This window comes from Labrys sp. Lb11 (genome assembly GCF_057554225.1).
Map to the genome: position 1 here is coordinate 956,410 of NZ_BAAJOT010000003.1, position 55,224 is coordinate 1,011,633.

53 protein-coding genes (2 of these 53 cut by a window edge) are annotated in these 55,224 nt (G+C 71.3%); 32 read left to right on the forward strand and 21 right to left on the reverse strand.

The features are described from left to right. Together cydB and AC27L4_RS14255 are read left to right on the forward strand one after the other, a co-directional pair. Nucleotides 1-28, forward strand: the final stretch of a protein-coding gene (gene cydB / locus AC27L4_RS14250) for a cytochrome d ubiquinol oxidase subunit II (RefSeq protein ID WP_487142861.1). It extends 980 nt beyond the left edge of the window; only the last 28 of its 1,008 coding nucleotides appear in the window; the start codon falls outside the window, past its left edge; the stop codon is at nucleotides 26-28. After that, complete coding sequence (locus AC27L4_RS14255; RefSeq protein ID WP_487142862.1) at nucleotides 28-162, forward strand: DUF2474 family protein; 135 nt, start codon at nucleotides 28-30, stop codon at nucleotides 160-162. Before cydB ends, AC27L4_RS14255 begins: the two co-directional genes overlap by 1 nt. Before the next feature lie 17 nt (nucleotides 163-179). Here the strand turns inward: AC27L4_RS14255 and AC27L4_RS14260 are convergent, their stop codons facing one another. Further along, the gene (locus tag AC27L4_RS14260; protein ID WP_487142863.1) at nucleotides 180-896 is read right to left on the reverse strand and encodes an ROK family protein; all 717 of its coding nucleotides are present in this window, start codon (nucleotides 894-896) and stop codon (nucleotides 180-182) included. Nucleotides 897-910: 14 nt separating this feature from the next. Beyond that, nucleotides 911-3,328: a glucan 1,4-alpha-glucosidase gene (locus AC27L4_RS14265; protein WP_487142864.1), complete on the reverse strand. Its 2,418-nt coding sequence runs from the start codon at nucleotides 3,326-3,328 to the stop codon at nucleotides 911-913. Between the two features lie 249 nt (nucleotides 3,329-3,577). Between AC27L4_RS14265 and AC27L4_RS14270 the strand changes: the two genes are divergently transcribed. After that, the gene (locus tag AC27L4_RS14270) at nucleotides 3,578-5,221 is read left to right on the forward strand and encodes a Na+/H+ antiporter (RefSeq protein WP_487142865.1); all 1,644 of its coding nucleotides are present in this window, start codon (nucleotides 3,578-3,580) and stop codon (nucleotides 5,219-5,221) included. 149 nt (nucleotides 5,222-5,370) lie between these two features. On the opposite strand, the gene AC27L4_RS14275 is transcribed toward AC27L4_RS14270, so the two are convergent. After that, complete coding sequence (locus tag AC27L4_RS14275) at nucleotides 5,371-5,565, reverse strand: hypothetical protein (RefSeq protein ID WP_487142866.1); 195 nt, start codon at nucleotides 5,563-5,565, stop codon at nucleotides 5,371-5,373. A 116-nt stretch (nucleotides 5,566-5,681) separates the two neighbouring features. On the opposite strand from AC27L4_RS14275, the gene gcvA reads away from it, so the two are divergent. Next, nucleotides 5,682-6,629 (forward strand): transcriptional regulator GcvA, encoded by a 948-nt coding sequence (gcvA, locus tag AC27L4_RS14280; protein ID WP_487142867.1) that lies wholly within the window; start codon nucleotides 5,682-5,684, stop codon nucleotides 6,627-6,629. A gap of 51 nt (nucleotides 6,630-6,680) precedes the next feature. Here the strand turns inward: gcvA and AC27L4_RS14285 are convergent, their stop codons facing one another. The 4 genes from AC27L4_RS14285 to AC27L4_RS14300 all read right to left on the reverse strand — a co-directional run bounded on the left by AC27L4_RS14285 (nucleotide 6,681) and on the right by AC27L4_RS14300 (nucleotide 9,696). Continuing rightward, a complete protein-coding gene (locus AC27L4_RS14285; RefSeq protein ID WP_487142868.1) occupies nucleotides 6,681-7,211 on the reverse strand; it encodes a GNAT family N-acetyltransferase in 531 nt (176 codons plus the stop codon). A 6-nt stretch (nucleotides 7,212-7,217) separates the two neighbouring features. Continuing rightward, nucleotides 7,218-7,790, reverse strand: a complete 573-nt coding sequence (locus tag AC27L4_RS14290; RefSeq protein ID WP_487142869.1) for a helix-turn-helix domain-containing protein — start codon at nucleotides 7,788-7,790, stop codon at nucleotides 7,218-7,220. A 100-nt stretch (nucleotides 7,791-7,890) separates the two neighbouring features. Beyond that, on the reverse strand, nucleotides 7,891-8,607 hold the full coding sequence (locus tag AC27L4_RS14295; RefSeq protein WP_487142870.1) for an MgtC/SapB family protein: 717 nt from the start codon (nucleotides 8,605-8,607) through the stop codon (nucleotides 7,891-7,893). Between the two features lie 222 nt (nucleotides 8,608-8,829). Beyond that, nucleotides 8,830-9,696, reverse strand: a complete 867-nt coding sequence (locus tag AC27L4_RS14300) for an IclR family transcriptional regulator (RefSeq protein ID WP_487142871.1) — start codon at nucleotides 9,694-9,696, stop codon at nucleotides 8,830-8,832. Nucleotides 9,697-9,816: 120 nt separating this feature from the next. Between AC27L4_RS14300 and AC27L4_RS14305 the strand changes: the two genes are divergently transcribed. The 10 genes from AC27L4_RS14305 to AC27L4_RS14350 all read left to right on the forward strand — a co-directional run bounded on the left by AC27L4_RS14305 (nucleotide 9,817) and on the right by AC27L4_RS14350 (nucleotide 24,657). Beyond that, a complete protein-coding gene (locus AC27L4_RS14305; protein WP_487142872.1) occupies nucleotides 9,817-11,547 on the forward strand; it encodes an IlvD/Edd family dehydratase in 1,731 nt (576 codons plus the stop codon). A 7-nt stretch (nucleotides 11,548-11,554) separates the two neighbouring features. Further along, nucleotides 11,555-12,331 carry an SDR family NAD(P)-dependent oxidoreductase gene (locus AC27L4_RS14310; protein WP_487142873.1) on the forward strand — a complete coding sequence of 259 codons (777 nt, stop codon included), beginning with the start codon at nucleotides 11,555-11,557 and terminating at the stop codon, nucleotides 12,329-12,331. Between the two features lie 90 nt (nucleotides 12,332-12,421). Further along, nucleotides 12,422-13,444, forward strand: a complete 1,023-nt coding sequence (locus tag AC27L4_RS14315; RefSeq protein ID WP_487142874.1) for an ABC transporter substrate-binding protein — start codon at nucleotides 12,422-12,424, stop codon at nucleotides 13,442-13,444. A gap of 107 nt (nucleotides 13,445-13,551) precedes the next feature. Next, nucleotides 13,552-14,655: an ABC transporter ATP-binding protein gene (locus AC27L4_RS14320; protein ID WP_487142875.1), complete on the forward strand. Its 1,104-nt coding sequence runs from the start codon at nucleotides 13,552-13,554 to the stop codon at nucleotides 14,653-14,655. Continuing rightward, the gene (locus AC27L4_RS14325) at nucleotides 14,652-15,521 is read left to right on the forward strand and encodes an ABC transporter permease (RefSeq protein WP_487142876.1); all 870 of its coding nucleotides are present in this window, start codon (nucleotides 14,652-14,654) and stop codon (nucleotides 15,519-15,521) included. Before AC27L4_RS14320 ends, AC27L4_RS14325 begins: the two co-directional genes overlap by 4 nt. Next, nucleotides 15,521-16,330, forward strand: a complete 810-nt coding sequence (locus AC27L4_RS14330; RefSeq protein WP_487142877.1) for an ABC transporter permease — start codon at nucleotides 15,521-15,523, stop codon at nucleotides 16,328-16,330. The genes AC27L4_RS14325 and AC27L4_RS14330 overlap by 1 nt, the downstream gene beginning before the upstream one ends. A 136-nt stretch (nucleotides 16,331-16,466) precedes the next feature. Next, nucleotides 16,467-17,594: a helix-turn-helix transcriptional regulator gene (locus tag AC27L4_RS14335; protein WP_487142878.1), complete on the forward strand. Its 1,128-nt coding sequence runs from the start codon at nucleotides 16,467-16,469 to the stop codon at nucleotides 17,592-17,594. A gap of 112 nt (nucleotides 17,595-17,706) precedes the next feature. Beyond that, on the forward strand, nucleotides 17,707-21,300 hold the full coding sequence (locus AC27L4_RS14340; protein WP_487142879.1) for a TonB-dependent receptor domain-containing protein: 3,594 nt from the start codon (nucleotides 17,707-17,709) through the stop codon (nucleotides 21,298-21,300). 3 nt (nucleotides 21,301-21,303) lie between these two features. Then, nucleotides 21,304-23,316 (forward strand): CHASE2 domain-containing protein, encoded by a 2,013-nt coding sequence (locus AC27L4_RS14345; RefSeq protein ID WP_487142880.1) that lies wholly within the window; start codon nucleotides 21,304-21,306, stop codon nucleotides 23,314-23,316. A gap of 186 nt (nucleotides 23,317-23,502) precedes the next feature. Continuing rightward, entirely contained in the window at nucleotides 23,503-24,657 is a 1,155-nt protein-coding gene (locus tag AC27L4_RS14350; RefSeq protein ID WP_487142881.1) for an IS4 family transposase, read from the forward strand. A 190-nt stretch (nucleotides 24,658-24,847) separates the two neighbouring features. Here the strand turns inward: AC27L4_RS14350 and AC27L4_RS14355 are convergent, their stop codons facing one another. After that, nucleotides 24,848-25,180: an antibiotic biosynthesis monooxygenase family protein gene (locus AC27L4_RS14355; protein WP_487142882.1), complete on the reverse strand. Its 333-nt coding sequence runs from the start codon at nucleotides 25,178-25,180 to the stop codon at nucleotides 24,848-24,850. 307 nt (nucleotides 25,181-25,487) lie between these two features. Between AC27L4_RS14355 and AC27L4_RS14360 the strand changes: the two genes are divergently transcribed. The 3 genes from AC27L4_RS14360 (at nucleotide 25,488) to AC27L4_RS14370 (ending at nucleotide 27,868) form a co-directional block, all read left to right on the forward strand. Next, nucleotides 25,488-25,871 carry a hypothetical protein gene (locus tag AC27L4_RS14360; RefSeq protein WP_487142883.1) on the forward strand — a complete coding sequence of 128 codons (384 nt, stop codon included), beginning with the start codon at nucleotides 25,488-25,490 and terminating at the stop codon, nucleotides 25,869-25,871. A 243-nt stretch (nucleotides 25,872-26,114) separates the two neighbouring features. Continuing rightward, nucleotides 26,115-27,002: an EamA family transporter gene (locus tag AC27L4_RS14365; protein WP_487142884.1), complete on the forward strand. Its 888-nt coding sequence runs from the start codon at nucleotides 26,115-26,117 to the stop codon at nucleotides 27,000-27,002. A 137-nt stretch (nucleotides 27,003-27,139) separates the two neighbouring features. Then, nucleotides 27,140-27,868, forward strand: a complete 729-nt coding sequence (locus AC27L4_RS14370; RefSeq protein WP_487142885.1) for an SDR family oxidoreductase — start codon at nucleotides 27,140-27,142, stop codon at nucleotides 27,866-27,868. Between the two features lie 241 nt (nucleotides 27,869-28,109). Here the strand turns inward: AC27L4_RS14370 and AC27L4_RS14375 are convergent, their stop codons facing one another. Then, a complete protein-coding gene (locus AC27L4_RS14375; protein WP_487142886.1) occupies nucleotides 28,110-28,559 on the reverse strand; it encodes an ester cyclase in 450 nt (149 codons plus the stop codon). Between the two features lie 308 nt (nucleotides 28,560-28,867). On the opposite strand from AC27L4_RS14375, the gene AC27L4_RS14380 reads away from it, so the two are divergent. The 3 genes from AC27L4_RS14380 to AC27L4_RS14390 are packed head-to-tail and all read left to right on the forward strand — an operon-like array spanning nucleotide 28,868 to nucleotide 32,733. Continuing rightward, nucleotides 28,868-30,406 carry a DUF4153 domain-containing protein gene (locus tag AC27L4_RS14380; RefSeq protein ID WP_487142887.1) on the forward strand — a complete coding sequence of 513 codons (1,539 nt, stop codon included), beginning with the start codon at nucleotides 28,868-28,870 and terminating at the stop codon, nucleotides 30,404-30,406. 33 nt (nucleotides 30,407-30,439) lie between these two features. After that, the gene (locus tag AC27L4_RS14385; protein ID WP_487142888.1) at nucleotides 30,440-31,144 is read left to right on the forward strand and encodes a response regulator transcription factor; all 705 of its coding nucleotides are present in this window, start codon (nucleotides 30,440-30,442) and stop codon (nucleotides 31,142-31,144) included. Next, complete coding sequence (locus tag AC27L4_RS14390) at nucleotides 31,141-32,733, forward strand: sensor histidine kinase (protein ID WP_487142889.1); 1,593 nt, start codon at nucleotides 31,141-31,143, stop codon at nucleotides 32,731-32,733. Before AC27L4_RS14385 ends, AC27L4_RS14390 begins: the two co-directional genes overlap by 4 nt. 12 nt (nucleotides 32,734-32,745) lie before the next feature. Here the strand turns inward: AC27L4_RS14390 and AC27L4_RS14395 are convergent, their stop codons facing one another. The 10 genes from AC27L4_RS14395 to AC27L4_RS14440 form a co-directional block, all read right to left on the reverse strand. Next, a complete protein-coding gene (locus AC27L4_RS14395; protein WP_487142890.1) occupies nucleotides 32,746-34,158 on the reverse strand; it encodes an FGGY family carbohydrate kinase in 1,413 nt (470 codons plus the stop codon). Next, nucleotides 34,155-34,952: a class I fructose-bisphosphate aldolase gene (locus AC27L4_RS14400; protein WP_487142891.1), complete on the reverse strand. Its 798-nt coding sequence runs from the start codon at nucleotides 34,950-34,952 to the stop codon at nucleotides 34,155-34,157. The genes AC27L4_RS14395 and AC27L4_RS14400 overlap by 4 nt, the downstream gene beginning before the upstream one ends. A 44-nt stretch (nucleotides 34,953-34,996) precedes the next feature. Further along, on the reverse strand, nucleotides 34,997-35,764 hold the full coding sequence (locus tag AC27L4_RS14405) for a GntR family transcriptional regulator (RefSeq protein ID WP_487142892.1): 768 nt from the start codon (nucleotides 35,762-35,764) through the stop codon (nucleotides 34,997-34,999). A gap of 125 nt (nucleotides 35,765-35,889) precedes the next feature. Next, nucleotides 35,890-36,495, reverse strand: a complete 606-nt coding sequence (locus AC27L4_RS14410) for a demethoxyubiquinone hydroxylase family protein (protein ID WP_487142893.1) — start codon at nucleotides 36,493-36,495, stop codon at nucleotides 35,890-35,892. A gap of 29 nt (nucleotides 36,496-36,524) precedes the next feature. Continuing rightward, nucleotides 36,525-37,526 carry an ABC transporter ATP-binding protein gene (locus tag AC27L4_RS14415; protein ID WP_487142894.1) on the reverse strand — a complete coding sequence of 334 codons (1,002 nt, stop codon included), beginning with the start codon at nucleotides 37,524-37,526 and terminating at the stop codon, nucleotides 36,525-36,527. Between the two features lie 14 nt (nucleotides 37,527-37,540). Beyond that, nucleotides 37,541-38,566 carry a Gfo/Idh/MocA family oxidoreductase gene (locus AC27L4_RS14420; RefSeq protein WP_487142942.1) on the reverse strand — a complete coding sequence of 342 codons (1,026 nt, stop codon included), beginning with the start codon at nucleotides 38,564-38,566 and terminating at the stop codon, nucleotides 37,541-37,543. Between the two features lie 23 nt (nucleotides 38,567-38,589). Continuing rightward, nucleotides 38,590-39,429 carry a carbohydrate ABC transporter permease gene (locus AC27L4_RS14425; protein ID WP_487142895.1) on the reverse strand — a complete coding sequence of 280 codons (840 nt, stop codon included), beginning with the start codon at nucleotides 39,427-39,429 and terminating at the stop codon, nucleotides 38,590-38,592. A gap of 10 nt (nucleotides 39,430-39,439) precedes the next feature. Continuing rightward, entirely contained in the window at nucleotides 39,440-40,369 is a 930-nt protein-coding gene (locus AC27L4_RS14430; RefSeq protein ID WP_487142896.1) for a carbohydrate ABC transporter permease, read from the reverse strand. Between the two features lie 418 nt (nucleotides 40,370-40,787). Next, complete coding sequence (locus AC27L4_RS14435) at nucleotides 40,788-42,056, reverse strand: ABC transporter substrate-binding protein (protein ID WP_487142897.1); 1,269 nt, start codon at nucleotides 42,054-42,056, stop codon at nucleotides 40,788-40,790. Between the two features lie 42 nt (nucleotides 42,057-42,098). After that, nucleotides 42,099-43,025: an N-acetylmuramic acid 6-phosphate etherase gene (locus AC27L4_RS14440; protein WP_487142898.1), complete on the reverse strand. Its 927-nt coding sequence runs from the start codon at nucleotides 43,023-43,025 to the stop codon at nucleotides 42,099-42,101. Between the two features lie 265 nt (nucleotides 43,026-43,290). Here AC27L4_RS14440 and AC27L4_RS14445 point away from each other — a divergent pair, with 265 nt between their 5' ends. The 7 genes from AC27L4_RS14445 (at nucleotide 43,291) to AC27L4_RS14475 (ending at nucleotide 49,120) form a co-directional block, all read left to right on the forward strand. Further along, entirely contained in the window at nucleotides 43,291-44,166 is an 876-nt protein-coding gene (locus tag AC27L4_RS14445) for a glucosamine kinase nucleotide-binding domain-containing protein (protein WP_487142899.1), read from the forward strand. Continuing rightward, nucleotides 44,163-44,927 carry a GntR family transcriptional regulator gene (locus AC27L4_RS14450; protein WP_487142900.1) on the forward strand — a complete coding sequence of 255 codons (765 nt, stop codon included), beginning with the start codon at nucleotides 44,163-44,165 and terminating at the stop codon, nucleotides 44,925-44,927. The genes AC27L4_RS14445 and AC27L4_RS14450 overlap by 4 nt, the downstream gene beginning before the upstream one ends. Further along, nucleotides 44,924-45,949 (forward strand): SIS domain-containing protein, encoded by a 1,026-nt coding sequence (locus AC27L4_RS14455; protein WP_487142901.1) that lies wholly within the window; start codon nucleotides 44,924-44,926, stop codon nucleotides 45,947-45,949. Before AC27L4_RS14450 ends, AC27L4_RS14455 begins: the two co-directional genes overlap by 4 nt. Continuing rightward, a complete protein-coding gene (gene nagA / locus AC27L4_RS14460; RefSeq protein ID WP_487142902.1) occupies nucleotides 45,949-47,088 on the forward strand; it encodes an N-acetylglucosamine-6-phosphate deacetylase in 1,140 nt (379 codons plus the stop codon). Before AC27L4_RS14455 ends, nagA begins: the two co-directional genes overlap by 1 nt. 211 nt (nucleotides 47,089-47,299) lie before the next feature. Next, a complete protein-coding gene (locus tag AC27L4_RS14465) occupies nucleotides 47,300-47,611 on the forward strand; it encodes a cupin domain-containing protein (protein ID WP_487142903.1) in 312 nt (103 codons plus the stop codon). Nucleotides 47,612-47,729: 118 nt separating this feature from the next. Continuing rightward, nucleotides 47,730-48,395, forward strand: coding sequence for a MarC family protein (locus tag AC27L4_RS14470; RefSeq protein WP_487142904.1), 666 nt, complete (start codon nucleotides 47,730-47,732; stop codon nucleotides 48,393-48,395). A 62-nt stretch (nucleotides 48,396-48,457) separates the two neighbouring features. Then, entirely contained in the window at nucleotides 48,458-49,120 is a 663-nt protein-coding gene (locus AC27L4_RS14475; RefSeq protein ID WP_487142905.1) for a sulfite oxidase-like oxidoreductase, read from the forward strand. A 5-nt stretch (nucleotides 49,121-49,125) separates the two neighbouring features. Here AC27L4_RS14475 and AC27L4_RS14480 read toward each other — a convergent pair whose 3' ends face one another. Both AC27L4_RS14480 and AC27L4_RS14485 read right to left on the reverse strand, forming a co-directional pair. Next, entirely contained in the window at nucleotides 49,126-49,758 is a 633-nt protein-coding gene (locus tag AC27L4_RS14480; protein ID WP_487142943.1) for a response regulator, read from the reverse strand. Between the two features lie 14 nt (nucleotides 49,759-49,772). Continuing rightward, nucleotides 49,773-51,236, reverse strand: a complete 1,464-nt coding sequence (locus AC27L4_RS14485) for a HAMP domain-containing sensor histidine kinase (protein WP_487142906.1) — start codon at nucleotides 51,234-51,236, stop codon at nucleotides 49,773-49,775. 190 nt (nucleotides 51,237-51,426) lie between these two features. Here AC27L4_RS14485 and AC27L4_RS14490 point away from each other — a divergent pair, with 190 nt between their 5' ends. From AC27L4_RS14490 to AC27L4_RS14510, 5 genes are all read left to right on the forward strand, one after another. Continuing rightward, nucleotides 51,427-52,416, forward strand: coding sequence for an AAA family ATPase (locus tag AC27L4_RS14490; RefSeq protein ID WP_487142907.1), 990 nt, complete (start codon nucleotides 51,427-51,429; stop codon nucleotides 52,414-52,416). Nucleotides 52,417-52,683: 267 nt separating this feature from the next. Beyond that, the gene (locus tag AC27L4_RS14495) at nucleotides 52,684-53,580 is read left to right on the forward strand and encodes a DUF58 domain-containing protein (RefSeq protein ID WP_487142908.1); all 897 of its coding nucleotides are present in this window, start codon (nucleotides 52,684-52,686) and stop codon (nucleotides 53,578-53,580) included. After that, nucleotides 53,564-54,031, forward strand: coding sequence for a DUF4381 family protein (locus tag AC27L4_RS14500; protein WP_487142909.1), 468 nt, complete (start codon nucleotides 53,564-53,566; stop codon nucleotides 54,029-54,031). The genes AC27L4_RS14495 and AC27L4_RS14500 overlap by 17 nt, the downstream gene beginning before the upstream one ends. 1 nt (nucleotide 54,032) lies before the next feature. Next, nucleotides 54,033-55,010 carry a VWA domain-containing protein gene (locus AC27L4_RS14505; protein ID WP_487142910.1) on the forward strand — a complete coding sequence of 326 codons (978 nt, stop codon included), beginning with the start codon at nucleotides 54,033-54,035 and terminating at the stop codon, nucleotides 55,008-55,010. Further along, nucleotides 55,007-55,224 carry the start of a VWA domain-containing protein gene (locus AC27L4_RS14510; RefSeq protein WP_487142911.1) on the forward strand. The gene runs 712 nt beyond the window's last position, so the window shows 218 of its 930 coding nt (coding positions 1-218); its start codon is at nucleotides 55,007-55,009; the stop codon falls past the right edge of the window. Before AC27L4_RS14505 ends, AC27L4_RS14510 begins: the two co-directional genes overlap by 4 nt.

Genomic DNA, 55,224 nt, shown 5'->3' on the forward strand with positions numbered 1-55,224 from the left:
GGTGAAGGCCGGCGAGGGCTATCACTGATGGCGGCGCCGCGCCGCGTCTGGGTGCGCCGCCTCGGCTGGCTGGTGCTGCTCTGGGCCTGCGGCGTCGCCGCCGTGGCGCTCCTCGCCCTGATCCTGCGCCTGGTCATGGGCATGGCCGGACTGACGGTCTGAAAGCCCACCCCCTCGGCTCAGAACCGCAGCGTCGGATCGTGCCACAGCCGGAAGCCGCCGGTGAAGGCGAAGTCGTTGCCGCCGCGGCTGCAGCCCGGCGGCAGTTCCTTGAGCAGGCCGACATTGCCGCCGCCGATCACGACGTAGTCCGGCTCCAGCGCCGCCTTCAGGCGCTCGACGATGTCGAACACCGAGGCGCGCCACTTCTTCTTGCCGCGCCGCTCCAGGCCGGCCGCCCCGGCATAATCCTCGTAGGTGCGCCCCTTGCGGTAGGGCAGATGCGCCAGCTCCATCGGCATGGCGACGCCGTCGGCGATCATCGCCGCGCCGAGGCCGGTGCCGAGCCCGAGGAACATCATCCGGCCGCCATTGTAGCTGCCGACCGCCTGCATCATCGCGTCGTTGACGATCTTGACCGGAGCCCCGAAGGCCTTGGCGAAGTCGAAGCCGACCCAGCCCTTGCCGAGATTGGCCGGCTCGGCGAGCGGCCGGTTGTGCAGCACCGGCCCGGGATAGCCGATCGAGACCGCGTCGAAGCTGAGCCCCTGCGCCAGCTGCCGCACGGCGGCGGCCATCCCGGCCGCCGTCATGGCGGAGCCGGACGGGGCGGCCCGCTTCTCCTCCTCCCGGCTGGTCTTGATCTTGACGTGCGAGCCGCCGATGTCGACGGCGAGGATGACGAGGCCGCCTTGCTTCGCCGCCGCCTTTCCGGATGCCGCGCTGATCTGTCCCATGTCTCCTCCCGGCTTCACGCCTCGACCTCGACGCCGAAATCCGTGTTCTCCCACCGGCCGGCCTCGGGCCAGTAGACGGTGAAGACGATGCGCCCGCCCGCCGGAACCGCCGATGTCGGCAGGTCCGCCAGGTGCAGCCCGAAAGGTCCCGGCACGGTCTCCGTGTCGACGACCGTGCGCCAGCCGTCGGCGCTCCAGTGCACCCGGCCCGGCGCGTCGAGCTGCAGGCGCAGGATCTTGCCGGCGGGAAGGCTGGCGAGCTTGCCGTTGAAGCGCCAGATCCGCAGCGGCGACACGGTGTTCGCCCGCTGGTAGCGCGCGACGCCCTGCGGCGGCATGTCGAACACCGCGCCGTCGCGCAGCGAGCGCAGCAGCTTGATATGCTCGGCATGGGCCCAGACCAGCGGCATGGCGCTGCCGGCCGGACGGCCGAAGAACAATTCGCCCTCGGGCAGGTCCGGGCCGTCCCAGCTCTGCTCGGGCAGCAGCCCGCCCGGCGCCGCGCTCGCCTCCAGCGTCGCCAGCAGCAGACGGGCCGCGTCGGGCCGGCCGGCGGCGATCTCGTAATGAGCCCGCTCGCCGGCGAGCAGCGGCCAGGGACGGCCGATGCCGGTGCCGTCGAACGGCGAGCCGTCGGCCTTCTCGCCATAGCCGTCGCCGGTGTAGCGATACCAGAGCGGCCCCTGGGGCAGCTCGACCTTGAGCAGGCCGTCGATCACCCGCACCGTGTCGACGATGCGCGGGTCGTCGGCGGCGCGCAGGCCGAAGCGCACCAGCGCCAGGGCGTCGGGGCTGACCACCGCCTCGGCTGGCCGGCAGTCCTCGCCCGGCGGCCGGTTCTTGATCGGCACGAAGCCCGCCAGCGGCGAGGCGGCCTCCGCCGCCTCCGGCGGGGCAATCCGCACGTAGTAGCCATCGGCGCCGAAGCGGCGGGCGGTGCCGTTGCCGGTGACGAAGGTCCAGCGCTCGACCTGGTCGTTCCAGCAATCGGCGACCTCCCGGGCCATGCGCGCCGCATCGGCCCTGTCGAGGCTGTCCAGGAGATCGGCGGCGGCGAGCAGCGCGGCGATCTCCACCGCCAGGGTGAAGGGCGAATAGCCGGCATCCTCCTCCCAGCGGTCCTCGCCGGTCACCGGCCCGTTGCGCAGGATGAAGCGCGTCGCCCGCTCGATCATCGGCGCGATCGCGGCGAGCCCCGCCGGATCGAGCGCGCCTTGCCGCCTGAGGCCGTCGGCGAGCAGCAGCGGGAAGGCGCATTCGTCCATCTGCAGCCCCGGCCAGTAGGCGGTGCCGTCGAGCCAGGCGTTCTGCGGCCAGTGCCCGTCCTCCTCCTGGATGGCGACGAGATAGGCCAGGATGGCGAGCGCATCCTCCGGCGCGCCGGCGGCGAGGAAGCCGCCGGCGGTTTCCACCAGGTCGCGCGGCCACACCAGGTGATAGCCGCCGAGATCCTCGTCGCCCTTGTTGAAGCCCCAGGGGATCGACAGACTGGCGACCGCCGGGCCGCGGAACGACAGCGGCCGGTGCGTCGCCAGCACCGCGGTGCTGACCCGGTAGGGGCTGAGCCCGCCGGGCGGAGCCGGGGGGCCGAGCGGGATCAGGCTCTCCTGCCAGCGGCGCCATCCCGCGACATAGGCGGCGCGGGCCGGCTCGAAGCCGCGCCGCAGGCTGGCGAGGGCGCGGTAGCCGGCCTCCTCCGGCTTCATGCCGAAGGCAAGCGCCAGCATGCAGCGGCCGTCGCCGCCGTCGAGGCCGATCTCGCCGGCCATGGCGACATTGCCGTCCGGGGCCGAACGCCAGCTCTGGTCGAGCTGCCCGGTCCGCCGCAATTGCTGCCAGCCGTCGGAGGCGCCGACATAGCCGACCGAGAGGCGGCGCCAGGGCCGGTCGCAGGCGAGCGCCAGCGAGGTGCCGTCACGCCCCTGCGCGAACAGCATCGGCACGCCCTTGTAGTCGCCGACCCAGGCGCTGTTGCCCATGCCGGCATTGACCAGGTGCGGCGCCAGCAGCGCATGCACGCGATACTCCGCCAGGGTCCCGCGCAGGGCCTCGAAGCGGATCGCCTGCAGCACCGCGTCGTGATCGGCGTCGACCAGCACCGACTTCTCGATGCAGAAGGCGCCGTCGCGGGCCGTGTTGGTCAGGACATAGGCCGGCACGCCCTCGTGCAGCGTCGCCACCCGGTGGTCGGCGTCCCGCTTCTCCTCGGCGAAGTAGCCGTCGGCACCGGTGACGACGAGGCCGAGGTCGCGCGTGCAGGCCATGTCGATGCGCGGATAATAGACCTCGTTGAGGATGCCGTGGCTGAGCGTGAACCAGACGCGGCTCGCCTTGGTGAGCGCCGTGCCGACGCCGGACTTGGCGCTGGAGGTCCAGCGGGCCGGCAGCCCGGGAGCGCCGGGAGCCGTGCCGTCCTGCCCGCTGATGTCCATGGCCCCTCCCGCCCACGCCGCCCGGCATTCCGGATCCGCCCCATCAGACGCCCGGCGGCGGCATTTGTCACGCCGTGGTTGCCCGGGCGTGCCATCACACCGCGGTGAGGAGCGGGTCGCCGCAGGCGCCGGGCGCCCTTGAGGCGAGGTCGTTTCCGCCTATGCTGGGCTGCCCGCCAACCGGCCGGCATCCCCCTACGATCAGGCCGCGGAGCGTCGCTGCACCGCCGCAAGGAGACGAGACAGAGCGTGGAAACGATATCGATTGCCCTGATCCTGCTTCTTGCCGTGGTCGTCAGCGGCTCCTGCGCGCGCATGCTGCCCATTCCCTTGCCGCTGCCGCTGGTGCAGATCGCCCTCGGCGCGCTCATCGCCTGGATCGGCGACTTCGGCGTCGAGCTGAGGCCGGAGATCTTCTTCCTCCTCTTCCTGCCGCCGCTGCTTTTCCTGGACGGCTGGCGCATTCCGAAGGAGGGCCTGTTCCGGGACAAGGGCACGATCCTGGAGCTGGCTCTCGGGCTCGTCGTCTTCACCGTCCTCGGGATGGGCCTTCTCATCAACTGGATGGTCCCGGCCATGCCGCTCGCCGTGGCCTTCGCGCTGGCGGCGATCATCTCGCCGACCGACCCGATCGCGGTCTCGGCCATTGCGGCGCGGGTTCCCATCCCGAAACGGCTGATGCACATCCTGGAGGGCGAATCGCTCCTGAACGACGCGTCGGGCCTCGTGTGCATGCGCTTCGCCGTCGCCGCGGCGCTCACCGGCGCCTTCTCGCTCGTCGACGCCTTCGGCACCTTCCTCTGGCTGGCGATCGGCGGCGTCGCCATAGGCGTCGCGGTCACCCTGGCCGCGACCCTGTCCAAGGCCTGGGTGTCCCGCCGCTTCGGCGAGGAGACCGGCTCGCACATCCTGATCAGCCTGCTGATCCCGTTCGCCTCCTATCTGCTTGCCGAGCACCTGCATTGTTCCGGCATTCTGGCCGCGGTCGCTGCCGGCATGACGATGAGCTATGTCGAGCAGACCGGACAGGCGCTCGCCGTCACCCGGGCCCGCCGGGCGGCGGTCTGGGACACGGTCCAGTTCGCCGCGAACGGCGTCATCTTCATCCTGCTCGGCGAACAGCTGCCGCGGATCGTCGCCGGAGCGGCCGAGGTGGTGCGCGCGACCGGGCATCACGAGCCCGCCTGGCTCATCGTCTATATCGTCGCCATCAACGCCGCCCTGGCCGTGCTGCGCTTCCTCTGGGTCTGGGTGTCGCTGCGCTTCACCATGTTCCGGGCGGCGCGGAAGGGACAGCCGATCCGCAAGCCCAGCTGGCGCCTGGTCGCGGCCGCTTCGCTCGCCGGCGTGCGCGGCACCATCACATTGGCCGGCGTCCTGACCTTGCCGCTCGTCCTGAACGACGGCTCGCCCTTCCCCGCCCGCGACCTCGCCATCCTGCTGGCCGCAGGGGTCATCATCGCCTCGCTGATCGCGGCCAGCATCGGCCTGCCGCTCCTCCTGAAAGGCCTGGAGCTGCCGCCGGAGCCCTCGCACCAGGAGGAGGAGGACCGTGCGCGGGTCGCGGCCGCCGAGGCTGCGATCCATGCCGTCGAACGCGCGCAATACGAGATGGGCAAGGACCGCAGCGATGCCGATCTCTATGCGGGCGTCAGCGCCCGCATCATGGAGCTCTACCGCCAGCGCATCGAAGGCTGGTCCAAGACCGGCGAGGAGGCCGAGCTCGCCCGCGCGGTCGACGACATCGATCGCAGGCTGCGCCTGACGGGGCTCCGAGCGGAGCGGGACGAGATCTACCGCATGGCGCGCACGCGCCGGCTCTCGGACGAGACCGCGCGCCGGCTCGTGCGGGAAATCGACCTCCTCGAGGCGCGGTTCAGCGGCGCCTCGTAGATGTCCGACCGCGCGCAAGGCGGCACGGCAGACCCGTGCGCCTCATGCCGTCGCATCACGTCGACAGCCCGCAAAAAAGGACCGCCGGAGCGCAGGCTCCGGCGGCAGCGGGACCAGGCGTGGCGCAGGGAACGGGGCCGACGCCGGCCTCAAGGTTGACGGCGCTGGAACACGTTCAGGACGATGTGCCCGGAGGACAGCATCGGCGGCGACAGGCCTGCCTCCAGGCGGGCGTCGCGCTGCTGCGGCCGGCGGTTGCGCTCCGGCGGAGGCAGGCGGTGGGCCGCGACGCCGAGCAGGGCGCCGAGATGAAGCGTGTGATGCAGGAAGGAAACGATCGACATTGTTGAAGACCCGTGGCTGTGCTCAGCCCTTGATAATGTTTAACTTCAATCATTTGCCTGCATCGATCAATGACGCTACCCTGTTTGAATCGACAACTAAAATTTGATGATCGCCGATGCCGAAGGCCAATCATGGACTGAACGCCCTCTGGACGTTCTCCGCCGCGGCCCGCCATCTCAGCTTCGCCCGCGCCGCGGAGGAGCTGGACGTCACCGCCGCCGCGGTCAGCAACCAGATCCGGGCCTTCGAGGAGAAGCTGGGCACGCGCCTGTTCTGGCGCACCAGCCGGGCGATGGGGCTCACCAATGCCGGCCGCGCCCTCCATGCCGCGACCGACGGGCCGCTGCGCGCCATCGACGCGGCGCTCGGCGCCGCCGCCCGCGCCAACGACGCGGAGAGCCTGACCGTGACGGCCAGTGCCTCCTTCGCCGCCAAATGGCTGGTGCCTCGCCTGTCGCGCTTTCGCCAGCGCGTGCCCGGCGTCGACATCCGCATCGATATTTCCGATCGCCAGGCCGATTTCGCCCGCGGCGAGGCGGATGTCGGCATCCGCTTCGGCAACGGCGTCTATGCCGGCCTCCGGTCCGATCCGCTGTTCGCCGAATCCGTGTTCCCGATCTGCAGCCCGGCGCTGCTCCAGGGCGAGGCGCCGCTGCGCGAGCCCAACGACCTCGCCCGCCACACCCTGATCCATCTCGACTGGCATGCGCAGGACGACATCTGGCCGGACTGGCGCATGTGGCTGCTGGCGGCCAAGGCCGACCGGCCCGACCCGGCGCGCGGCATCTATCTCAGCCACTACGCCCTGGTGCTGCAGGCCGCCGCCGACGGCCAGGGCGTCGCGCTCGGCAACACCAGCCTGGTCGGCGACGACATCGCCGCCGGCCGCCTGGTGCGGCCCTTCGACCTGTCGCTGAACATCGCGCCGGACTTCCGCTACTACATCGTCGCCCTGAAGAGCCGCTCGGAACGGCCGCTGATCAAGGCGTTCCGGGACTGGATGCTGGAGGAAAGCGGCGCCTTCGAGGCCCGCCGCGCCGCCGAGGCCGGCGATGCAGGCTGAACTGGACGGTCCTTGCCTCCCATCCGCACCGACGGCCCCACGGGCCGGCCGTCACAGGACCTTGTACATCACCGTCGTCGCATCGAGCTTGTCGACGAACGGGTCACGGCAATAGCCCGGTATGACGCCGGCGACGCTGTAGCCGAGCGAGGCGTAGAGCGGCTCGGCGCCGTCGCCGGTGCGGGTGTCGAGGGTCAGCAGGCTGCGACCGAGCCGGGCGGCGGCGCGTTCGATCTCGGCCATCAGCGCCCGGGCAAGGCCCCGGCGGCGTGCGTCGGGATGGACCATGAGCTTGCGCACGTCCGCCCGGTGCGGCTGGTTGGGCGGCGTGCCGTGGTCGAGCTGGACCGTCCCGACGATCCGGCCGCCGTCGCGGGCGACCAGCAGCACCACCGAGCCGGCCTGCAGCCCCGGCAGCACCTTGCCCGTCCAGAACGCCTCGGCCTCGGCCGGCGGGAACGGCAGGATATAGCCGATGCTCGCCCCGTCATGCACGCAGGCATGGATCAGCGCGCCGAGCTGCGGCAGATGGTCGGCGACGTCCTGCGCCGAAAAGGTCGAGATGACGGCGTCCGCGGGCATGGGGCCTCACAGGATGAAGACGAGATAGCAGGCTGGGTCGGGGCCGGGCACGGCGAAGGCGCTCGGTCCGTAGAGCTGGTAGCGCAGGCAGTCTCCCTGATGGAGGGCATAGGTCTGCCCGGCGACGGTGATGTCGAGCCGCCCGGAGAGCATGACGAGGTGATGCTCCAGGCCCGGCCGCGGCGGCTTGTCGTAGGCGATCTGCGCGCCGGCCTCGAGCGCGCATTCCAGCACCTCCCCGGCCAGGGCCTGGGCCGGCGGCGACACCGAGCGGCGCCGGAAGCCGAGCGCCGGATCGGTCCAGACCGGCTGGGCCTCGCGGCGCAGCAGCGGCGCGAACTCGTCCTCGACCATGTGCATCAGCCGCGACATGGTCAGGCCATAGGCGGCGCAGAGCTTGCCGAGCACGCTGGCGGTGGCGCTCACCTCGGCGTTCTCCAGCCGGGACAGGGTGGCGCGGCTCACCGTGCTGCGCCTCGCCAGCTCGTCGAGCGACCAGCCGCGCTCGGCCCTGAGCCCCTTCAGGCGCTGGGCGATCCGCCGGTCGATGGCGGTTTCGTCGGGGAGAGAATTTTCCATATATGAGAATTTGTCTCTGATATGGAACAATGTCAAGCCCGACGGACGCCGCGCCGGACCGGTCGCCGCGGGGTGGCGAGCGCCTCGGCGGCGGAAGCGCTCACGTGCGGGTGCTGACCTCCCAGGTCCCGTGCGTCACGCCGTGCTGGCGCTCCAGATGGCCGACGACGGCGTCGACCTCCTTCGGGTCGACGGCCGTCGAAACCAGGGTGGCGACGAGCTCGACCTGGTCGTCGCCGTGCTCGACGATCTCGACGTCGCTCACGGGGTATTTGGCGGCCTCGAGGTGTTCGAGCAGCAGCTCGCGCACCGCCGGCATCGAGACCGGATCCGTGGTGAGCCGCACCTCGTAGGTCGCCTCCGAAGCCTGCTCGTCGATCGGCGTGCGGTCGATCGCGTTGACCAGCGGCCGCAGGAGCGTGTTGCCGGCGATGATGAACACGGTGAGCAGCACGCCCTCGGCCAGCATGTCGGCGCCGGTGCAGCTGCCGACCGCGGCCGAGCACCACAACGTCGCCGCAGTGTTGAGGCCGCGCACGTTCATGCCTTCCTTCATGATCACGCCGGCGCCGAGAAAGCCGATACCGGAGACGACGCAGGAAATCACCCGCACCGCCTCGACGGTGCCGGCGATCCGCGCCGCCAGGTCGACGAAGGCCGCCGCCCCCACCGCGACCAGGACATTGGTGCGCAGGCCGGCCGTGCGCTGCCGGTACTGGCGCTCCGCCCCGATCAGCGCGCCGAGGACGAACGCCCCCGTCAGGCTGACGACCGTGTCGAGGAAGGGGTAAAGCTGGAAGGTCTCGATGAAGCGCATCGCGGGGGCACTCGACTCTGCTGCGCCGACGGTGTGGCACGGCGCAAGGACCGAGCATAGCCGGCGCGAGATGACAGCCGCGTGCAGGGCCCGCGATCAGATATGGTCTGGAGCTCAAACCATGTCTGATCGCCCACCCAGGCCCCGCAGCGACCGCGGCGATGCATCGCCGCCGTCACGACCTCCGTTGCAGGACGAAGGCCGAAGATGACGGCCCGCCGTTCAATTCGGTCGAACGGCGCGAGGGGTCCTTTGCATGTCATCCGCCGCGGCGGCCGCCGCGGGCGACCGCCCCGCCCAGGCCTCGGCCGCGGGCGGGCCGCCGAGGGTGCGGGAGATGCGGTCGGCGTGGCGCAGCAGCGTCTCGGCGAGGTCCGGCACGGCCTCGGCCGGCAGGAGCTGCTTCAGGGTCGTGACGCTGACGGCGCCGACGGCCTTGCCGCCATGGCCGAAGACCCCGGCGGCGACGCAGATGATGCCCTCGTGGTCCTCCTCGTCGTCCAGGGCGTAGTGCCGGGCGGCGATCCGGTCGAAATCGGCGCCGAGGGCCTCGGGCGAGGTCAGCGTCCGGGCGGTGCGCGCCTCGCAGCCGGCCCGATCGAGGACGGCGAGCGCCTCCGGACGCGGCAGCGCCGCCAGCAGCACCTTGCCGACGCCCGAGCAGTGCGGCCGCTCGCGTCGGCCGAGGGCGGCGTCGAAGCGGATGGCGCCCGGCGCATCGACGCGGCCGATCACCACCGGGAAGCCGTCATCCATCACCGCCACGCGCGAGGTCATGCCGACCTCCTGGGTGAGGTCGCGCAGCACCGGCATGGCGATGTCGGCGAGGCCGGTGCTGGAAACCGCGATGTCGCCGAGCCGCACCAGGGCCAGCCCGGGGCGGTAGCGACGCGTCATGCCCTCGCCGACGTCGACGACGATGCCGCGCGCCTTCAGCGTCACCAGGATCGCGTAGGCCGCCGCCTTCGACAGGCCGACGTCGCGGGCCAGATCCGTCAGCCGCGCCCCCGCCTTGCCGCTGGCGGCGATGCAGTCGATCAGGTCGAAGGCCCGGCCGAGGCTCTGCACGCGGTAGCGCTCGTCGCTCATCGTTTCCCCAAGTCGAAGCCGGTGTGCCGAGATCGGTTGACCGGAGGAAACAACACGCCTACCATCTTTGCAATACCAAACACTGTTTGGCTAAACAAAACATTCCATTCGAGGCCGCAAATGGCTGACGAGCCCCGCAAGCTGCGTTCCACCGCCTGGTTCGGCGGGTCGGGCAAGAACGCCTTCATGCATCGCAGCTGGATGAAGAACGAGGGCCATCCGCCCGACGTCTTCGACGGCCGGCCGGTGATCGGCATCTGCAACACCTGGTCGGAGCTCACGCCCTGCAACGCGCATCTGCGCGGCCTCGCCGAACATGTGAAGCGCGGCGTCTACGAGATGGGCGGCCTGCCGCTGGAATTCCCGGTGATGTCGCTGGGCGAGTCCAACATGCGCCCGACCGCCATGCTGTTCCGCAACCTCGCCAGCATGGACGTGGAGGAATCGATCCGCGCCAACCCGGTCGACGGCGTCATCCTGCTGGTTGGCTGCGACAAGACCACACCGTCCCTGCTGATGGGCGCGGCGAGCTGCGACCTGCCGACCATCGCCGTCTCCGGCGGCCCGATGCTGAACGGCAATTTCCGCGGCAAGCCCATCGGCTCGGGCACCCATGTCTGGAAGTTCTACGAGGACGTGAAGGCCGGCCGCATGTCGGTCGACGACTTCCTCGCCGCCGAGCAGGGCCAGAGCCGCTCGGCCGGCAGCTGCATGACCATGGGCACCGCCTCGACCATGGCCAGCATGGTCGAGGCGCTCGGCATCGCCATGCCCGACAACGCCGCCATCCCCGCCGTGGATGCGCGCCGCGCCATCCTGGCCCAGGAGGCCGGCCGGCGCATCGTCACGCTGGTGCGCGAGGACGTGCGCATGTCGCGGATCCTGACCCGCGAGGCCTTCGAGAACGCCATCCGCGTCAACGGCGCCATCGGCGGCTCCACCAACGCCGTCATCCACCTGATCGCTGTGGCGCGCCGGCTCGGCGTCGACCTGTCGCTCGACGACTGGGACCGGCTCGGCCGGGACGTGCCGACCATCGTCGACCTGATGCCCTCCGGCCGGTTCCTGATGGAGGACTTCTACTATGCCGGCGGCCTGCGCGCCGTGATGCGCGTTCTGGTCGAGGCCGGGATGCTGCACGCCGCTGCCCCGACCGTCGCCGGACCGGACATCGGCGAGATCGTCGCCTCGGCCCCCAACTACAATGGCGAGGTGATCCGCGGCCTCGCCGATCCGCTGACGCCCCAGGGGGGCATTGCGGTGCTGCGCGGCAACCTCGCGCCCGGCGGCGCGGTGATCAAGCCCTCGGCCGCCACCCCGGCACTGATGCAGCACACCGGCCGCGCCGTGGTGTTCGAGGATATCGAGCACTACTACGCCCGCGTCGACGACCCGGCGCTCGACATCGACGAGACCTGCGTCATGGTGCTGAAGAACTGTGGGCCGCGCGGCTATCCCGGCATGGCCGAGGTCGGCAACATGCCCCTGCCCGCCAAGCTGCTGCAGCGCGGCGTCACCGACATGGTGCGCATCTCCGACGCGCGCATGAGCGGCACCGCCTACGGCACCGTGGTGCTGCACACCGCGCCGGAGGCGGCCGCCGGCGGACCCCTTGCCCTGGTGCGCGACGGCGACAGGATCGAGCTCGACGTCGCCGGCCGGCGCCTGCATCTCCAGGTCTCCGACGAGGAGCTGGAGGCCCGCCGGCAGGACTGGCTGCCGCCCTCCCATGACGACGCCACCGGCTATCAGAAGCTGTTCATCGAGCACGTGCTGCAGGCCGACCAGGGCTGCGACTTCGACTTCCTGCTCGGCAAGCGCCAGGCGGGCATCCCGCGTCATTCCCATTGAGGCGGCCATGGACACCGATTTCCTCAACGCCTCCTACCCCAGCCTCAGGGACCGCGTCGTCTTCGTCACCGGCGGCGCCGGCGGCATCGGCGCCAGCCTGGTCGAGCATTTCTGCGCCCAGGGCGCCGTGGTCGGCTTCGTCGACATCGCCGAGGAGGCCGGCCGCCGGCTGGCGGAGACGGTCGCGGCGGCGGGCCACCGCCCGCCCGACTTCATCCCCTGCGACCTGCGCGACGTCGCCGCCCTGCAAGGGGCCATCGCCGCCATCGGCGAGCGGCACGGGCCGATCCGGGTCCTGCTCAACAATGCCGGCAACGACGACCGGCACCGCACCGAGGACGTGACGCCGGCCTATTGGGACGACCGCATGGCGGTCAACCTGCGCCACCAGTTCTTCGCGGCCCAGGCCGTGCGGCCGCAGATGCGTGCGGCCGGCGGCGGCTCCATCGTCAATTTCGGCTCGATCACCTGGATGGTCGGCGACCCCGACTGCCCGGCCTATGTCACCGCCAAGGCGGCGATCACCGGCATGACCCGGGCGCTGGCCCGCGAGTTCGGCCCCGAGCGCATCCGAGTCAACTGCATGATCCCGGGCTGGGTGATGACGCCGCGCCAGGTCGCGCTCTGGCTGACGCCGGAGGGCGAGCGCCAGATCGCCGACCGCCAATGCCTGCCCGACCGCCTGCACGAGCCGGACATCGCGCGCATGGCCCTGTTCCTGGCGGCGGACGACAGCCGCATGTGCACCTCGCAGAACTTCATCGTCGACGGCGGCTGGGTGTAGCCGGCCGGCAGCGACGACAAGGCCCGGGAGGGCGCCACCCGCAGGCGCGGCCAAGGCGCTCCCCATCGCACAAACCAGAGGAGAAGTGTCGTGATCGGATCCATCAAGCATCTGGCCGCCGCCGCGGCGCTGGCCGCGGGCCTGTGGGCTTCGGCCGCCGCCGCCGAGACGCTGCGCGTCCTCGCCTGGGAAGGCTATGCCGATCCGGACTGGGTGACCGAGTTCACCAAGGAGACCGGCATCGACGTCAACGTCGTCTTCATCGGCAGCGACGACGAGATCTGGGCCAAGATCAAGGGCAGCGAGGGCAAGGACTTCGACGTCATGGCCGTCAACACGGCCCAGTTGCAGCGCTACATCGACGCCAAGCTGGTCAAGCCCTGGGATCTCGCGGCCATCCCCAACCAGAAGGAGGCGCTGCCGCGCTTCCGCGACCTCGCCGCGATCAAGGGCGAGACCCGCGACGGCAAGGTCTACGGCATCCCGTTCTGCTTCGATTCCATCGGCCTGATCTACGACACCGACAAGGTGAAGCCGGCGCCGACCTCCATGGCCGTGCTGTGGGATCCGAAGTACCAGGGCAAGGTGCTGGCCTATGACAATGGCGAGCACAACGTCTCCTTCACCGCCCTCACCCTCGGCATCGCCGACCCGTTCCACCTGACGGCCGACCAGCTCGCCTCGGTCAAGGGCAAGCTCATCGACCTGAAGAAGAACGTGCTGAGCTTCTACACCACCTCGGACGAGGCCCAGCAGATCTTCCAGAACAACGACGTGGCGCTGGTCTGGGCCAATTACGGCCAGCAGCAGCTCAAGGCGCTGCAGAAGGTCGGCGCCCATGTCGCCTACGTCAACCCGTCCGAGGGCGCCCTCTCCTGGCTCGACAACTGGGCGATGACCAGCGGCGTCAAGGATGAGGCGGCCGCGGCGAAATGGGTGAACTTCCTCCTGCAGAAGAAGATCGGCCAGCAGCTCTCCGAGCGCACCGGCTTCGGCAACACCGTCGTCGCCAGCGCCAGCGCCAACGACGGCGACAAGCTGGTCTGGCTCGATGCGGTCGAGGATCCGCTGAAGCGCTCCGACCTGTGGAACGAGGTGAAGGCGGCGCCGTAACCGGCACTGCCGATTGAGAAAATCCCCTCTCCCGAAGGGAGAGGAGTCTCGTGGCCGACGTCGCGCCGGCAGTCCCCCCGTCCCATGACCCCTTGTCCGGAGTGACGATGGCCGAGCCCGGCGTCCTGCTCAGTCTGCGGTCCCTGTCGAAGTCCTACGGGGCGACGTCGATCCTGCACGGCATCGACCTCGACGTCCGCGACGGCGAGTTCATCACCATCCTCGGCCCGTCCGGCTCGGGCAAGACCACGGTGCTGCGCCTGATCGGCGGCTTCACGGCCCCGTCCGGCGGCGAGATCGTGCTGGACGGGCGCGACATCGCCGGCGTGCCGATCAACCGGCGCCCGTTCAACACCGTCTTCCAGGACTACGCCCTGTTCCCGCACCTCACCGTGGCGGGCAATGTCGGCTACGGCCTCGCCGTGCGCGGCACGCCGCGGGCCGAGATCGCCGCCCGGGTCAGGGACGCGCTCGACCTGGTGCAGCTCGGCAGCCTCGGCGGGCGCTACCCCTCCCAGCTTTCCGGCGGCCAGCGCCAGCGCGTCGCGCTCGCCCGCGCCATCATCTGCCGCCCGCGGCTGATCCTGCTCGACGAGCCGCTCGCCGCGCTCGACGTCGAGCTACGCCGCCAGATGCAGAGCTTCCTGAAATCGATCCAGGCCGAGATCCGCACCACCTTCCTGTTCGTCACCCACGACCAGGAAGAAGCGATCGCCATGGCCGACCGCATCTGCGTGATGAGCGCCGGCCGCATCCAGCAGATCGGCACGCCGCACGAGGTCTACTACCGGCCCTCCTGCGAGTTCGTGGCCCGGTTCTTCGGCGAGAACAACCTGATCCCCGGCACCCTCGGCCCGGCGGCGGCCGGCGCGTTGCGGACGATCGAGACCGGCGTCGGCCCGATCCTGTGCTCGATCGAGGGCCAGCCCGCCCTGGCCGCCGCCCCGGCCGGCAGCAGGGCGCTGGCGGTCTGCCGGCCCGAGGCGATCGGCATCGGCGCGGCCGCGCCCGGCGAGAACCGCATCGCCGCCACCATCGCCCAGGTCGCCTTCGCCGGTGCCTCGACCATGGCGACCGCCACGGCCGGCCGCGATCCCGGCCTGTCGCTGCGCACCCGCCTGCCGAGCCGGCCGGACGGGGTCGCGCTCGCCGCCGGCGAGGCGGTGACGCTCGCCTTTCCCGCCGCCGCCTGCCGGCTGGTGCCGGCGTGAGCGGCCGCTCCCTCCCGGCCGGCTCGGCCCGGCTCGCGCCCTGGATCGCCGCCGCCGCGGCCTATGCCGTGCCGGTCTGCTTCGTCCTGGCGCCGATGACGCTGTTCCTGGCCTACAGCTTCGTCGGCGTCGAGGGCGGCGACATCGTCTACACGCCGACGCTGGCCAACTATGCCCGCTTCTTCACCGATCCGGTCTTCCTGCCGATCTTCTGGCGCACCTGCCTGCTGTGCCTGGCCGTGGCGGTGCTGTGCGTGCTGCTCGCCTATCCCGTCGCCTATTTCCTGACGACCCTGCGCGGCCGGCGCCGCTACGTCCTGCTGGTGCTGCTGCTGGTGCCGCTGCTGATGAGCTACGTCATCAAGATCTACGCGGTCCGCTCCATCCTCGGCGGCAACGGCATGCTGAACCGGGCGCTGATGGCCCTCGGCCTGATCGACCAGCCCTCGATGCTGTTCGTGTTCAACCTCAACGCCGTGCTGCTGACGCTGACCGTGCTGCTCATCCCCTTCGCGGTGCTGCCGATCTTCCTGTCGCTGGAGCGCATCCCACAGGCCCTGCGCCACGCCTCCGCCGACCTCGGGGCCAGCGCCGCCCAGACCTTCTGGCGCGTCACCGTGCCGCTCAGCCTGCCCGGCGCGGCCTCGGCCATGAGCTTCGTCTTCGTGCTGGCGATCGGCGACTTCCTGACGCCGCAGATGGTCGGCGGCCAGTCCGGCTTCACCTTCGGGCGCATCGTCTACAGCCAGTTCGGGACGGCCTTCAACTGGCCGTTCGGCGCCGCCCTCTCCGTCATCCTCGCCGCCACCGTGATGCTGGCCATCGCCCTGGGCGGTCGCTTCGGCCGTCAGAAGGGAGGCGCCTGATGCGCGCCTCCGGCCACGCCGCCACGGCGCTGCTCGCAGGCCTGACCGTCCTGGTCTTCGTCCTGCTCTACGGCCCGCTGATGGTGCCGATCCTCTCGTCCTTCTTCGCGGTCAGCCGCGGCGCGGTCGACTGGTCGCAGCCGACCCTCGCCGCCTATTCGGCCCTGGCCGGCAACGCCAGCGTGCTCAACGCCCTCGGCACCACGCTGGTCGTCGGCGCCGGCGCCGTGGTGTTCTCCGTCGTCATCGGCACCGGCCTGGCGCTTTACTATGCCTCGCCCGCGGCCAAGGGGCGGGAGTTCCTGCAGTTCGTGCTGTTCCTGCCCTTCCTGATGCCGCCGATCATCACCGGCCTCGCCCTCCTGGTGTTCTTCCGCGAGGTCGAGTTCGACCGCTCGCTCGTCACCATCGTCATCGGCCACACGGTGTTCGTGCTGGCGCTGGTCTACCGCACCATCCTGACGCGGCTGCAGTCGCTCAGCGCCAGCCTGGTCGAGGCCTCCTACGACCTCGGCGCCAGCGGCTGGCAGACCTTCCGCCTGGTGCTTCTGCCCAACCTCACCGGCGCCATGGCCGGCGCGGCGATCCTCGCCTTCGCCCTTTCCTTCGATGAGACCATGATCACCCTGCTGGTCACCGGCACCCAGAGCACCCTGCCGGTGCGGCTCTGGGCGATGATGCGCCTGGGCTTCACGCCCGATATCAACGCCCTGGTGGCGCTGGTGCTGTTCTTCACCACCGCCCTGTGCCTGGCCGCGGTCCGCTTCCTGATGCCGGCCCGGGCCATGGCAGGTGCAGAGGGAGATTGAGAGCGGATCGGCAAGACTTTCCAGATCCGTGCGATATTCGAACGATTGCCTTCCGGCAGGCCGCTTGTACGATCGGAGGCATGACAATCGGCCGGACTGCCCCAGCGGTGCCGGCCATGGAGGATGCCGCGCCCCCATGCTGCAGCCCGGTCCAGCAGCACCCTTCGTCGTGACACCGGACCTGGCCGAGGACGGCCTCGTCGACCGCATCTACGAGGCGGCCCTGGTGCCGGAACAGTGGCGCGGCGTGCTCAACGACATCGCCGCTGCGGCCGGAGCGCGGCACGCTCTCCTGCTTGCCACCCGCGGCACCGAGCCGCTGGGATGGGTGACGACCTCTCCGGAATGCGAGGCGATGATGCTCGGCCATTTCGAGCGCTTCCCCGACAATGTCCGCACCCGCCGCCTGCTGGCGGCGCGGCGGGCCGGCTTCCTCACCGACCGCGACCTGCTGACCGAGGCGGAGATCGGCCGGGAGCCGCTCTACCAGGATTTCCTCATACCGGAAGGCCACGGCTCGGGCACGGCGACGGCCATCCATGCGCCGAGCGGCGACGACATGATCGTCCATTGCGAGCGTCCCTTCGCCGAGGGCAGCTTCGGTCCCGCAGCCCTGTCCTTCCTCGACGGCCTGCGCCCGCATCTCGCCCGCGCCTCGCTGCTGTCGGCGCGGCTGGAGCTGGAACGCGCAGAGGCCGCCGCCCGCGCCCTGGAGATCATCGGCCTGCCGGCAGCGGTGCTCGACCGCGCCGGCCGGGCCATGGCGGCCAACACGCCGCTGGTCGGGATGATGCCCGCCACGGTCCGCGACCTGCCGTCCCGGCTCGCGCTGGCCGACCCCGCGGCCGACCGGCTGCTCCTCCGGGCGCTGGCGACCCCGGACATGGCCGCGACCGGCGGCGTGAGCTCGATCCCCGTGGCGGCACGAGAGGACCGGCCGGCCGTGGTCGTGCACCTCGTGCCGATCCGCGGCACAGCGCGCGACATCTTCTCCAAGGCCCGCTTCATGCTGGTGGCGACGCCGGTCGTGCCCGCGGCGGTGCCGACGGCGAGCGTGGTGCAGGGCCTGTTCGACCTGACACCGTCGGAGGCCAGGCTCGCGGCGCTGATCGCCGCCGGCCATCCCCCGCGCGACGCGGCGACGAAGCTCGGCATCGCCGAGCAGACCGTGCGCTCGACCCTCAAGCGCATTTTCCAGAAGACCGGCGTCACCCGCCAGGCCGAGCTGGTCGGCCTGCTCGGCGGCGCCGCCCTCAGGCCCTGACCGCGGCGGCCCGGTCACACCGGCATGGCTTGCGCCGCCCACGCGTGCGCGCCTGCTTGCCTTCGGCTGACCCAGCGGGAATAGTGCGGCCTTCCCCAACGAGTCCCTGCGATTGCGACGTCCCCCCTCTCCGCTTCTCCTCCTCGCTTCGGTCCTGCCCCTCCTCGGCCTCGGCACAGCCGGCGCGGAGCCGCTGGCGCGGCCGACGCCCCATGCCGGCCTGATCGTCTCGGCCAAGGGCGGCGAGGAGTTCCTGCCCGTGCACGTGCCGGGCTGGCGCGCGGCCGAGGCGCGGCAGGATCTTCTCAGCGGCGACACGCTGCGCACCAATGCCATCGGCACCCTGGCCCTGCTCTTCGCCGACCAGACCCAGGTCCGCGTCGGCCGCAACTCGACGCTGGTGGTCAAGGACGTGGCGGCGAACGGGCCGGCGGCGCTGGGGCTGTCGCAAGGCAATGTCTGGGCCCGCGCCGCCCGCGGCGGCGCCAGCCTGACCATCGACACGCCGGCCGCCGCCGCGGCGATCCGCGGCACCGACTGGTCCCTGACGGTCGACGGCAACAAGACCTCGCTGATGGTGCTGGAGGGCACGGTCGAGCTCGTCAATGCGCAGGGCTCGGTCACGGTGCACGAGGGCGAGGCTGCGGTCGCCACCCTCGGCGGCAAGCCGACCAAGGTCGTGCTGGTCCGCCCGAAGGACCGCGAGCAGATGCTGTTCTATCTCTCGCTGCGCGATGCGTTCGGCTGGCTGCCGGCGACCTCGGGCAATCGCCGCGCCGAACGCGACGAGCGGGCCAGGCTCCTGGCACAGCCCGCCGACCGGCGCAGCGCCGAGGACTGGCTGCGGCTGGCCGAGATCGGGCTCGCCTATGACGGGTGGGTCGCCGCCGCCCGGGATCTCGCCCGGGCCCGCGCCGGACGGCTGACGGCCTCGCAGCGGGCGCGGGCCGACCTGGTCGAGGCCCTGGTCACCGCCGCGCAGCGGCGCTGGAAGGAGGCGGCCGCCCTGTTCCGCCAAGCGGCGCGAGGCGGGCTCGACCCGACGCGACGCGCCAGCGCCCTCTACGGCGCCGCCTTCGCCGACGCCCTCGCCGACCCGGGCAAGGCGCCGGCCCTGCCGACGGGCGAGGCTGCCCGCGGCCCCGTCGGCGCGATCGCACAGGCCTGGATCGCCGGCTTCACCAAGGACGACGAAGCCGCGCTCGGCATCGTCCGCGCGGCGCAGGCCCGCTATCCCAACGACATCGTGCTCGCAGGGGCCCTCGCCCGGCTCGCCATCCTGACCGACTCGCGGCAGGAAGCCGAGGCGGCGGCGGCCCGCGCCATGGTCATCGACCCCGACGACCCGCTCGCCCTGCAGGCGGACGCCTATGTCCGCTTCTTCGCCAGGAGCGATCTCGACGGAGCGCTCGCGGCCCTGACCCGCGCGGCCGAGATCGCGCCCGGCGACACGGACGTGTGGAACGGCATCGGCCTGGTCCAGAGCGAGCGCGACGCCGAACGCGAGGCCGAGCAGGCCTTCCGGCGGGCGATCGAGGTCGCCCCCGACAATCCGGTGGCGCGCGCCAACTACGCCGTCCTCCTGCTCGACCAGAGCCGGGTCGAGGAGGCCCGGGCCGAGATCGACACGGTGATGACGCTCGATCCGTCCCTCGCCTTCGGCTACACCGCGCTCGGGCGCTACTACCTGCAGACCGGCGAGACCGACAAGGCACTGGAGAACCTGCTTGCCGGCTCCGTCGCCAACCCCGCCTATTCCAACGGCGTCCTCGCGCTGGCCATGGGCTACTACCAGGCCGACCAGGTCGAGCCGGCCCTGCAGCAGCTCGACGCCGCGGAACGGCTCGACCCGAACGACCCGGTGGTGTCGCTGGTGCGCACCGCCATCTCGCTCGACCGGTTCGAGGCGGACCAGGCCATCACCAGCGCCCGCGCGGCCCTGGCCAAGATCCGGGCGCGCGGCGGCGCCTATGCGCCGCTGGCCGCGGCCAAGGACGCCGGCTCGTACCTGTCGGACTCCTTCCGCCTGCTCGAGCTCGACGCCTGGGGCCGCTATTACGGCGACGTGGTGTTCGATCCGTTCAAGGCGACCGGCTATTTCGACCAGGCCATCAACGCCCGCGCCACGCCGCTGGTCATCCCGGCCTCGGTGCTTTCTCCCGCCATCGGCGAGGAGACCGACGCCTATGCCTTCTCCTCCGTCATGCAGGGCCTGCTGCTCGACCCGCTGGCGGTGGCCGGCCGCAACCGCCACATCGACCTGGTGCGCCGGCCCTTCCTCGACAGCGAGATCGGCGGCGGCCTGGTCTGGCGCGACGGCAAGCTCGGCTGGAGCGCCGGCGCGACGATGCAAGGCTTCGCCAATCTGCCGGTGCCGACCTCCTTCTATGCCAGCGTCAGCGGCATCGACACCACGGGCCGGCGCGACAACGACGAGGAAAGTGCGATCAGCGCCACCCTGCTCGTCGGGACCAACCCGACGCCCTATGACCATGTCGTGCTGTTCTCCTTCCTGAACAAGGCCGATCCGTCCTTGCCGAAGACCGACCTCCCGACGTTTCCCGGCATCGACGTGGACATCGACCGCACCGGCGTGTCGGCGCTCGCCGGAGTGGGTTGGGGCCATGTCTTCGGGGATCGCAACGTCTTCACTGCGGCCGCCGTCGCCAGCTACGGACGCGACAACCAGTCCGCATCGTTCTCCTTTCTCGGTGTCCCCTTTTCGGCTTTTCGCCAGCGCGACGAGCAGACCACCGGCCTCGTGGCCGCCAGCCATCTCTACGGCATCGGCCCGGCGACGATCCGCTACGGTGCCGAGATCAGCGTCGCGGACATCGATACATCCGGTGTCGGGACGCTGACGAGTGCCGCGACCCTCAGCATGAGCCGGGCCTATGTCGACGTCCTGGCGCCGATCGGCGAACACGTCCGGGTCGAGGCGGGAGCCTACGGCGCTTTCCAGCAAAGCGGCGCGCAGGACATCAACCATTTCGATCCCCGCGTCGGCATTGCGGTGGAGCCGTTCGATGGGCACTGGCTGAGGGCCGCCTATCGGCGCGACACCCAGTTCCCGATCTCCTTCACGCTGAGCCCGGTGGCAACGCTCGGCCTCCTGCCCAACCTCGCGCCTCTCGACGTCGGCGGCCGTGCCGACTCAACGATCCTGCGCTGGGACGCCGAATGGGGCTCGCGCCTGTTCACAGCCGTCGAATACCAGCACCAGGCCCTCTCGGGCGTGAACATGTCGGTGCCGCAGTCCCTCGATGAAGTGGCCCTCGGCAGCGCCCGCATCGACCGCCTGTCCGCCACCGCCAATCTCTGGCTCGGCGGCGGCTTCGGTCTCTTCGCCCTGGCGGCGTGGTCGAACGGGCAGGACGAGAGTCAAGACCCGCAATATGGCGGGGACATCCCCTTCCTGCCCGAGCGCTTCGGCCGCGTCGGCCTCACCTGGGTCAGCCCCGAGCTGATCACGCTCACCGTGGCGCAGACCTTCGTCGGCGAACGGCTCGGCGTACGCCTGGGCTTCGCGCCGGAGATGCTCGACGCCTACACCACCACGGACGTGACCTTCAGCTGGCAACCGTTCGAACGGCGGCTGGCCTTCGACGCCTCGATCCTCAACCTGTTCGACCGCAACTTCGAGTTGGCGCCGGGCACGCCGGCCCCGGGCCGCACCGTGCTGGGGTCGATGAAGCTGCGCTTCTGACGCATGGCCCGGAGCCGGCGCGCGGAACCGCAGCCCCAGAGCCCGTCCTCGGCACGGGCGCGGTCCTGGCTGCGCAGCCTGGGCGTCGCGGCGGCGGTGACGGCGCTGTGCTGCGCCCTGCTGGCGCTGCCGGCCTGGCGGCTGGTCGACGCCAAGCTGTTCGACCTGATGTCGACGCAGGCCCCGCCGCAGCCGGCCGAACCGGGCGCGGTGGTGGTGGCGATCGACGAGCCCTCCTTCGCCGAGATCGGCCGGCAATGGCCCTGGCCGCGCGACCTGCATGCCCGCCTGATCCGCAGCCTGCGCGAGGCCGGCGCCCGGGTGATCGGCCTCGACATCATCTTCTCCGAGCCCTCGACGCCCGAGGCCGATGCCGCCCTCGCCGCCGCCCTCGGACCGGACGTGGTGCTCGCGGCGGACGAGGCCCGGATCGAGACGCCGCAGGCCGAGCAGGTCTCGCGCATCGAGCCGCTGCCCGCCTTCACCGCCACCGGGGCGACCGCCGGCGTGGTCGCCGTGGCGCTCGACCGCGACGGCGCGCTGCGCCGCATCCCGTCCTATCCCGACGGCTTCGCCGCCAGTTTGCTGGCACGGCGCGGCGAGGGCCAGCCCATCCCGCAGGGGGCGCTGCTGCAGGTTTTCGGCCCGGCCCGGACCTTTCCGACCGTCTCCTACTACCAGGCGCTCGATCCGGCGGAGTTCCTGCCCAAGGACTATTTCCGCGGCCGCACCGTGCTGGTCGGCCTCAGCCTGCAGAGCGCGGCGACCATCGCCGCCGGCTCGCCCGACAGTTTCGCAACCCCCTTCAGCCTGAGGACGGGCCAGCTGACGCCCGGCGTCGAGATCCAGGCCACCATCCTCGACAATCTGCGCACCGGCCTGTTCATCCGGCCGCTGCCGGCGGCCGGGCTGATCGCCATCATCGCGCTGGTCGCCCTCGCGGCGGCGGCGCTGACCCATGCCAGCGTCACCTGGCGCGCGGCGGCATCCACCGGCCTGGGCATTCTCCTCCTGGTGCTGGCGAGCTTCCTGCTGCTGCGGACCGGCCGCGTCTGGGTCCCGCCCTCGCTGCCCGTGCTCGCCGCGGTGCTGGTGACGGGCTGGCGCGGCGGGCGGGACTTCGCCCGCGAGCGCCGGCAGCGCCACGCGATCACCCGCGCCTTCTCCCATTACCTCGCGCCGGCCCTGGTCGAGCGGCTGGCGGCCGACCCGTCCGGCCTGCGCCTCGGCGGCGAGCGGCGCGAATTGTCGATCCTGTTCTGCGACGTCCGCGGCTTCACCGGCCTCGCCGAGACGATGAAGGACCGGCCGGAGCGCCTGACGGCGCTGATCCATCGCCTGCTCAACCCGCTGTCCGAGGCCGTGCTGGAGCATGGCGGGACCATCGACAAATATATCGGCGACTGCGTCATGGCGTTCTGGAACGCGCCGCTCGACGACGCCGATCATGCCGCCCACGCGGTGGCCTGCGCGCTCGCCATGCTGGCGCGGCTCGACGCGCTCAACGCCGAGCTCGCCCGCGAGGCTCCGGGGCTCGCCTTCGCCGTCGGCATCGGCGTCAACACCGGCGACTGCGTCGTCGGCAATCTCGGCTCCGACCGACGCTTCGACTATTCGGCCCTGGGCGATGCGGTCAACCTCGCCTCCCGGCTGGAGGGCCTGTCGAAGCGCTACGGCGTGCCGCTGGTGATCGGCCCGCAGACCGCCGCCCGGCTCGGCACCGGCGCGAGGGTGGTCGAGCTCGACAAGGTCGCGGTGCGCGGGCGCAGCGAGCCGATCGCCGTGTTCACGGTGCTGCGCACCCCGCCGGCCGACGCCGCCGCGTTCCGCCACGCGCACGAGGCCATGCTGGCCGCCTATCGCGCCCGGGACTGGGAGGCCGCCGAGGCCGGCATCGCCCGCTGCCGGCCGCTGGCACCCGAGCTGGAGGATTATTACGCCGCCGTGCTCGGCTGGATCGCCGCCCTGCGTCAGGCCCCGCCCGGCGACGGCTGGCAGGCGGCGTACCAGGGATAGGGCCGGCCTTAGACATCGCCCGAGAACAAGGGCTTCGGTTGTCAATTGGGTGAGACATCTCAGTTCGTCATGGCCGGACTTGATCCACGGCTGTCCGGTTGGTTTTGGTAGACAGGTTGCATGGCATTGATTCTACTTGTTTCCAAGCACTTGCCGGTGTTTTGGACACGAGAAGGAGCCAACGCCATGCGTCACCACAATAGCGTATTGCACGGGCTTCTGAAGCATGTGCCGTGGTCGGTGTTCGATCGGCTTGTGGATGAACAGGGAACGGATGCCCGGGTTCGGCGGCTGAGCACCAAGAGTCAGTTTGTGGCGCTGCTTTACGCGCAGCTTTCCGGCGCCGCCTCGCTGCGCGAGATCGAAACGGCGATGTCCAGCCACGCGGGCAGGCTCTATCACCTGGGCGTGCGTCAGGTGTCGCGCTCGACCTTGGCCGACGCCAACGCCCTGAGAACGCACGAGGTCTTCTCGGGCCTGTTCGCCCATATGGCGGCCCAGACCAGCCGGGGCTTTCGTCGGTCGAGCGCCGAGGTGGTGCGCCTGATCGACTCGACGAGCCTGCGGCTGTCGGGGATTGCTGCGGCCTGGGCACGCTTCTCCCGCAGCGCCGTCGGCGCCAAGGCGCACATCATCTACGACCCGGACGCCGACCGGCCGCTCTACCTTGAAGTCACGCCCGCCAAGGTCAACGACATCACGGCCGCGCACGCCATGCCCATCGAGCCCGGCGCCACTTATGTCTTTGATCTCGGCTATTATCATTACGGTTGGTGGGAGCGCCTGAACACAGCCGGCTGCCGGATCGTCACCCGGCTCAAGAAGAATACGCCCCTGGCTCCGGTCGCCGAACAGCCTCTGCCGCCCGGATCGACCCTGCTCTATGATCGGATCGGCCACCTGCCCGAACGCCTGACGACGACGCGCATCAACCCCTTCCAGGATCCCGTGCGCGAGATCGGCGTCGTTCTCGATGACGGCAAGACACTGCGCATCCTCACCAACGACCTGGACGCCCCAGCCCAGGAGATCGCCGACCTCTACAAGCGCCGCTGGGCCATCGAACTCTTCTTCCGATGGGTCAAGCAGACCCTCCGCATCAAGCACTTCATCGGGCAATCGGAGAACGCCGTGCGCATCCAGATCGCCGTCGCCCTCATCGCCTACCTGCTGCTGCGCATCGCCAACGACGCCGTCAAAATCGTCGACAGCCCACTCGCCTTCGCCAGGCTCGTCCGCGCCAACATCATGCACCGTCGCAGCATCGACCAATTGCTCAAGCCGCCCACCATCCCAAAAAGCGACCCTCGCCAATTCCATCTGGACTTACTCCCAACATGAACCGGACAGCCGTGGACTTGATCCGGCCATCCACGCGGACACCTCCGGCGTCATACTATTGGCGACCTGAACAAGTGCTCTTACCTGATCTGTCGCGTTCCCTAACGAGATCGCATGCGATCTCGTCGAGATGGCCGGATCAAGTCCGGCCATGACGCCCAGGTCGAATCGCTTGTTCGTGAACGGCGCCTTACCGGCCGAAGCTGGCGGCGATCCGGAGGACCTGCACCCCGTCCGGCAGCTCGAGCAGGAACTCGGCGTCGCGCTCGAGGTGATGGATCCGCCGCGGGTCGGTGCCGGCGAAGCGCGACATCGCCGCGACGCTCTCCCAATACGAGATCGTCACGAACTCGCTGTGGTCGGGACGATCCTCCCGCAGCATCTCGACGCCGAGCGCCTTCTTCGCCAGCGGCTCGATGCCGTGCTCGTAGAGATAGCGCTCATAGTCGTCCGCCCTCGCCGGCGCGGTCCGGCCGCGCCAAATGCGGGCAATCGTCGGTTGTGGGGCGGTTGCCATGGTCATCGGCTCCTTCCATCAAGCTCATAACCATCAAATATGATTTTGACAGTTAGTCAATAACCTCGAAAACCAATTTCAGGGGTTATTGGATCGGCTTGCCGGCCCTTGCGACCCGCACCGACCGGCTCCGGCGCGTCCGTTCGAAGCAGGCCTGACGGCAGATCCTGGCCGATGCCGGGATTGGCCGTCGCCGGGAGCCTCGCCGCCAGCGGACGACATCGCCTCGGAACCGCCGCCGGTTGCCGGCGCTGCCTCGGCCGGGCGCGCTCCCGCCCCTTGCCCGCTCGCGGGAGCGACCTATGCTCTCCGCATGAACGAGCCCGCCTGCCCGGTCTACCTCTTCCGCAGCCCGGTCTTCGCAACGTCCGGCGACACCGTCATATCCGTGGCGCCGCTGGCCCGGGTCATCGCCGCCTATGGCGGGGGCGGGCTCTTTGGCGAGGGCGGCGTGTCGGCGGCCTTCGGCGGTGCCGTCATCTTCAGGAATGAGGATTCGCGCGAATATTTCGTGGGCGTCTGGGGCGCCCGCAAGGCGTCCCGGTTTCGATCCAGACTTCGAGAGACGTCGAAGATCAGCATCGTCAGGGATTCTCCGTCGGCTCGCCTGATGTTCTTTCAGACACGCAGCCGTCCCGGACGACGCGCCGCGCGTGAAGGCTCGTCCCTTCGCGGACCGGGTCCGGTGTCGGCGTAAAGCTCCCCCCGATACGGGGCACCCGGATGGTGCAGCTCAAGGAGCATGTAACCTCGGCTACATGCATGACCTTGCGTTATATGCCAATGTACATCCGGGCGAGGAGACAACTCCCCGCGGCAATCCTTCGGAAACAACGACCAGCATCGGAAATGCCGCCGCCACGACGATGGGGGTTGGAATGCGCGTCGCCATTGCCTCCGATGTCGTTCCGCCCCCCGGCCCGCCGGCGGACCGGCTGTGATGTCGGGGCTCGATCCGATCCTGTCGGCCTGCGCCTGCGCCCTGTTCTACGGCACCAGCACCTTCCTGGCCGGGCGTGCCACGGTGCGGATCGGCGAGCGCTCGACGCTCGGCCTGTTCCAGGCCACGGGTTTCGCCTGTGCCCTGGCCCTGCTCGTCGCCTTCGCCGGCCTGCGTTCTACCGCGGCGGCGATCCGCCAGGACCTGGTGCTCGCCGCCCTGTCGGGCCTGTGCTTCAGCCTCGGCTGGGTCTTTCTCGGCCGCGGCCTGGCCTATGGCCGCATCACCGTCGTCGCCACCGTCGAATGCCTGACCTCGATCAGCTTCGTTGCGCTGGCCGAGGGCGTCACGGTCGGCTGGTCGGGATACCGCGCCCTCGGCGGCATCGGCCTCGCCGCCGTCGCGGCCGCGCTGGTGGCGCTCGGCGGAGGATCGGACGGCGCGCGGGCCGGGTCGCTCCGCTTCTCGGCCGTCCTCGGGCTCACGGCGGGCCTCTTCTTCGGCAGTTCCTACCTGACGCTCGGCTTCGTCTCGCCGGACGGCGGCGTCACCGCCCTGGTGATCATGCGCTTCGTCGCCGCCACCGGCGCGCTGGCCTGGCTGGCGGCGACGCGGCTCTCGGCCGCCCCCGCATCGCTGCCGGACGCCGCCGGGCTCCCCGCCGGCGTGATCCTGGCCCTCGCCGGCGGCATCGCCGACGGGCTGGGCACCTGCGCCTTCGTCGCGGCCACCGCCAACGGCCTCGTCGGCGTCGCCGTCGCCATCCTCTCCCTCTATGCCGCGGTGACCGTGCTGATCGGCATGGTGGTCCTGCGCGAGCGGCCGACCCGAAACCAGGTCTGCGGCCTCGCCGTAGGGCTGGCGGCCATCGTCGTCCTGGCGCGGTAGGCAGCCCAAGCCCGGCATGATCCCCGGCGGCACGGATCCGGCATGCGCGGCCGTTCCGTCATTATCCGGCTCATCCGAACGCCGTCCATGCTCTATAACGTTTTCGCTCTGGTCCACACGAAAGGAAACATCCCGACATGCCTGATTTCGACAAGGGTCCCATCCTCGTCACCGGCGCCAGCGGCGGCATCGGCGCCGCCACCGTCCGCCAGCTCCGCGCCGCCGGCGCCGACGTCATCGCCAGCGGCCGCGACGGCGGCAAGCTCGAGGCGCTCGCGGCCGAGACGGGCTGCCGCACCCTGCCGTTCGACCTGACCTCGGACGAGAGCATCCGCAGCGCGCTCGAAGGCCTCGACGTCTGGGGCGTGGTCAATTGCGGCGGCTTCGGCGGCGAGATCGCCACCCCGATGGACACCGACATCGCCATCTTCGACAAGGTGATCGCGATCAACGCCCGCGGCGCCCTGCTGGTCACCAAGTACACGTCCCAGTCGATGGTCCGGCTCGGCAAGGGCGGCGCGATCGTCAACGTCTCGAGCCAGGCCTCGCTCGTCGCCCTGCCCGGCCACATCTCCTACGGCTCGTCCAAGGCGGCGCTCGACAACATCACGCGCGTGTCGGCGCTCGAGCTCGGCAAGTACGGCATCCGCGTCAACAGCGTCAATCCGACGGTCGTGATGACCGAGATGTCGGCCGCCTACTGGGGCCAGCCGCAGATCCGCGACCCGTTCCTCAAGACGATGCCGCTCGGCCGCTGGGCGACCGAGGACGAGATCGCCGCGCCGATCGTCTTCCTGCTGAGCGAGGGCGCGGCGATGATCACCGGCGTCTCCCTGCCGATCGACGGCGGCTTCACGGCCGTTTGAGGCCTGGACGGGCGGGTGCGAGGGGCCGGCGCGCTGCGCCGCTCCTCTCGCCGTCCGCCCCCCGCCAACCGCGAGAGGGTGGGGCGGCCTCCGCCGGTGTCGCAGTGCGGCGAGCGGACAATCGGCATGCCGCGCCGAAGCCTCGTGGCGATGTGCCCCACCGGAGTCACCGGCCCCGTGGCCGGTGGCGCGGCGGCTCCCCCGGCGGGTCAGCGCGTTCGTCGGTCGAGCTCCGTTCCGGTCAGGCGGCCTTGATCAGGCCGAGCTGCGTCAAGGCGGCCACGCCATCGTCGAGGCCGATTTCCTCCACGATCCGGCCATCGAGCACCTTCAGCACCGTTGTGCCGGTGAAGTGCATCGTGCGGCCCGTCGCGGCAGGGAGGCCGCCGGCCAGGAAGTCGTCGAAGGCCGGCCCGGCATGGGTGCCGCCCCCTTCCCACTGGCCGACGACGTAGTCGCCTTCGGCGATCAGATCCGCCGTGCCCCAGAAGCCGAGATCGGGGAATGCAGCGCGAAAGCCGGTCATGAAGGCCTTGATGTCGTCATGGCCGCGCCGCGGCTCGTGCAACGAATATCTGAGCAGCATGTCCGGCGCGGCGATGTCGTCGACAACAGACAGATTGACATCCTTGCCCCAGAATTCGGCGAACCAGCGGGCGACTACAGCCTTGTTGTCTTCTTCCTTGCTCATGCGCGTGTGTCCTCTTGAGTTGCTTCGCAGGGATCGCCGGGTTTTCTCGACGACCGAGACGAAGCACTACGCGCGAGACGTCTTTGCCAAACTCCGCTTCTTGCCGTGGAAACGATTGCGCCGGCAGGCAGCGGCAAGCCTCGATCCGAGGCCGATACCCCCACCCGTCGCCAATGGACCGGAGGAGACCAGGGCGCGATGCGCCTCTGCACGAAACCTGCACATCTCCGACATCGCTCGCCCATCGTCCCCCGATCACCCCTGCATCGCGGCGGCGCATCGTCCTCTCCGTCACGAGAGGAGCCCCCATGACCCTGCCGTCCCTGATCGCCGCCGACCGCCCCCTGCCGCTGCGCGCCAGCTTCCTGATCAAGGTGGGCGTCGCCTTCGCCCTGATCGCACTGGCCGACTGGCTGTTCTTCGAGCGAGGCGGCGGCTCGACCGTCGGCGGCTTCGCCGTCGCCTGGATCGCCGCGCTCCTGGCGACGCGGCCGGCACTGCGCCATGACCGTCGGGCGCTGCTCGCCCTGGCCGCCGCCGGCGTGATGGCGGCGAGTCTCGTTGACGCCCCCGGGCCGCTCGCCCTCGTCCTGTTCTGGTTCGCTCTCGGCGTCGCGGCACTGGCGCCGCGCTTCACGCGCTGGGACCATGCCGGGCGCTGGCTAGCGCGGCTGTCGCTCCACACCGTCGGCGGCCTGCCGTCGCTGGTGTGGGATGCGGCGATGCTGCACCGGCTGCGTCGCCGCCGCGGCGGCGGCCTCTCCCGGGTGGTGCCGATCCTGGCCCTGCCGGTGATCGGAAGCGTCGTCTTCCTGATGCTGTTCGCCCGCGCCAATCCTCTGATCGAGGCGATGCTGGTCAACCTCGATCCCAATCAGCCCCTGGCACGGCTGACGACCGGGCGCGTCACGTTCTGGATCGTGATGCTGGCCCTGGTCTGGACGATGCTACGGCCGACGCGTTTCATCCGGTCGAAGGCGCCGGCCTGGGGCCGCCGCGCCACGCCGGCCCTGCCCGGCCTTGCGCCCCTGTCGGTCGGCCTGTCGCTGCTCGCCTTCAACGCCCTGTTCGCCGTGCAGAACCTGCTCGACATAGCCTTCCTGTGGAGCGGCGCGCCGCTGCCGGACGGCGTCACCTTGGCCGACTACGCCCATCGCGGCGCCTATCCGCTGATCGTCACCGCCCTCCTCGCCGGCCTCATCGTGCTGGTGGCGCTGCGGCCGGGTTCGCAGAGCGCGGGGCGACCGGCCCTGCGCCGGCTGGTCTATCTGTGGATCGGCCAGAATGTCTTCCTGGTCGCCTCCAGCATCCTGCGGACACTCGACTATATCGAGGCCTATTCGATGACCAGCCTACGCCTGGCGGCGCTGATCTGGATGGTCCTGGTGGCGGTCGGCCTCCTCCTGATCTGCTGGCAGATCGCCCGGAGCAAGAGCAGCGCCTGGCTGATCAACGCCAATGCCGCCGCCGCCCTCGGCGTGCTCGTCGTCTGCAGCTTCGCCGACCTCGGCGAGGCCGCCGCGGCCTGGAACGTGCGATACAACCGCGAGGTCGGCGGCCGGGGCGTGTCGCTCGACCTGTGCTACCTCTGGCGGCTCGGTCCCTCGGCGCTGCGTCCGCTGATCGAGCTCGAAGGCGAGGCGATCCCGGACGGCCTGAAGGACCGCGTCCGCGGCTTCCGCAACCTGGCGGCGATCAAGCTGGCGCGGTCCCAGGCCGACTGGCGGAGCTGGACCTGGCGCGACGCCCGGCGGCTCGCGGCCGCGCAGGTCGCCATCGATGCCGCGCCGGGCGGCGCCGACGTCAGCGACGAGGCCCGTCGCTGCCCAGACTACGAGGAGTTTTGACATCGGCCCGGCCGCAGTGACATGGATGGACCGATGTCCCGCACCGTCCTGATCGTCGACGACGATCCCCATATCCGCGAGTTGCTCGTCTTCGCCCTGGCCAAGGCCGGCATGGCGACGCGCGAGGCCGGCGACGGCGAGGCGGCGCTCGCCGCGGTCGAGCGCGAGCGGCCGGACCTCGTCGTCCTCGACATAAACATGCCACGCATGGACGGGCTGGAGGTCTGCCGCCGGCTGCGCGCCGCCGGCGACCTGCCGGTGCTGTTCCTGTCCTCGCGCGACGACGAGATCGACCGCGTCCTCGGGTTGGAGCTCGGCGCCGACGACTATGTGGTCAAGCCGTTCTCGCCGCGCGAGGTGGTGGCGCGGATCGGCGCCATCCTGAAGCGCACCCGGGCGAGGGCCGCGGGCGAGCCGGCAGCCGAGCCGATCCTGCGCGGCCGGCTCAGGCTCGACCCGGCCGGCTGGCACGCCGCCTGGGCCGGCCGCGAGGTGGCCCTGACCGCCACCGAATTCCAGCTCGTGCGCATCCTCGCCGCCGCGCCGAACAAGGTGTTCAGCCGCGACGAGATCATCGACCGCCTGCACGGCCCGGGCTTTGCGGTCACGGACCGCACCATCGACAGCCATATCCGCCACATCCGCCAGAAGTTCGCCGCGCTCGGCGGCGACGACGCCGTCGAGACGCGGCCGGGCATCGGCTACCGGATCGGCCTCTGCCTCGGCGACGGCGCGTGAGCGACGGCCCCAAGGCCTGGATCAAGGCGCGCTGGCCGGCGATGCGCCTGCGCGCCATCCTGTTCGGGGTGCTGCTGTTCACCGCGGCGATGCCCGGCCTCGGCGCGGTGTTCCTGCGCGTCTACGAGAACGTGCTGGTGCGCCAGACCGAGGCACAGCTGATCGCCCAGGCCGCCGCCCTCGGCGCCGCCTTCGCAGAGGCTTGGCCTAGGCCCGCGGCGACGGATGCCGTCCCCCCCGAGCCGACGGCGAGCCGCGCCGAGCCCTACACCCCCGAGCCGCTGACCATCGACCTCAACGCCATGGCGACTCTGCCCGAGCGGCCCGACGCCGCCCCGCCGCGGTCGCCGCCCGATCCGGCCGCCCTGGCGGCGGCCAGGGCCGTGGCGCCGATCGTCGCCGCCACCGGCCGCACCACCCTCGCCTCGATCCGCATCCTCGACCGGGCCGGCACAGTCGTGCTCGGCCGCAAGGACCAGGGGTTGAGCTATGCCGGCGTGCCGGAGGTCGAGGCGGCCCTGGCCGGCACGGCCGGGACCGTGCTCAGGCGCAAGGGCGACTATGTCCCGCGCTACGCCTTCGAGACGCTGAGCCGGGCCTCGGCGCTGCGCGTCCACCATGCCAGGCCGATCCGCGTCGGCGACGAGGTCGTCGGCGTGCTCCTGCTGTCGCGGTCGCCGCGGGCGCTGTTCCGCGGCATCTATGACGACCTCGGCAAGATCGCCCTCGGCGTCGGCGTGATCTTCCTCGCCGTGCTCGGCCTCGCCGGGCTGCTGTCGCGCGCCATCGCCCGGCCGATCGAGCAGCTCACCGCCGCCACCGGCCATGTCGCCGGCGGCGGCGTCGAGGTGCCGGAGACACCGGCCACCGCCGCGGTCGAGATCCGCGCCCTGTTCGACAATTTCCGCCTGATGGCCCGGCAGATCGACCGGCGCTCGCGTTACCTGCGCGACTTCGCCGCCTCGGTCAGCCATGAATTCAAGACGCCGCTCTCGGGCATTCGCGGTGCCCTGGAGCTCCTGGAGGAGCACGGTGCCGGCATGAGCGAAGCCGAGCGGCGGCGCTTCCTCGGCAATGCCGGCGCCGACGCCGCGCGGCTGTCGCACCTCGTCGCCCGGCTGCTGGAGCTCGCCCGCGCCGACATGGCGGTCGCCGGCGACGCGGTGTCGACGCCGCTGGCGACGCCGTTGCGCCGGGTCGCCGACGCCATGCGCAGCCAGGATCTGGCTGTCATGCTCGCTCTGCCGGAGGCGGATCTCGACGTCGCGGTGCCGGGAAACGTGATCGAATCCACCCTCGCCACCCTGGTCGAGAACAGCGCCCAGGCCGGGGCGCGGACGGTGCGCATCGCCGTGGAGGCACAGGCGGAGGCGGCGGTGATCCATGTCGGCGACGACGGCCCGGGCGTGCCGGCCGCGGATCGCGACCGCCTGTTCGAGCCCTTCTTCACCACCCGCCGCCCCCAGGGCGGCACAGGCCTCGGCCTGCCGATCGTCCGCTCCCTGCTCGCCTCCAGCCGCGCCGGCATCGAGCTGGCGGAGGCGGAGCAGGGCCTGGCCTTCGTCATCCGGCTGCCGCGCGCCGGATAGGACTGCCGGTCGTCAGCCGCCGGCGTGGAGCTGCGTACGCTCCGCCTCGGCCGCCACCATCGCGTCGAGCCGCGGGCGATATTCGGCATGGACCGCGTCATAGGCCTGCGCCCAGGCCGGCACCGGCTCGACGACATGGCTGCGGCCGGCGGCGGCAAGCGGCGCGGGCGCTCCGGCCCCTTCCGCCCCGATCAGCGCGGCGGCGACGGCGGCAAGCTCGGGCTCGTCGATCACGGTGACCGGCGTCCCGAACACGCTGGCGCGCAGCTCGACCAGGGCGCGCGACCGGCTCCACCCGCCGGTGGCATGGATCGCGCCGGGCGGAGCCCCGGCCTCGTCGGCCGCCTCGAGCATGCGCCGGGCGAACAGGGTGCAGGCCTCCAGGGCGGCGCGGCGGTCTCCGCTCGCCGCGATGCCGGCCGCGGTCGGCGGAGGCAGCCGCGGCGAGGGCGAGCCCGGCAGGCTCGGCGATGCCAGGAACCCGGTGAGGTCGCCGAGCGGCGCGAGCGCGGCCGCAAGCTCGAACACGCCGAGGCAGGCGACGCCCCTGCCCCCGCGCACCGGCACGGAGAAGGCGAGGTAGGGATCGAGGCCCGGCGCGGCGCGCTCCGCCTCGCAGTAGACGAGGTTGGCGGTGCCGAGGGAGTCGATGCGCCCCCGCTGGTCCAGGCCGCGGATGGCGGACGCGGCGACGGGGTGGTCGTGACCGCCGGCCACCACCAGCGTCGACGCATCGGCGAGCCCGCCCGCCGTGAGGGCGCCGTGGCGTACCGTGCCGATCGCCGTCCCGGCCGCGACCACCGGCGGCAGCGGCGGCGCGCCGGCCCGTTCGAGCAGGCCGGCGATCCAGTTGCGCCCGTAGATGTCGAAGCAGGCGGTCCGCGCCGCCAGCGTCTCGCTCATGAAGGCGCGGCCCGACCATATGGCGGCGGGATAGTCGGTGAGGGCCAGCCAGGCATGCGCCGCGGCCAGTTCGTCCGGCCGGTTCTGCCGCAGCCAGAGCCATTTGGCGGCCGTGCGGGAAGGATCGACGGCGAGGCCGGCGCGGAGCGTGTCCGGCGACGCGGGATCGAAGGCCCCCGCCTGCACTGCCGCGCGATCGTCGAACCAGGGCAGCGACAATCCGGTCGGGACGAGATCGGCGGTGACGCCGATGCCATCCTCGCCGACGCCGGTGGTGGCGATCGAGGCCAGCGGCCCCGGCCGTCCGGCGTCCCGCCAGGCGGCGGCGATCATCGCCTCCAGCAGGCCGACCAGCCCGGCCGCATCGGTGGCGACGCGGCCGCCGTCCGGCACGCGCGGCGTCGGCGCCGTGCCGCGGGCGACGCAGCGCCCCGCCCCGTCCACCAGCACCACCTTGAGGTTGGTGGTGCCGATGTCGACGCCGCAATGCAGCCGCTCCATGGTCGCGGCCCTCGCCGTCACCAGCGGCGGCTGAAATGCCGGCGCGAGATCGCCGCCATGCCGGCGATGACCTCGCCGGCCTCGGCCGGCGGCCGCTGCCAGACCTTGCGGCCGACCACCAGCCCCTGGGCTCCGGCCGCGATGGCGTCCTCGGCGTCCTTGAGGGTGGAGCGGGCGTCGCCGCTGAGCGGACCGCCGGCCACCACGATCGGGATGTCCAGCTCCTCGCACAGCTTGGCGGTGGCGTCCGGTCCGGGGAAGGTGATCTTGATGATGTCGGCGCCGAGGTCGTAGGCGACCCGCGCCACCTCGAGCTCGGCCTCGATGATCTCCGGCGAGCGCGGCGCCGCCAGGAACACCGGCTCGACCATCACCGGCATCGCCCATTTCGCGGCCTCGGACACGACGGTGCCGATGCGCTGGCAGTAGAGCACCTTCTCCCTGTCGTCGACGTTCCACGGCAGCAGCAGCTTGACGCAGTCGACGCCGAGGCGGACGGCGTCCTCGACCGAGGCGACGAGCGTGCCGGTGCCGGTCTCGGGAGCGCCGGTCGGCCAGAAGGCGTCGATCGCCAGGATGCGCGCCATGGCCGGGGCCCTGGCGAGATCCACCTCGGTCGCCTTGACGATGCCGGTAGAGACCATGAAGCCGGTGATGTCCTCGCCGAGGAAGCGGCGCATCACCTTGGCCGGCGCCTCCAGGCTCGGCACGCGGCCCCAGACAAGGCCGTGGTCGATCGGCACGACCAGCGCGGCGCGGTCGTCGCGGAAGATGCGGTTCATCCGGTAGTTCGTGGAAAGGCGGCCCTTGGCCATGGCGCGTGCTCCAGTGGGATTGCGATGGGATGGGTGATGTCCGGTCAGGCGTCCGGCATGGACGCCCTCGCCTCGATCGTGACCTTGACCACGTCGGTGCGGACCCAGGAGGTGTGGTAGTCGAAGACCCGCTCGTCCCGCCCCCAGGACGCCGAGGTGATGAGCAGCAGCGGTACGCCGGCGTCGACGTCCAGCAGGTCGGCCAGCTCGGCCGTCGCCGCCACGGCCTCGACGCTGCGCCGGGCGCCGTGGATCGCATGTCCCGCCGCGCGCAACGCCCGGTTCAGCGACCCCTGCCCCTGCAGCAAGCCGCTCGCGGCGACCACGCCCTCCAGCTCCGGCAGGAGGTAGTTGACCGAAACCAGGGCCGCCTGCCCGTCCAGGCGGCGCAGGCGCTTCAGCACATAGCCGGGCCGACCCGCATCGAGGCCCAGGGCCTCCGCCGCGACCGGCGGCAGCGCGGCCTGTCCGGCGGCGATGACGCGGCTCTCGACCGCGCGGCCATGCAGATCGGCCTCCGCCTCGAAGAACCCCTCCGCCACCTGCAGGAGCCAGCCGGACTGCTGCGGATCGATCACGAAGGCGCCCCGGCGGGGCACCATCCGGATCCGCCCCTTCTCCTGCAGGCTGCGCAGGGTCTCGCGCACGGTCGAGCGTGCCAGGTCGTAGCTGCGGCACAGCTCCGTCTCGCCCGGCAGCCGGTCGCCCGGCACATAGCGCCCGGCATCGATCTCAGCCTCCATCAGGCGGGAGAGCTGGAGGTAATAGGGTTCCGGCGATGTGCGGTCGATGCCCTGCGCCTGCCTGATCATAGGCCTTGCCCGTTTTGTACGTACAGAACGTACAGACGTGACGACGGCTTGGCAACTGGAAAGTCGGAGAGGATGGAGAGCATGGCACCGGGTGCGAACGCCGGCCGGGAACGAGGTGGCGGCCGTCAGCCGTCCCGGCGCGCCGCGGCCAGGGCTCGGGCCATCCGGGACGAGTCTCCCCAGGTCGATAGCCAGATCAGGACGTCGGTGGCGACGGAGATGATGCCGCGCAGCCAGCGCAGCAGCGGGCCGGGCGAGCGGAGCTGGCCTTCGGCGTGCTGCAGGTGCGCCAGCTCCTCCTCGCGGATCGACAGGATCAGCGCATGAAGCGCGGCGTCCCGCTGCTCCAGGAAATGGAGCTGGTCGTCGAGATGGCGGTGCACGGCTGCTTCGACCGCAGCCGTGCAGGCCCAGATGCCCTGGCGGCCGAGCAGCGCGGTCAGGAAACCCAGCAGCCAGCCGCCATGGCCCCAGAACCGCATCACGCGGCAGGGTCTGGAATTGCGGGCCGGCATGGCCGCCTGGAAGCGCGCGCAATGCTCACGTTCATGCCCGAGCATCTCGGTCAGCGCCGGCACGCAGTCCGGCCAGAACCGGCGCGCCAGCCCGATCTGGGCCGAGTAGACCCGGATCGCGCCGAACTCGCCGGCATGATTGACCCTGACGATGCGGGCGACGGTGAGCGCATCGCGCGGCGACAGCCGTCGGATCCGCTCGACGTCGTCGGTCATGGCCATCCCCGAGACATCGCCTCAGGCCCTCACGCCGCCTTGCGCCGTCCCTCCGCGTCGAAGCGATGCACCTTGCCGTCGATCGGGGTCACCGCCACCGTGTCGCCGACGCCGTGCGGCTCGTCGCCGCCGGTGCGCACGGTGAGCAGGCCGAGGTCGGGCGATTCCACATAGAGCATGGTGTCGGCGCCCAGGTGCTCGGCATGGGTGACCTTGCCGCGCCAGGCCCCGTCCGCCGCGATCGCCAGGTGCTCGGGCCGCACGCCGATCGTGGCGGCGCCGGTGCGGCTGGCCAGCTCGCCGGTGACGAAGTTCATGGTCGGCGAACCGATGAAGCCGGCGACGAACAGGTTGGCCGGGCTGTGGTAGAGCTCCAGCGGCCGGCCGACCTGCTCGATCAGGCCGCCGTTGAGCACCACGATCTTGTCGGCCAGCGTCATCGCCTCGACCTGGTCGTGGGTGACGTAGATCATGGTCGCGCCGAGCAGCCGATGCAGCTTGGCGATCTCGATGCGGGTGGCGACGCGCAGCGCCGCGTCGAGGTTGGAGAGCGGCTCGTCGAACAGGAACAGGCTCGGCTGGCGCACCACCGCCCGGCCGATGGCGACGCGCTGGCGCTGGCCGCCGGAGAGCTCGGCCGGGCGCCGCTCCAGGAGCGGCTCCAGGCGCAGCATGGTCGTGGCGGCGGCGACGCGCTTGTCGATCTCGGCCTTGGCGACGCCCTCCTGCTGCAGGGCGAGGCTCATATTGTTGCGCACGGTCAGATGCGGATAGAGCGCATAGGTCTGGAACACCATGGCGATGCCCCGCTTCGCCGGCGGCGTGACGTCGACCACCTTGCCCTCGATCCGGACATGGCCGGAGGTCTGCTCCTCCAGACCGGCGATGATGCGCAGCAGGGTCGACTTGCCGCAGCCCGACGGTCCGACAAAGACGACGAACTCCCCGTGCGCGACCGAAAGGTCGACCCCCTTGATGATGTCGACCTGGCCGAACGACTTCCTGATGGATTCCAGAGCCAGCGAGCCCATTGTCCGTCTCCCCCTTAGAGATCGATGGCGCGGCGTTCGCGCATGGAAAGGTCGGCGGCGAGCGCGATCTCAAGCGAGCGCACCGCATCGTTCATGTGGCCGGTCAGGTCGATGTCCTCGCGGATCGCGCTGAGGACGAAGGCCTGCTCGCTGTCGCACAGATCCTGGTGGCCGGGCTCGCCCTGCATCGAGACCAGGCTGTCCGGCCTCTCGAACCGGCCGCCCTCCGTCAGCGCCGCGTGATGGACGCGGATGGTCGCCGTCTTGGTGTGGGTGTCGATGTCGGCGGAGCGGGCGCCTTCGTCCATGACGATCGAGACCGAGCCCTTCGGGCTGATCACGTCCTTCACGAAGAAGGCGGTCTCCGAGATCATCGGCCCCCAGCCGGCCTCGTACCAGCCGACCGAGCCGTCCTCGAACAGCACCTGCAGGTGGCCGTAGTTCACCTGGGTCTCGGCGACCTCAGACGACAGCCGCACGCCCATGCCACGCACCTGCACGGGCCTCGCATCGGTGATCTGCAGCATCACGTCGAGATAGTGCACGCCGCAGTCGACCACCGGCGAGGTGCTCTGCATCAGGCGCTTGTGGATCTCCCAGGCACTCCCCGAGGACTGCTGGTTGAGGTTCATGCGCATGACGTAGGGCGGCCCGAGCTCGCGGGCGAGGCGGATGAACTCCACCCAGGACGGGTGGTGCCGCAGGATGTAGCCGATCACCAGCTTGCGGCCGGTGCGGCGGGCGGTCTCGACCACGCGCCGGGCTTCGGCCACGGTCGGGGCCAGCGGCTTCTCGACGAAGACATGCGCGCCGGCCTCCATCGCCGCGACCGCGAAGTCGGCATGGCTGTCGGTGTAGGTGTTGATCGAGACCAGGTCGGGCTTCAGCGCCAGGCCCTGCTCGAACGTCGCCATCCGGGGATAGGCCTGCAGGGCGTCCGGCAGGGCGACCGGCGTGCGGTTGCCGAGGCCGACGATCTCGAAGCCGGGATTGGCGTGGTAGGCGAGCGCGTGGCTGAGGCCCATCTGGCCCAGTCCCATGACGAAGGTGCGGAGAGGACGGCTCACTTGACGGCTCCTGCGGTCAGGCCACGGATCAGCTGGCGGGAGAACATGAGGTACAGCACCAGGATCGGCAGGATGGCGAGGGTCAGCGCCGCCAGCACCGCGTTCCAGTTGGTGACGTACTGGCCGATGAAGACCTGGGCACCGAGCGTCACGGTCTTGGTGCTCTCGCCCGGGGCGAGGATCAGCGGGAACCACAGGTCGTTCCAGATCGGGATCATGGTGAACACCGCCACCGTGGCGATGGCCGGGCGCACCAGCGGCAGCACCAGCCTGAAGAAGATGGCGTATTCCGACAGGCCGTCGATGCGGGCGGCGTTCTTCAGGTCGCCCGACACCTGGCGCATGAACTCCGACAGGATGAAGATGGCGAGCGGCAGGCCCTGGGCCGTGTAGACCAGGATCAGGGCGAGATGCGTGTTCACCAGGTTCGTCGCCACCATGATGTTGAGGATGGCGATGGTGCCGAGCCGGATCGGGATCATGATGCCGAGCGCCATGTAGAGCCCGAGCAGCGTGTTGCCGCGGAAGCGGTATTCCGACAGGGCGAAGGCTGCCATGGCGCCGAACAGCAGCACCAGCACCAGCGAGCCCATGGTGACGATCAGGCTGTTGAGGAAGTAGAACAGGAAGTCGCCCTGGCCGAGCACCGTGACGTAGCCGACGAGGTCGAAGGTCTTGGGCGTCGGCGGCGTCAGCGGCGCCCCGAAGATGGCGGCGCGGGTCTTCAGCGAGTTGATGATCACCAGCGCGATCGGCGCCAGGCAGATCAGCGTGTAGCCGCCGAGGGCCAGGTGCATCAGGGCCGTGTTGACGGGCGAGGAACGGGCGCGGTTCATGTCGGGCTCCTCAGAACTGGTAGCGGCGCATCCGCCGCTGGATGACGAAGAGGTAGAGGGCCACGCCGCTCAGGATGATCAGGAACATCATGGTGGCGATGGTCGCGCCCATGTTCTGGTCGCCGAGCTGCAACTGGAAGCCGAAGAAAGTGCGGTAGAGGAAGGTGCCGAGGATGTCGGAGGCGAAGTCCGGGCCGGCGAGCGCGCCCTGGGCCGTATAGATCAGGTCGAAGGCGTTGAAGTTGCCGACGAAGGTCAGGATCGAGCAGATGCCGATGGTCGGCAGGATCAGCGGCAGCTTGATCTTCCAGAACTGCGAGGGCCCGGTGACGCCGTCGAGCTCGGCCGCCTCGACCACCTCCTCCGGGATCGACAGGAGCGCCGCATAGATCAGCATCATCGGCACGCCGACATATTGCCACACCGAGATCAGCGACAGGGTGAGCAGCGCGGTCGATTCCTGCCCGAGCCAGGGACCGAACAGGCTCTTCAATCCGACGAGATTGAGCAGGCTCGGCGTCACCCCCCAGATCGGACTGAGGATCAGCTTCCAGGTGAAGCCGACCACGACGAAGGACAGCATCGTCGGCAGGAAGAACGAGGTGCGGTAGAAGGCGACGCCCCGCAGCTTCGGCACCGACAGCATCGCCGCCAGCGCGATGCCGATCGGGTTCTGGATCAGCATGTGGACGATGAAGAAGAACACGTTGTTGCGCAGCGCGTTCCAGAAGCTCGCCGACCAGCGCCCGTCCAGGAACAGTACCTTGAAATTGTCGAGGCCGACGAAGATCTGGGCGTTGTCGACCGAGCGGAACAGGGCCAGCCGCAGCGTGTCGGCCAGCGGCACGATCATCAGGGCGGTGTAGACCAGCGCCGCCGGCGCCAGGAATACCAGGATATGCCAGCGCCGCGGGCGCTTCGGCGTCTCGATGTCGGACATGGACCGCATCCTTTCGGCGAGGCGGTGAGGTGGGGACCGGGTGGAACGAAGCTGCGGGACCGCGATCCGTGCCGCCGGGAGGCGGTCCGGTGAGATCTTTCGCAAGATAGCATTGTCGTCGATCGGTCAGGCATGTTGCAGCGACGGCAGGGTCCATCTGCTGCGGCCACGGCGCGGCGCCGCATCGCGGCTCCGGCCGGCATTCACGGCGGCCCTCCCCGAACAGGCTCTCCAGAACCTGCCTGCAGTCGAGCACCCGAGCCGGCCTTGATTTGCATTGCGATGCCAAACCAGCCGCGGCGAGGGCCACGAGACGCTGCCCGGGGGGCGCGAAGATGGACGGGAGAGCTCCCGTCCAGGGCATGTGGCGTCTATGGGCCGCCCCGTTCCCGGCTGGAAGCGGGGCGGCGGTCGCGTCCTACTTCGCCGCCGGCTTGTACCAGCCGTCGAGACCGCTCTGCAGGCGCTTGGCCGCGGCCTCCGGGGTCTCCGTGCCGTTCAGCACGTTGGCGGCGGCGCCCCAGGTCTCGTTCTCGAGGTTGGGCGTACCGCGCGACAGGATCTGGTAGGTCGAGCGGATGGTCGGCTTGCAGGTCTCGCGCCAGGAGACGAACTCCTTGGCGATCGGGTCCTTCAGCTCGACATTGCCCGGCTGCAGGCTGAAGAAGCCCGGCAGGGCGTTGGAGTAGATCTCGGCGAATTCCGGCGTCGCGGTCCAGGCCAGGAAGGTCTTGGCCGCCTCGGCGTTCTTCGAGGCCGCGTTCATGCCGAGCGCGATGTCGACATGGTCGGAGATGTAGCAGGGGTCGCCCGCCTTCTTCACCGGCGGCGGGAAGGCACCCATCTTCAGGTCCGGCGTGGCGTTGAACTGGGCGATGTCCCAGGAGCCGGCGGGATAGATGGCGGCGCGGCCGAGGGTGAACAGGGTCTGGCTGTCTGGATAGGCCTGGGCCTTGTAGCCGTCGCCCATGTAGGGCGCCCAGCGGGCCAGCACCTTGAAGGGCTCGACCCATTGCGGGTCGGTCAGCTTCTCCTTGCCGGCGATCAGGGCCAGACGCCCCTCCTCGCCTTTCCAGTAGGTCGGGCCGATGTTCTGGTAGCCCATCGTCGCCGCTTCCCACTGGTCCTTGGTGCCCAGGTCGAGCGCGGTGTAGGTGCCGTCGGCCTTGATCTTCTCCAGCACCGCGAAGAACTCGTCCTCGGTCTTGGGCGGCTGGATGCCGAGCTTGTCGAAGGCTTCCTTGTTGTAGATGAAGCCGTGGATCACCGAGGCGACGGGCACGCAGAACGTGGTCTTGCCGTCATCGGTCGACCAGCCGGCCTTGGCCACGGCGCTGAACTTGTCGACGCCCGGAATGTCGTTGACCGAGGTCAGGTTGCCCTTCTGGAACAGCTGCAGCGACTTGTCGAACGGACGGCAGGCGATGATGTCGCCGGCGGTACCGGCGGCCAGTTTGGCGCCGAGCGCCGCGTCGTACTCGGTCGGCGCCACCGGCTGGAACACCACCTTGATGTCCGGATGGGCCTTCTGGAAGGCCGGAATGATCTTCTCGTTCCAGATCGACAGGTCGTCGTTGCGCCAGCTCTCGATGGTCAGCGTCGTCTCGGCCCGGGCCGCGGTGCCGAGGCCGAGCGCCGCCACGCAGACGGAGGCGCGGATCAGGCTGCGGATGGTGGTCATGCTCATGAGGGTCTCCCTAGTCCTCTCGTTTCGTTGGATATCCGGCGGTTAGGACCAGCCCTGGCCCGTCCGCCGATGCGGTGCTGCGAGCTCGGCGAGGCAGGCCCGCACGTTCCCGCCGCGACTTTCCAGAAGCGCCCTCGCCTCCTGCGCGCTGCGCGCGCCGGCGCCGAGGACGATCGCCGTCTTGACGTTGCCGTCGGAAGCCTCCAGCGCCGCGGCGGCGGCCTCCTCGCCGACGCCGGCGGCCCGCATGACGATGCCGGCGGCGCGGCGGCGCAGCTTGTCGTTGTCGACCTGCAGATTGACCATCAGCCCGTCATAGACGTGGCCGAGGCGGATCCCGACCAGGGTCGAGAGCATGTTGAGGGCGCATTTCTGCGCGGTGCCGGCATTCATGCGCGTCGAGCCGGCGATCACCTCTGGCGGCGTCGCCAGCAGCACGGCATGGTCGGCCTCGTCGAGCAGCGGCGTGCCGGCGTTGGAGGCGATGCCGATGGTCAGGGCCCCGCGCTCGGCGGCCCGCCGCAGCGCCGCGACCGCATAGGGCGTGCGTCCGCTGGCGGACACCGCGACCAGGGCGTCGGCCCGGCCGACGTCGAGGCTGTCGACGTCGCGCCGCGCCTGGACCTCGTCGTCCTCGGCGCCGCCGGGGATCTCGAACAGGGCCCCGCGGCCGCCGGCGAGCAGCACCGGCACCCGGTCGGCGGCGATGCCGTAGGTGCCCGGCAGCTCCAGCGCGTCGACCTGCGCCAGCAGGCCGGAGGAGCCGGCCCCGGCATAGACGAGCCGGCCGCCGTGGCGCAGGCGCTCGGCGACGGCCTCGCCCGCGGCGGCCAGCACCGGCACCGCGGCGCCGACCGACTCCACGGCCTGGCGCTGGGCGGCCACCATCGCGGCCAGGGCCTCGGCACTCGGCCAGGCGTCGATGCCGCGATAGCTGTCGCTCGCTTCCTCGGTCCGCTGCCCCGTCATCCGCCCATCGCCCTGCCGGTCTGGTTGAGAACGAGGCGGATAGTACCAATATAAGACCTTTCGTCAATCCCTTTTTTAACGCCTTTGTGAATATTCGGCAGAACACCCCGCTCGGCTCGCTTCGGGTGAATTTCACTCAAAATGCGTGGAAATCAGCGCGCTGAAATTGCCTTTCAGGCAGGGTAGCCGCGATTGCCCGGGGCGGCGCATTTTCGCAATTTACAAACTGGTTTATATTGGTATTGTCGAGATCGGAGAGACACTCATGGCCGAAGCGCTCTATCTGGGAATTGACGGCGGCGGCACCACCAGCCGGGCGCGGCTCACGGATGAAGCCGGCCGCGTGCTCGGCGAGGGCCTCGCCGGTTCGTCGAACCTGACGACGCTCGGCGCCGAGGCGGCCGCGGTCGCAATCCGGGCCGCGGCAGCAGCCGCGATCCAGGCCGCCGGCCTGGACGAGGGCGTGGCGGGCCGCGTGCATGCGGGGTTTGGCCTGGCCGGCGCCAACGTGCCGAGCCTGGCCGCCGCGATCGAGGCCGTCCCCTTCGACTATGCCAGCGTCGCCATCGCCTCCGACGCCGTCGTCGCCTGCCTGGGCGCCCATGGCGGCCGCGACGGCGCCATCCTGATCCTCGGCACGGGTTCGCAGGGCCTGGCCCTGGTCGAGGGCCGTGCCACGGCGGTCGGCGGCTGGGGCTTCGCCGTCGGTGACGACGGCTCCGGCGCCATTCTCGGCCGTGCCGCCGTCCGGGCGGCGGTGCTGGCCGCCGACGACCTGGCGCCGCGCTCGGCCCTGACGCGGGCGGTGATGACGCGCTTCTCCGACGATCCGTCCGAGGCGGTGATCTGGGGCAAGACCGCGACCCCGCGCGACTATGGCAGCTTCGCGCCCCTGGTGTTCGAGCATCGCAGCCGGGACGACATCGTCGCCGTCGCCCTGATCGACGAGGCGGTGGCCGCGGTCGGCCGCCTGATCGACCGGCTCGCGGCGCTCGGCGCCGACCGCGTCGCCCTGATGGGCGGCCTCGCCGCGCCCTACCGGCCCTGGCTGCCGGAGCGCTTCGCGCCGCTCCTGGTGCAGCCGCAGGGCGACGCCCTCGACGGCGCCCTCGCCCTCGCCCGCCGGAGACGGACGCGATGACCCGGATCGCCAGCATTCTCGGCGCCGACGGCCTGTCGGCGGACAACCCGGCGCCGCTCTATCTCAGGCTGCAGGACCGCATCAAGGCCGCGATCCGGCGCGGCGACCTCAAGCCGCTCGACGCACTGCCGGGCGAGCGCGACATCGCCGAGGCCTTCTCGGTGTCACGCGTCACCGTGCGCAAGGCCCTGTCCGGCCTAGTCGAGGATGGCCTTTTGAAACAGCGCCAGGGCTCCGGCACCTTCGTCGCCGCCCCGCCCCAGCGCGTCGAGCAGGCGCTGTCGCGCCTCACCTCCTTCAGCGAGGACATGCGGCTGCGCGGCCTGGAGCCGACGGTGCGCTGGCTCGGCCGCGAGGTCTCCCTGCCCTCCCCGCAGGAGGCGATGCGCCTGTCCCTCTCGCCCAGCGAGACGGTCAGCCGGCTCAAGCGCCTGCGCCTGGCGGGCGGCGTGCCGATGGCGATCGAGCTTGCCACCATTCCCTGCCGCCACCTGCCCGACCCGGCGCTGGTGACCGATTCCCTCTATGCGGTGATGTCGGCCCGGGGCGTGCGCCCGGTGCGCGCGCTGCAGCGCCTGTGCGCCGCCAACCTCTCGGCGGAGGACGCCGCCCTGCTCGACGTCGCCCCCGGTGCCGCGGCCCTGGCGATCGAGCGCCTGTCCTATCTGGAAAACGGCACCCCGGCCGAGTTCACCCAGTCCTGGTACCGGGGCGATGCCTATGACTTCGTAGCGGAACTGACTTTGAGGCGAGACCCATGACCTTGACCGCCATGGCCACCGAGATCCGGCAGACGCCGGAGGCAGTGGCCCGTTTCTTCGACCATGAGAGCGCGGCCCTCGCCGCGCTCGGCCCCCGGCTCCGGGCGCTGCAGCCGCGTGTCGTCGTGACCTGCGCCCGCGGCTCCTCCGACAACGCCGCCGCCTATTTCAAATATGTGCTGGAGATCCTGCTCGGCGTGCCGGTCGCCTCGATCGGCCCGTCCGTCGCCTCGATCTATGCCGCGCCGCTGCGGCTCGAGGGCGCGGTGGTGGTCTCGGTGTCCCAGTCGGGCAAGAGTCCGGACATCGTCGCTTTGCAGGCGGCCGCCCGCAAGGCCGGCGCCTTCTCGATCGCGGTGGTCAACGTCGCCGACTCGCCGCTCGCCGCCGGCGCCGACGCGGTGCTGCCGCTGCATGCCGGCGTCGAGAACAGCGTCGCCGCCACCAAGACCTTCCTGTCCTCCTGCGTCGTGCTGGCGGCGCTGATCGCCGAATGGGCCGACGACGGCGCCCTGCGCGACGCCCTGCGCCGCCTGCCGGCGGCGCTGAAGGGCGCCGTCGCGGCGGATTGGAGCGAGGCCCTGCCCGTGCTGCAGGCGGCGCAGTCGGCCTATGTCGTCGGCCGCGGCCCGTCCCTGCCCATGGCCTTCGAGGCGGCGCTGAAGCTCAAGGAGACCGCGGTGCTGCATGCCGAGGCCTTCAGCGGCGCCGAGGTGATGCATGGCCCGCTGCAGTTGCTCGGCCCCGGCTTCCCCGTGCTGGCCTTCCGGCCGGGCGATGCGGCCCATGCCGCCATGGGCGACACGCTCGGGCGGCTCGCCGCCGCCGGCGGCCGGGTGTTCGCCGCCGAGGATGGGCCGGCCGCCGCCGGCCGCCTGCCCTTCGTCTCCTGCGGCCATCCGCTGCTCGACCCCGTGCTGATGCTCGCCTCCTTCTACGGCCTGGCCGAGGCGGTGGCGCGGGCCCGCGGCCATGATCCCGACAAGCCCTCGCATCTGCGCAAGGTAACGGAGACGGTCTGATGCCCATCACCGCCCTGACCGGTGCGCGGGTCTTCACCGGCTCGCGCTTCCTCGACGGCCATGCCGTGCTGGTCGACGGCGAGCGCATCGCCGCAGTCGCGCCCGTGGCGGAGCTGCCGGCCGACATGCCGCGCGAGCCTCTCGCCGGCGGCGTCCTGGCCCCCGGCTTCGTCGACGCCCAGGTCAACGGCGGCGGCGGCGTGCTGTTCAACGAGACGCCGGACGCGGCCTCGCTCGCCCGGCTCTGCGCCGCCCATGCCCCCTTCGGCTCCACGGCCCTGCTGCCGACCTTCATCACCGACCGGCCCGAAGGCATGAGCCGGGCGATCGCGGCGGCGCGGCAGGCGATCGCCGAGGGCGTGCCCGGCGTCGCCGGCCTCCACCTGGAAGGGCCTTTCCTCTCCGTCGCGCGCAAGGGCGCGCACGACCCGGCGCTGATCCGCCCGCTCACCGACGCCGATGTCGACCTGATCCTCGGCGCCGGCCTGGAGACGCTGCTGCTCACCGTGGCGGTGGAGAACGCCGCGCCGCGGCTGATCCGCCGCCTGGTCGAGGGCGGCGTCGTCGTCAGCCTCGGCCACACCGACGCGACCTGCGAGGCGGCGATGGCGGCGGCGGATGCCGGCGCCCGCGGCGTCACGCATCTGTTCAACGCCATGTCGCAGCTGCAGCACCGCGCCCCCGGCGTGGTCGGCGCGGCCCTGGCCCATGGCGGGCTGTGGGGCGGCATCATCGCCGACGGCCATCACGTGCATCCCACCGCGCTCCGCCTGGCGCTGGCGGCCAAGCAGGGGCCGGGCCGGCTGTTCCTGGTCACCGACGCCATGCCGCCGGCCGGCGACGCCGGCGACGTCTTCATCCTCAACGGCCGGCGGGTGACGCGCCGCGACGGGGTGCTGACGCTCGACGACGGCACGCTCGCCGGTTCCGACCTGGTGATGGACGCGGCGCTGCGCTACGCCGTCGCCCATCTCGGCGTCGCGCCGGAGGAGGCGCTGCGCATGGCCAGCCTCTATCCCGCCGAGTTCCTCGGCCTCGACCGCGACAGGGGCCGCATCGCCGCCGGCTACCTCGCCGACCTCGTGCATCTCGACGAGGGGCTGAAGGCCCGGCGGACCTGGATCAAGGGCGTGGGGTGAGGCCGTAGACCGTCAAAATAAAGGGTGCGGAGCCCCCCTCTCCCGCTGGGAGAGGCGCGGGGGTAAGGATATAAACGGTCCGGAACAAAGCTGGACGGATCGAGCCCTGCCGCCAGGATTCGGCTTTTTCCTGAAAGGCTTAGCCCCACCTGCCCCTCTCCCGGCGGGAGAGGGGTTCCACCCGCCCCACCCGAAGGAAGAGTTCCCCGCCATGTCGTTCCAATGCAACGTGCCCGCCGTTCCCACCGTCTCGCAGGATGACGACGCCGTGCGCATCACGCGCTGGGATTTCGCGGTGGGCGCCGCGACCGGCTGGCACACGCACGGCTGGCCCTATTTCGTGGTCATGCTGACCGACGGCATCCTGCGCGTCCACAACGGCGCCGCGGTGACCGACGTGCCGCTCGCCGCCGGCCAGTCCTACCAGCGCCCCTCCGGCATCCAGCACGACGTCATGAACGGCTCGCCGCACCCGATCGCCTTCGTCGAGATCGAGGTCAAGCGACCGGAAGCGCTGGCTTAGGGCGATCGCGAACACCGCAGAATTCGGCGTGGGCGCCGCTTGACGGCTGCGGGATCCGCCCGGCTAATTGTACCGTCCGCGGCGGCCGCAGCCGCCGGCGCCGCAGCGGAGGCCTGACGTGGGCTTGGTCAACTGGTCCTACGCCATCCCGAATTTCCTGCTGGCGCTGTCCGCTCTGTTCTCGATCGTCAATCCGATCGGCGGCGCCTTCATCTTCAGCCAGATCACCGCCGACCGCACCCATGCCCAGCGCGCGGCGCTGGCGGGCCGCATCGGCGTCTACTCCTCGATCGTCATGCTCTGCGCCCTGTGGGCGGGCAGCTACATCCTCAGCTTCTTCGGCATCAGCCTGGCGGCGCTGCGCATCGCCGGCGGCCTGGTCGTGGCCATCAACGCCTGGGAGCTGCTCTCCGCCCCCGAACAGCGCGACGAGCGCAAGCAGCAGCAGGCGGGCGATGCGCTCGGCTCCGGCGACGTCGCCTTCTACCCCCTGACCATGCCCTTCACCACCGGGCCGGGGACGATCTCCGTGGCGGTCGCCCTCGGCGCCAACCGGCCGCACGTCCCGGCCGACCTGTTCGGCTTCATCGTCGGCAACTCCGCAGCGGCGGCGGCGATCGCCGTGATCATCTGGATCGCCTATCGCTGGGCCGATTCGCTGACCATGTTCCTGGGCCGCACCCAGTCGCAGATCGTCGCGCGCCTGTCGGCCTTCCTGCTGATGTGCGTCGGCACGCAGATCATCCTCGCCGGCATCGCCGAAGCCTTCCACCTGTCGATGTGAAAGCCTATCTCGGGCGGGCACGCCCGAGGGATTTCCGAACGCCCCAAGCGGAAGAGGCCGCCATGACCGACGACGCAGACACGCCCGCGCCCACGAAACTGACGAAGACCAAGCAGCGCTGGGCGCGCGAGGGCCGTTTCCTCACCGGCCGCGTCACCCGGGCCGGGGCGGAACGCCTGCCGCCCGGCCAGCATCTGGTCGAGGGCTGGCCGGTGCTCGACCTCGGCGAGCAGCCCGTCGTGCCCCTGGAGCGCTGGCGGCTGCGTGTGACCGGCGCCGTGGAGCGGCCCGCCGTCTGGGATTGGGCAGGGATGCAGGCCCTGCCCCAGAGCCGCGACGTCTCCGACATCCACTGCGTCACCACCTGGTCGCGCTACGACAACGCCTGGGACGGCGTCTCGACCCGCGACCTGCTGGCGGCGGTGCAGCCCGGCCCGGAGGCCCGCTTCGTCGTGCTGCACAGCCATGACGGCTACACCACGAACCTGGCGCTGGAGGACTTCGCCGCCGACGGCGCCATCCTGGCGCACAGCTGGCAGAGCCGGCCGCTGGAGCCCGAGCATGGCGGGCCGCTGCGGCTGGTGGTGCCGCACCTCTACTTCTGGAAGAGCGCGAAATGGCTCGAGCGCATCGAGTTCATATCCGAGGACCGGCCGGGCTTCTGGGAGGTGCGGGGCTATCACAACCACGCCGATCCCTGGCTGGAAGAGCGCTATTCGGACTGAGCCCCTCACCCCGGCTCGTCGTTGCGCAGCAGCCCGGTGCCGATGGCCAGCCAGACCAGGTGGGCGTCGGTGCGGGCGCCGAGCTTGGCCTTGATCTGGTAGTGATAGTTCTGCACCGTCTTCAGGCTGAGGCAGAGCGCGTCGGCGATGGCCTCGGCCGCAAGGCCGGAGGCGACCATGCGCAGGATCTCGACCTCGCGCGGCGCCAGTTCCTCCAGCGGCGATTGCCGGCTCGACAGGCGCTCGCCGGCGATCTCGCGGGCGATGTCCTGGCTCATCGCCCGCCCGCCGCGCGCCACCTGCTCGACCGCGCCGATCAGCTCGTCCGGGGCGCTGCTCTTGGTGACGTAGCCCGCCGCCCCGGCCTCGAAGGCCTTGAGCGCGAAGGCCGCGCCCTGGTGCATGGTGAACACCAGGATGCGGGCCTTGCGGTCCCATTGCCGGATATGGCGCACCGCCTCCAGCCCGCCCGGGCCGGGCAGCGACAGGTCCATGATCACCAGATCCGGCGCGGTCTCGCGATAGGCGCGGTAGGCGTCGGCGGCATTCTCGGCCTCGGCGACGACACGGTAGCCCGACTGCCGCTCCAGCAGCCGCCGATACCCCTCGCGCACCACCGGATGGTCGTCGACCAGCATGATCGACAGGCCGCTCACGCCCTCGCCTCCCGGCCGCGCGGCGGGCCGAACAGCGTCGCCGCCCGAGCCGTCTCGCCCGGATCATCCGGCGCGGCATGCCGGCGCCCTCTCTCCGCCGCGGCCTCGCCGGCGCGGCCGAGGGCCGGGATCACCGCTGCGATGCGCAGGCCCCGGGCCGCACGGCCGATCGACAGCGTGCCGCCGAGAGCGCCGATGCGCTCGCGGATGCCGAGGATGCCGAAGCCGGAGGCGGCCGCGACCTGCTCGGGATCGCCGCCGCCGTCGTCCTCGACCACCAGCGAGACGGCGCCGTCTCCGGGCGGGCGCGCCACCCGGGCCAGCACCTCGCTCGGCCGGCCGTGCCGGGCCGCGTTGGTGAGGCATTCCTGGGCGATGCGATAGACGTGCAGGGCTTCCTGCGAGGCGACGCCGGAGAGGTCGCCCGTCACCTCCAGGCGGAACCGCGTGCGGTTGCCCGCCTGGGCGTTCCAGGCCGCCACCATCAGGCGCAGGCTCGCCTCCAGCCCGAGCTCGTCGAGGTCGGGCGGCCGCAGCCGCATCAGCGCGCCCTTGAGCGTCGCCATCATCTGCGTGGCGATGCGCGAGATGGCGCGGGCGTCCTCGCCGAGGTCCGGACGCTCCCGCGGCGCCCCCGCGGCGATCGAGGCCGCCAGGGCGCTGGCGGCGGTGAGGCATTGGCCGAACTCGTCGTGCAGGTCGCGCGCCAGGGCGCGCCGCTCGTCCTCCTGCACCTGGAACAGGCGCCGCGTCAGCGCCGCGCGCTCGGCGCCGGTGCGCTCCAGCCGGCTGGCCAGGGCGTTGAAGGCGCGGGCGATGCGGCTGAACTCGAGCGTGCGGAACGCCGGCAGGCGGCTCGACAGGTCCCCCTGCTCCAGCCGGCGCAGGCCCTGCATGATGGTCTGCGCCGGCATCAGCGCGTGCCAGACCGCCATGGCCGCCAGCAGCGCCATGCCGGCCGCCATGGCCGCAGCCATGCCGGCGACGACGCGGAACTGGTGCCAGGCGCGCGTCGCCGCCGCCACCGGATCATGCGTCGCCACCACCCGCCGCGGCGGCTGGCCGACGATGGCGACCGGCGCCTCGACCGGCTCGCCCGGGCTGAACACCAGGCTGAACGCCTCGCGGAACCAGTCCGGCGCCGTCGTGCCCAGCGTGTTCCAGCCGCTGCACAGGCGGCGCTCGACATCGTCGGGCTGGGTGAACTCGACGCAGACCCCCGGCGACATCACGCCGAGCATGGCGATGTAGGACCGGGTCGGCGCGGTGGCGTTGTAGGCCCAGCCGGCGCTGCCGAGCATGTAGGTGCGCTCCAGCTGATAGGCGACCCGCTCGGCCGACTTGCTGGTCTCGGTGCGCACCATGCCGTCCGTGTCCGCCACCACCCAGGCGACGGCGCAGGTCAGGCACAGCAGCGCCACCGCGACGATGCGCAGCGTCAATCCCACCAGCAGGCTCATCGAACGCCCTCCTGCTCGAGAACCGGACCCAAGGTCGGCGGGGCGGCTCGGCGCCATCTGGCGCCCGGATAGGCCGGGATGGCAAGGGCCGCGACGCGAGATCGGGCAAATTGCCCAAGCCAGCGACGCCGATAGCCCCTACAACCATGGGGCCGGGCCGTCGGAGCCGGGCGCGACCGCCGGAGCCGCCATGGAAATCGTCCGCACCGCCGCCGATGTCGAAGCGCAGGCCCGCTCGCGGGTGGCGGCGCTGGCGCAGGCGCTCGAGCGCAGCCTGATCGGCCGCAGCCCGCTGGTCCGGCGCCTCGCCATCGCCCTGCTCGCCGGCGGCCACATCCTGATCGAGGGCGTGCCGGGCCTGGCCAAGACGCGAGCGGTCAAGCGCCTCGCCGACGGGCTCGAAGCCTCCTTCGCCCGCATCCAGTGCACGCCGGACCTGATGCCGGCCGACCTCACCGGCACGCCGGTCTGGCGGCCGGACCGCGGCGTGTTCGAGTTCGTCGCCGGTCCGGTGTTCCACTCGCTGGTGCTGGTCGACGAGATCAACCGCGCCCCGCCCAAGGTGCAGTCGGCGCTGCTGGAGGCCATGGCCGAGCAGCAGGTCACGGCCGGCGGCGCCACCCACCGCCTGCCCGATCCCTTCATGGTCGTCGCCACCCAGAACCCGATCGAGCACGAGGGCACCTTTCCCCTGCCCGAGGCGCAGCTCGACCGCTTCCTGTTCCATGTCGCGGTGGATCTGCCGGACGCGGCCACCGAGCGCGCCATCCTCGACCTGGTCGAGCATGAGAGCCTCGCAGCGCCGGCGCCGCTGCCGCACCGCCTGAGCGTCGCCGAGATCCACGCGGCCCGGGGCGAGGCCGCGGCCGTGCACCTGGCGCCGGCGCTGAAGGACTACGTCGTCCGCCTGGTGATGGCGACGCGCGACGGCTCGGCCGGCGAGGCCGTGCGCGCCGCGATCGAGCATCCCGTCTCGCCGCGCGGCACCCTGTCGCTCGCCGCCGCCGCCAAGGCCCGCGCCTATCTCGAAGGCCGTGCCTACGCCACGCCGGACGACGTCCGCGACCTCGCCCCCGACATCCTCGCCCACCGCCTCGGCCTGACGTGGCGCGCCAAGGCGGAGGGCGAGACCGCCCGCGGGCTCGTCGCCCGCATCCTCGACCACGTCGCGCCGCTTTGAGGAGGAGACGATGGGCGCCAAGACCAGAGCCTGGCTGCAGCCGCACGGCGGCAAGCCATGGAAAGGCAAGGCGGGCTCGCCGGTCCCGAGAATCCCCTCTCCCGACCGGGTGAGGGGTCGGGGCGAGGGGTTGGACGGTCCCGAACGAGGCTGGACGGATCGAGCCTTGCCGCCCGGATCCGGTCCTGCTTCTGGAAGGCCCGGCCCCTCGCCCCTGCCCCTCTCCCGGCCGGGCGAAGGGTCTTCCGCGCCCCGGACCCGCCCGCGATGAAGCTGGCCGACGGGGCATCGATCGACACCGAGGCCTTGCTGCGCCTGCGCCACCTGGTGACGCGGCCGCGCCTGGCTCGCGCCGACCGGACCACCGCCCGACCCGGGCCGATCGTCACGCGCCGCCGCGGCCGCGGCAGCGAGCCTGACGACATCCGCCTGTGGGCGCATGGCGACGACATCCGCCATATCGACCGCAACACCACCGCCCGCACCGGCGTGCCGCATGTCCGCACCTTCCGCAACGAGCAGGAACTGACCACGCTGCTGCTCGCCGATTTCCGGCCTGCGATGCTGTTCGGCACCCGCCGCGCCTTCCGCTCGGTGGCCGCGGCCGAGATCCTCGCCCTGGCGGGCTGGCGAGCCGTCGGCGTCGGCGGCAAGGTGGCGCTGCTTGCGATCGGCGGCCCTGAGCCGCTGCTCGTCCGCCCGGCGCTCGGCGACCGCGCCATGCTGGCGGTGATCGGCGGCCTGCACCGCGCCCATGGCGAGGCCCTCGCCGCGGCTGCCGGCCGTGTCCAGCCGCTGGTCGAAGCGCTCGGCATGGCCGCCTCGCTGCTGCAGCGCGGCGGCACGATCATCGCCGCCACCGGCCTGGAACCGCCGGGCGAGGGGTTCGAGGCCGAGGCCCGGCGCATCGGCCACCGCCTCGACCTGCGCTTCGCGCTGATCAGCGACGCCTTCGAGCGCAAGGCCCCGCCGGGACGCTACCCCTTCCTGACGCTGGACGGCCGCCGCGGCGTCCATGCCGTGCATCGCGGCGATGCCCCGGCCGGCGACGACCGGATCGCGGCGTTGCGGGCCCTCGGCGCCCGGGCCGTGCGCTTCGATGCGGAGCTGCCGCCGGAACGGCAGATGCATGCCTTCGGGGAGTTTCATGGCGACCTCGACTGACCCGCTCGCCGCCCTGAGGGCGATCCACCTGCCGCCACCGCCGCCCTCCTCGCTGCCGGAGACGCTGGCGCTGGCGGCCGCGGCCGGGATCGCCTGCGCCCTGCTCGTCCTTGCCGTGATGGGCGTGCGCACGCGCCTCGCCCGCCGCCGTTCGCCCGCCGGCGAGGCGCTTGCCGCCCTGGCGCGCTCCGGCTGCCTGCCGGATGGCGAGAGGCTCGCCGTCCAGGCCGCGGCGCTACGGCGCTACATCGCCGCCACCGCGGGAACAGAAGCGGCGCGGGCGCGCAGCGACGCCTGGCTGGCGCAGCTCGACGCGACCTTCGCCACGGACTTCTTCACCGCCGGCGACGGCCAGGTCTATGGCGACGCCCTCTACCGGCCGCCCGGCCGCGTCGATCCCGACGCCACCGGAGCCGCGCTCGGCCGGCTGCTGCGGCGCGCGAGGGCCTGACATGCTCGGCTTCGCCACGCCGCTCGCCCTGCTGGCCCTGCCCCTGCCGCTGCTGGTCCGGCTGCTGCTGCGCCGGCGTCACGCCGCTCTCGGGGCCTTGCGCGTGCCGGCCTCCCTGGTCGGCGATACCGCCGCGGCACCGCGGCGCCGCGGCGCCGCGGATGCCGGCCTGCCCCTCGCGGCCGCGGCCTGGATTGCCCTGGTGATCGCCATGGCCGGCCCGCAATCGGTGATGCCGAACGCGGCCTTGCCGATGAGCGGACGCGACATCATCCTGGCACTCGACTTCTCCGGCAGCATGGAAGCGCGGGATTTCACCCTCGACGGCCGCCCGGCCCGGCGCATCGACGCCGTCAAGGCGGTGGCGACCGAATTCCTCCGCCGCCGCGCCGGCGACCGAATCGGCCTCGTCCTGTTCGCCGAGGAAGCCCAGCTCGCCGCCGCGCCGACCTTCGACCTCGCCGCCGTGGAGAGCGCCCTGAAGAATGCGGAGATCGGCATGCTCGGCCGCTCCACCGCCATCGGCGACGGGCTCGGCCTGGCGCTGAAGCGGCTGAAGGACTCGGCCGCGCCGACCCGGCTTGTCGTGCTCCTGTCGGACGGCACCAACACCGCCGGCGCCGTCAGCGCCCATGCCGCCGCCGAGCTCGCCCGGGCCCTGGCGATCCGCGTCCACACCATCGCGCTCGGCGACGGGGCGGGCTCCGGTCCCGACGCCGCCGATGTCGTCGACGAGGCCGCGCTCGGCGACATCGCCGGCACCAGCGGCGGCCAGGCCTTCCGCGTCCGCAGCACCGGAGATCTGCAGGCGGTGACGGCAGCGATCGAACGGATGGAGGCCGGCGACATGCCGGCGGCGGCGGTCTCGGTGGCGCGCGAGCTCTGGCCCTGGCCGGCGGCGCTGGCGCTGCTGCTCTGCCTCGCCGGCTTCTTCGTGCAGGGCGGCCTGCCGACGCTGCCGCTGTGGAGGCGGGCATGACCGGCCTCGCCGACATCGCCCTGCTGCGCCCGCTCTGGCTGGTTGCGCCGCCGCTGCTGCTCGTCCTCGCCTGGCTCGCCGGCAGCCGCGGCGACATCGGCGACTGGCGGCGCGCCGTCGATCCCGGCCTGATGGCGGCGCTGGAACGGCGGGGCGCCGTGGTCGCGGCCGCCCGGCGCGGCCTGGCGCTCTCCCCCTGGCTGCTCGCGGCCGC

Bases quoted from the DNA above. Each gene is read 5' to 3' on its own strand.
- AC27L4_RS14430 (WP_487142896.1), bottom strand. From the start codon at position 40,369: ATGTCCGACATCGAGACGCCGAAGCGCCCGCGGCGCTGGCATATCCTG.
- AC27L4_RS14505 (WP_487142910.1), top strand. From the start codon at position 54,033: ATGCTCGGCTTCGCCACGCCGCTCGCCCTGCTGGCCCTGCCCCTGCCG.
- AC27L4_RS14260 (WP_487142863.1), bottom strand. From the start codon at position 896: ATGGGACAGATCAGCGCGGCATCCGGAAAGGCGGCGGCGAAGCAAGGC.
- AC27L4_RS14400 (WP_487142891.1), bottom strand. From the start codon at position 34,952: ATGGCCAAGGGCCGCCTTTCCACGAACTACCGGATGAACCGCATCTTC.
- AC27L4_RS14465 (WP_487142903.1), top strand. From the start codon at position 47,300: ATGTCGTTCCAATGCAACGTGCCCGCCGTTCCCACCGTCTCGCAGGAT.
- AC27L4_RS14495 (WP_487142908.1), top strand. From the start codon at position 52,684: ATGAAGCTGGCCGACGGGGCATCGATCGACACCGAGGCCTTGCTGCGC.
- AC27L4_RS14405 (WP_487142892.1), bottom strand. From the start codon at position 35,764: ATGATCAGGCAGGCGCAGGGCATCGACCGCACATCGCCGGAACCCTAT.
- AC27L4_RS14255 (WP_487142862.1), top strand. From the start codon at position 28: ATGGCGGCGCCGCGCCGCGTCTGGGTGCGCCGCCTCGGCTGGCTGGTG.
- AC27L4_RS14350 (WP_487142881.1), top strand. From the start codon at position 23,503: ATGCGTCACCACAATAGCGTATTGCACGGGCTTCTGAAGCATGTGCCG.
- AC27L4_RS14480 (WP_487142943.1), bottom strand. From the start codon at position 49,758: ATGCTGGTCGACGACCATCCGGTGGTGCGCGAGGGGTATCGGCGGCTG.
- AC27L4_RS14370 (WP_487142885.1), top strand. From the start codon at position 27,140: ATGCCTGATTTCGACAAGGGTCCCATCCTCGTCACCGGCGCCAGCGGC.
- AC27L4_RS14380 (WP_487142887.1), top strand. From the start codon at position 28,868: ATGACCCTGCCGTCCCTGATCGCCGCCGACCGCCCCCTGCCGCTGCGC.
- AC27L4_RS14445 (WP_487142899.1), top strand. From the start codon at position 43,291: ATGGCCGAAGCGCTCTATCTGGGAATTGACGGCGGCGGCACCACCAGC.
- AC27L4_RS14360 (WP_487142883.1), top strand. From the start codon at position 25,488: ATGAACGAGCCCGCCTGCCCGGTCTACCTCTTCCGCAGCCCGGTCTTC.
- AC27L4_RS14365 (WP_487142884.1), top strand. From the start codon at position 26,115: ATGTCGGGGCTCGATCCGATCCTGTCGGCCTGCGCCTGCGCCCTGTTC.
- AC27L4_RS14375 (WP_487142886.1), bottom strand. From the start codon at position 28,559: ATGAGCAAGGAAGAAGACAACAAGGCTGTAGTCGCCCGCTGGTTCGCC.
- AC27L4_RS14295 (WP_487142870.1), bottom strand. From the start codon at position 8,607: ATGCGCTTCATCGAGACCTTCCAGCTTTACCCCTTCCTCGACACGGTC.
- AC27L4_RS14475 (WP_487142905.1), top strand. From the start codon at position 48,458: ATGACCGACGACGCAGACACGCCCGCGCCCACGAAACTGACGAAGACC.
- AC27L4_RS14300 (WP_487142871.1), bottom strand. From the start codon at position 9,696: ATGAGCGACGAGCGCTACCGCGTGCAGAGCCTCGGCCGGGCCTTCGAC.
- AC27L4_RS14345 (WP_487142880.1), top strand. From the start codon at position 21,304: ATGGCCCGGAGCCGGCGCGCGGAACCGCAGCCCCAGAGCCCGTCCTCG.
- AC27L4_RS14450 (WP_487142900.1), top strand. From the start codon at position 44,163: ATGACCCGGATCGCCAGCATTCTCGGCGCCGACGGCCTGTCGGCGGAC.
- AC27L4_RS14425 (WP_487142895.1), bottom strand. From the start codon at position 39,429: ATGAACCGCGCCCGTTCCTCGCCCGTCAACACGGCCCTGATGCACCTG.
- AC27L4_RS14265 (WP_487142864.1), bottom strand. From the start codon at position 3,328: ATGGACATCAGCGGGCAGGACGGCACGGCTCCCGGCGCTCCCGGGCTG.
- AC27L4_RS14385 (WP_487142888.1), top strand. From the start codon at position 30,440: ATGTCCCGCACCGTCCTGATCGTCGACGACGATCCCCATATCCGCGAG.
- AC27L4_RS14355 (WP_487142882.1), bottom strand. From the start codon at position 25,180: ATGACCATGGCAACCGCCCCACAACCGACGATTGCCCGCATTTGGCGC.
- AC27L4_RS14490 (WP_487142907.1), top strand. From the start codon at position 51,427: ATGGAAATCGTCCGCACCGCCGCCGATGTCGAAGCGCAGGCCCGCTCG.
- AC27L4_RS14485 (WP_487142906.1), bottom strand. From the start codon at position 51,236: ATGAGCCTGCTGGTGGGATTGACGCTGCGCATCGTCGCGGTGGCGCTG.
- AC27L4_RS14305 (WP_487142872.1), top strand. From the start codon at position 9,817: ATGGCTGACGAGCCCCGCAAGCTGCGTTCCACCGCCTGGTTCGGCGGG.
- AC27L4_RS14310 (WP_487142873.1), top strand. From the start codon at position 11,555: ATGGACACCGATTTCCTCAACGCCTCCTACCCCAGCCTCAGGGACCGC.
- nagA (WP_487142902.1), top strand. From the start codon at position 45,949: ATGCCCATCACCGCCCTGACCGGTGCGCGGGTCTTCACCGGCTCGCGC.
- AC27L4_RS14415 (WP_487142894.1), bottom strand. From the start codon at position 37,526: ATGGGCTCGCTGGCTCTGGAATCCATCAGGAAGTCGTTCGGCCAGGTC.
- AC27L4_RS14440 (WP_487142898.1), bottom strand. From the start codon at position 43,025: ATGACGGGGCAGCGGACCGAGGAAGCGAGCGACAGCTATCGCGGCATC.
- AC27L4_RS14335 (WP_487142878.1), top strand. From the start codon at position 16,467: ATGCTGCAGCCCGGTCCAGCAGCACCCTTCGTCGTGACACCGGACCTG.
- AC27L4_RS14320 (WP_487142875.1), top strand. From the start codon at position 13,552: ATGGCCGAGCCCGGCGTCCTGCTCAGTCTGCGGTCCCTGTCGAAGTCC.
- AC27L4_RS14500 (WP_487142909.1), top strand. From the start codon at position 53,564: ATGGCGACCTCGACTGACCCGCTCGCCGCCCTGAGGGCGATCCACCTG.
- AC27L4_RS14275 (WP_487142866.1), bottom strand. From the start codon at position 5,565: ATGTCGATCGTTTCCTTCCTGCATCACACGCTTCATCTCGGCGCCCTG.
- AC27L4_RS14420 (WP_487142942.1), bottom strand. From the start codon at position 38,566: ATGGGACTGGGCCAGATGGGCCTCAGCCACGCGCTCGCCTACCACGCC.
- gcvA (WP_487142867.1), top strand. From the start codon at position 5,682: ATGCCGAAGGCCAATCATGGACTGAACGCCCTCTGGACGTTCTCCGCC.
- AC27L4_RS14330 (WP_487142877.1), top strand. From the start codon at position 15,521: ATGCGCGCCTCCGGCCACGCCGCCACGGCGCTGCTCGCAGGCCTGACC.
- AC27L4_RS14290 (WP_487142869.1), bottom strand. From the start codon at position 7,790: ATGGAAAATTCTCTCCCCGACGAAACCGCCATCGACCGGCGGATCGCC.
- AC27L4_RS14455 (WP_487142901.1), top strand. From the start codon at position 44,924: ATGACCTTGACCGCCATGGCCACCGAGATCCGGCAGACGCCGGAGGCA.
- AC27L4_RS14285 (WP_487142868.1), bottom strand. From the start codon at position 7,211: ATGCCCGCGGACGCCGTCATCTCGACCTTTTCGGCGCAGGACGTCGCC.
- AC27L4_RS14410 (WP_487142893.1), bottom strand. From the start codon at position 36,495: ATGACCGACGACGTCGAGCGGATCCGACGGCTGTCGCCGCGCGATGCG.
- AC27L4_RS14435 (WP_487142897.1), bottom strand. From the start codon at position 42,056: ATGAGCATGACCACCATCCGCAGCCTGATCCGCGCCTCCGTCTGCGTG.